Source organism: Streptomyces sp. MK7, assembly GCF_032658145.1.
GTDB classification, from domain to species: Bacteria; Actinomycetota; Actinomycetes; order Streptomycetales; family Streptomycetaceae; genus Streptomyces; species Streptomyces spiralis.
This window is the reverse complement of sequence record NZ_JAVACL010000005.1, coordinates 1-57671: the sequence shown is the minus strand read 5'-3', so window position 1 is coordinate 57671 and position 57671 is coordinate 1. Positions and strand designations below refer to the sequence as shown.

The window sequence follows — 57671 nt, the reverse complement described above, 5'->3', positions numbered from 1 at the left end:
CGGCCCGGGCGCAGGGCATCGTCGCACAGGCGGAGCGGTGACCGCCTACGTGTCGCACTCCAGCACCGTCCGGCACAGCGCACACCGCGCACGCATCCGGCCCCGCACCGGCACCCTGATCCGCTGATGGCAGGTCGGGCACGGGAACGACACCCGCAGCGGCTCCGGCCCCGACGACGTGAAGGAATACGGCGCTCCCGGCGCGGCCAGCGGCGCCCGGCCGTGCTCCTGGGCGTGCCGCCGGTCCCGGGCGTAGCGGCGCCGGCCCGCCCAGCCGGCGGCCGTCAGCGGCGGCTGCTGCCCGTCACGGCGGGCCCGGGCCAGCCCCTTCTCGTACGCCTCGTAGCCCTGCGGGCTGGTGAACCACGTCGAAGGGTCCTCACCGAAGAACAGGGCCCGCTTGGCCAGGACGTACCCGAACTCCTCCGGCGTGAGGTAGCCGAGCTTCTGCGAGGACGTGCCGTGCTCCCGGAAGGCGTCCAGCAGCAGCCAGCCGGCACCCAGGTACGTCGCCGCCGTGTCCGTGAGGATCTCGTTGTCCCGCAGGCCGGGGAACGACAGATCCAGGCGGTGCAGATAGACGTGCATCACCTCGTGCGCCAGGGCCGCGCCGATGTCCTGCCGATGGGTGCGGAAACGGTCGTTCAGCTCGACGAAGTACTCGGGGCCCGACGTCAGCTCCACGTTCGCCGCGTGGTGCATCTCCCTGAAGCTGACGATCAGACGCGCGTCCGGCAGCCGGTAGTGGCGCACCAGCTCGCGTGCCACCCGCTGGGCACCCAGATGCAGATCGTCGGTGTCGCAGAAGGCCACATCGGCGGGGGCCACACTGGTCGCGAACGTCTGGACGGTGTCGTACGACAGCCGCTTGTACAGCGCCGTGATCGCCGCGCGCACCGTCTCCAGATGCGGGAAACCGTGCTCGACCGGTCCGTCGTCCGCCACGTCCGTACCCCCAAAGACGCCCTGAACGCTTCCACTCTATGCACAGCGAACACCGCACGGAGGGAACCGGGCGGTCCGGCCCCGTAAGGTGGACCCTCATGACCATCAGCAGCACCGGTACCGGCGACGTCGACCCCGCCGTCCTCAGCGAACTCGCACGCCTGCGCGACAGCATCGACAACATCGACGCCGCCGTCGTCCACATGCTCGCCGAGCGGTTCAAGGCGACCCAGCAGGTCGGCCACCTCAAGGCCGCCCACCAGCTGCCGCCCGCCGACCCGGACCGCGAGTCCCGCCAGATCGCGCGCCTGCGCGCACTCGCCGAGGACGCCAAACTCGACCCGGCGTTCGCGGAGAAGTTCCTCAACTTCATCATCGCCGAGGTCATCCGCCACCACGAACGCATCGCCGAGAGGTCCGCCAACGGCGACCCGACCCCGACGAACTGACCCAACCCTTCGGGGCTGCGGCCGGGCCACTCGCCCGGGCACCGCACAACGCGCCCGCGCGGACGCGGACAACCCCCGCGGGGACGCGGAGTCGCGACCGCGAGACCAGAGCCCACCCGCAACCGACCCCGACGAACCCCCACGCGAGCGAAAGCCGTTCCCGGCACGGGACCGCCCCTGCGGACGTGGAGGCCCCTGCGGGTGGGGGAGCCGGCGCCTTGCGGGGGTGTTCGGTCCCGGGGTGGGAGTGGTGCTCGCGTGGGGTCGCCCGCGCGGTGGTGGGGGTCGCTGCGGGTGGGGGAGCCGGCGCCTTGCGGGGTGTTCGGTCCGGGGTTGGAGTGGTGCTCGTGCGGGGGCGGCCCTGTGGCGGTGGGGGTTGCTGTGCGTGGGGAGTCGGCGTCGGCGCGGCGATGACCGGTCCTGGCGCGGGCACGGCGCTCGCCTGGGACCGGCCCCGGCGCGGCCCCGGACCCCCGCGCGTGGGGCCGCCCCGCGGTCGCGGGGGCGGTGTGCGTGGGCAAGCCGGCGTCGGCGCGCGGAGAGCCGTATCGCGCACAGGACCGGGCCCCGCGCACGGACGCCGACCCCGGCCCGCGCGGGGACGGGCCGTGGGCCTGCGGGACTCCGGTGCGCGGGGACGGGCCGTGGGGCCTCGGAGGTCCCCGTGCGCAGGGGCGGACGTGTGCGCCGCTGGTTGCCGCGCCCAGGGGCGCGCCGTGTGACCTGCCGGGGCCCCTGCGCGGAGATGGGCCGCGCGGGTGCGGGCGCGGGTGTCGTTTCGGGTTTCATGCGCGGGAGTGCCCCGGCGGCGCTGCCCGGAACCCCCTCGTGCCCTGGCCGTGGGATCAGGCACCATGGCGTCCATGTCCGTACTGACGCGCGACGAAGCGCAGACCCGTGCCCAGCTCCTCGACGTCCATCACTACAGCGTCGGCCTCGACCTGACCCGTGGGGACGGCACCTTCGACTCCCGGACGGTCATACGGTTCACCGTACGCACCGGCACCGGCACCGGCATCGGCCAGGGCACCACGGACACCTTCGTCGAGCTCAAGCCCGCCGAACTGCGCTCCGCCACCCTCGACGGACAGCCCCTCGACCCGCACAGCCTCACCGGCAACCGCCTGCCCCTGAAGAACCTCACCGCCGGCGAACACGAACTGCGCGTCGACGCCGCCATGCGCTACTCCCGCACCGGCGAGGGCATGCACCGCTTCACCGACCCCTCCGACGGCGAGACCTACGTCTACACCCAACTGTTCCTCGACGACGTCCAACGCGTCTTCGCGGCCTTCGACCAGCCCGACCTCAAGGCGGTCTTCGACCTCACCGTCACCGCACCCGACGGCTGGACCGTCCTCGCCAACGGCATCACCGAGCACACCGGGGACGGCGTCTGGAAGTCCGCCACCACCCCACCCATCTCCACCTACCTCGTCGCCGTCGCCGCCGGGCCCTGGCACTCCGTGCGCACCGAACACCGCGGCCTGCCCTTCGCCATCCACTGCCGCCGCTCCCTCGCCCCCCACCTCGACGCCGACGCCGACGAGATCCTCGACGTCACCCGCGCCTGCTTCGACCGCTACCACGAGAAGTTCGAGCAGCCCTACCCCTTCGACTCCTACGACCAGGCGTTCGTCCCCGAGTTCAACGCCGGCGCCATGGAGAACCCCGGCCTCGTCACCTTCCGCGACGAGTTCGTCTACCGCTCCGCCGTCACCGAGACCGAGCGCCAGACCCGCGCCATGGTCATCGCCCACGAAATGGCCCACATGTGGTTCGGCGACCTCGTCACCCTCAAGTGGTGGGACGACATCTGGCTCAACGAGTCCTTCGCCGAGTACATGGGCTACCAGACCGCCGCCGAAGCAACCCGCTTCACCAACACCTGGACCGAGTTCGGCGTCTCCCGCAAGTCCTGGGGCTACGACGCGGACCAGCGTCCCTCCACCCACCCCGTGGCCCCCGAAGCCGTCGACGACACCGCCTCCGCACTGCTCAACTTCGACGGCATCTCCTACGCCAAGGGCGCCTCCGCCCTGCGTCAACTGGTCGCCTGGCTCGGCGAGAAGGACTTCCTGGCCGGCATCAACGCCCACTTCGACAGGCACAAGTTCGCCAACGCCTCCCTCGCCGACTTCATCGAGTCCCTCGCCTCCGCCACCGACCGCGACGTCCACGCCTGGGCCGACGCCTGGCTGCGCACCACCGGCGTCGACACCCTCGTCCCGGACCTGAGCGTCGAGAACGGCCACTGGGGCGTCCACATCTCGCACCGGGGCAGCTCCGGAACGTGGTCCGCGCCCGACCCCACCAAGAACCGGAAGGGCCTGAGGCACGCGGGGAGCCGGCAGCCCGGGGGAGGCACCCGGCCGCACCGCATCACCATCGGCGCCTACGACCACGACCTCCACGACGCCGGCCGCCTCACCCTCCGCCAGCGCCTCGAAACGGACCTCGCCGGCAAGAACATCCTCCTCGCCACCGCCGGCACACAGCCCGCGCTCGTCGTCCTCAACGACGGCGACCTCACCTACGCCAAGATCCGCTTCGACCCCGACTCCTTCCGGACCATCCGCGAGAGCCTGTCCGGCCTGCCCGACCCCCTCACCCGGGCCGTCGTCTGGAACGCCCTGCGCGACGCCGTCCGCGACGGCGACCTCCCCGCCACCACCTACCTGGACCTCGCCCGCACCCACCTCCCGCACGAGACCGACCTCGCCCTCGCCGAAGCAGTCCTCGCCTTCGCCCGCACCCACATCGCCGACCGCTACCTCACCCCCGGCCAGCGGCCCGCCGCCCTCGCCACCCTCACCGACCTGTGCCGCGACCTCATCCGCCGCACCGAGGACGGCGACCACCCCGGCCTGCGCCTCATCGCCGTACGCCACCTCATCGACGTGGCCGCCCACCCCGACACCATCGCCGCCTGGCTCGCCGAGGGCATCGTCCCCGGCGGCCCCGAACTCGACCCCGAACTGCGCTGGCGCATCCTCGCCCGCCTCGCCGTCCTCGGCGCCACCGACGAAACCGCCATCGCCGCCGAACTCCACCGCGACCCCTCCGCCACCGGCCAGGAGGGCGCCGCCCGCTGCCGCGCCGCCCTGCCCGAGCCCGACGCCAAACACGCCGCCTGGCAGGCGATGTTCGCCTCCGACGACCTGTCCAACTACCTGTTCACCGCCACCGCCCAGGGCTTCTGGCAGCCCGAACAGGCCGACCTCGTCCAGGACTACGTGCCCCGCTTCTACGAGGACGCCGTCACCGTCGCCGCCCGCCGCGGCCCCGCCATCGCCCGCGCCGCCGGCCACTGGGCCTTCCCCGCCCACGCCGTCGACGCCGACCACCTCGACCTCGGCCAGGCCTGCCTGCGCGACGCCGATCCGGTCCCGGCCCTGCGCCGCACCCTCGTCGACCAACTCGACGACCTCGCACGCGCACTGCGCGTCCGCAGCGCGTAGAACCCGCGGGGCCCGGCCCCCAGGGGAGGGGCCCCACCGCAGGAACCCCAGGTGTGCGGGCCGGGCCGAGCCACGGCCCGGCCCGCACACCTCACCCGGCCCCGACGCCGGGCCCCGCGGCCCACCGCCCCAACACGTTCCGCCCGCACGGCAGTACCCACTTTCGGGTTCCCCTCGCACGGCATTCCGGGCGCGTCGGACCCCAGGCGTACAAGCTGGAACCCCCAGGCCCCCGCGCCCCGGAGGACAGCCGATGAGTACGCCGCCCCCAACGCCGCCCCGAGCCCGCCTCGCCTCCGGCGCCGAAGGCCCCCACACCCTGCGCCCGCTGCTCGACACCGTCCTCGACGCCCTCCGCAGCGGCCGCCATGCCCGCGGAGGACCACTGCCCGCCGGCGGCCCCGACACCGTCACCGCCCGGCTGTGCGCCGCCGTCGGCGACGTCCTGCCCGACCACGGCGACCCCGACGCCCTGCGCACCCTCGTCCACGCCCTCGCCGAAGGCGCGGCCGACCCCGCCGACCCCCTGTGCGCCGCCCATCTGCACTGCCCGCCCCTCGCCGTCGCCGTCGCGGCCGACCTCGCCGCCAGCGTCCTCAACCCCTCGCTCGACTCCTGGGACCAGGCCCCCGCCGCCTCCGCGCTCGAAGCGCTCGTCACCCGCGAACTCGCCCACGCCACCGGTCTGGCCGACGCCGTCGTCACCACCGGCGGCACCGAATCCAACCAACTCGCCCTGCTCCTCGCGCGCGAAGGCCACCCCGGCGGCGTCCGCCTCGTCTGCGGCGCCAACGCCCACCACTCCCTGCCCCGCGCCGCCTGGCTGCTCGGCCTGCCCGAACCCGTCGTCGTACCCGCCCCCGCCGGCACCCTCGACCCCGCCGCCCTCCACCAGGCCCTCACCGACCTCGCCGGCCCCCACGGCCCGGGCAGCCCCCGCACCCCCCTCGTCGTGGCCGCCACCGCGGGCACCACCGACGCCGGCCTCATCGACCCCCTCCCCGAGATCGCCGGACTCTGCGCCGCCCACGGCGCCCGCCTCCACATCGACGCCGCCCACGGCGGAGGCCTCCTGTTCAGCGACCGCCACCGCGACAAACTCACCGGCCTCGAAGCCGCCCACACCATCACCCTCGACCTGCACAAACTCGGCTGGCAGCCCGTCCCCGCCGGACTCCTCGCCGTCCGCCACCCCCGCGACCTCACCGCCCTGCACCACCACGCCGACTACCTCAACGCCGACGACGACACCGAAGCGGGCATCCCCGACCTCGTCGGCCGCTCCCTGCGCACCACCCGCCGCCCCGACATCCTCAAGATCGCCGCCACCCTCAAAACCCTCGGCCGCAGCGGTCTCGGCGCCCTGGTCGACCAGGTCTGCGCCCGCGCCCGCGAACTCGCCGACCTCATCCACGCCCACCCCGGCCTCGAGCTCTACGACCGGCCCACCATCAGCACCGTCCTCTTCCGGCCCGCCGGCGCCACCGACGACACCGTCGCCGCTGTACGCCGCACCCTCCTCACCGACGGCCGCGCGGTCCTCGGCCGAGCCCGCCTCGACGACCGGCTCTGGCTCAAAGCCACCCTCCTCAACCCCGACATCCGGCCCGAAGACCTGGCCACCCTCCTGAAACTGGTGGAAGGAAGCACCCCCGCATGAACCCCCCGAACCACCTGAACCACCCCACCCCGCAATCGCCCCACGATCTGGTCGGCATCGGGATCGGCCCCTTCAACCTCTCCCTCGCCGCCCTCGCCCACCCCCTCACCCACCTCGACACCGCCTTCTACGAACAACACCCCCGCTTCCACTGGCACCCCGGCCTGCTCATCGACGACGCCCGCATCCAGGTCCCCTTCCTCGCCGACCTCGCCACCCTCGTCGACCCCACCAGCCAGTGGACCTTCCTCAACTACCTCAAGACCCGCGACCGGCTCTTCCCCTTCTACTTCGCCGAACACCTCCACATCCGGCGCACCGAATACGACGCCTACTGCCGCTGGGTCAGCGACAACCTCCCCACCCTCCACTTCGGCCACCAGGTCGACGCCGTCCGCTGGAACCCCGAACTCCGCCTCTTCGAGATCGACTACACCCAACTCGACACCGACGGCGAAGCCGAAGCACTCGGCCGCACCTACACCCGCAACGTCGTCCTCGGCATCGGCACCCAGCCCCACATCCCCGACCCCCTCAAACCCCTCGCCGACGCCCCCGGCGTCCCCGTCATCCACGCCGCCGACTACCTCGACCACCGCGACACCCTGCTCACCGCCGCGCACATCACCGTCGTCGGCACCGGACAGTCAGGCGCCGAGATCTTCCTCGACCTGCTCCGCCACCGCCCCACCGGCCACGAAGGACTCCACTGGATCGGCCGCACCGAGGCCTTCGCCCCCATGGAGTACTCCAAACTCGGCCTCGAACACTTCACCCCCGACTACACCCGCTACTTCCACGCCCTGCCCGAACCCGTCCGCGACCGGCTCCTGCCCACCCAGTGGCAACTCCACAAAGCCGTCGACGCCGACACCCTCGCCGCCATCCACGACGAGCTCTACCACCGCACCCTGCACGGCGGCTGGCCCGACACCGTCCTCACCCCCGGCGTCCGCGTCCGCACCGCCGGCCGCGTCGCCGGCACCAAGATCGAACTCCACCTCGAACACACCCAGCAGGCCACCCGCACCCGCCTCACCACCGACGCCGTCGTCCTCGCCACCGGGTACCGCCCCCGCCCCCTCACCCCCCTCCTCGTCGGCCTCGACCCCTACCTGCGCCGCGACAGCACCGAACGACCCCGCATCGACGACCAGTACCGCCTCGTCCTCGACCACTCCATCACCGCCACCGGCTGCCACGCCTACGTCCAGAACGCCGAACTCCACACCCACGGCGTCGGCACCCCCGACCTCGGACTCGCCGCCTGGCGCAGCGCCACCATCCTCAACGCGATCACCGGCACCGACCCCTACCCGCTGCCCACCCGCACCGCGTTCACCACCTTCGGCCTCACACAGCAACGGCCCCAGATCCCGCCCGTGCGCCAGATCAGGACACTGACACCCCTGGCAGACGGAATCTGAGGCCGCCTCCACACAGCCGAACGGCGAGGGCCTGTCCGGCGGATCACGAAGCACTACTGGAACACCGGCGTACCGTTCCGCGTCAGCCGCCAGTCCACCGAAGCGAAGTCCGTCGGATCCAGCTCACCCTTCGCCGTCACCCACTCGGCGATCCGGGTACGGATCTCCGTCGACTCCGACCACAGCTCCTTCGACGACGCCACGAACGGGAACGCCCCACCACCATTGGCACGGTAGTTGTTCACCGCCAGCACGAACTGCTGCGCGTCGTCCAGCGGCGCACCGTCGAACGTCAGGTTCCTGATCCGCGAACCGACCGGCTGGGCCACATCGATGTCGTACCGCAGACCCGACACATAGTCGTAGTTGTAGTCCGGACGGCCGCCCGCGTTCGTCAGCTTGTCCACGTCGACCGCCGCGTCCGGCGCCGTCTGCACGTAGTACCCGGCGGAGTACTCCAGGTACGCACGCACCTGGACGCCCGTCATCAGCTTCGCGACCAGCGTGTTGTCGTACACGTACAGGCCCGACAGATCCCGGATCGTCACATCGCCGGCCGGGATCTCGGACGTCCGCGAGAACGGCGAGGCCTGCGCGATCACCGGCAGCGAGGCGTACTCGGTGCCGGCCAGCGCCGCCTTCACCACGTCCTCCTGCACCTTGGTGATCAGGTCGATGATCGGTGCGTCCTTGTACCGGGCCTCCACCGTCGTCAGCGTCTGAGTCGCCCGGCCGACCACCTGGTTGACGTAGGCCACGACCCTCTCGTGCTCGTCGTCCAGCAGCTTCGTGATCGCCGGATCGTCGGCCACCGAGCCCGAGTTGCGCAGCGACGCCGACACCGACTCCACCTCCCACCGGCCCCTTACGAACACCAGCTCGATGTCGAAGAGGGTCAGCCGCTCGGCGAAGCACAGCGGTTCCGACAGCACCACCGTCTTCCCCGACTGCTCGTTGACGACCTTCAGCTCCGGGATCTCCAGATGCGCGTGCCCCACCAGGATCGCGTCGATCCCCGGCACCTGCCGGGCCACGTTCGCCGCCGCGTCCTCCACATACGGCAGCTGGTCACCGTACGAGGACTGACCCGACGTACCCGAATGCGCCGACACCACGACCACGTCCGCACCCATCGAACGCAGCTTCGGCACCCACTTCGCCGCCTGCTCCTCCAGCCCCGGGAACGTCAACTTCCCCTGCACATAGGCCTTGTCCCAGATCGCGATACCCGGATTGGTCAGGCCCAGCACCGCCACCCTCACCGGCGGCGCACCGTGCGGACGGAACTCCTTGATGAAGTACGGCGCGAAAGCCGGCCGCTGCGTCGTCGCGTCCAGCGCGTTCGCCCCCAGCAGCGGGAAGTCGCACTGCTGCTCGAACTTCCGCAGCGTCTCGATGCCGTAGTTGAACTCGTGGTTGCCCAGCGCCGCCGCGTCGTACCCGATCGCGTTCATGGCCTGCGCCATCGGATGCACCGGGCCACCCTTGGCCGTGATCGGATCCACCTTGGCGTAGTAGTACGTCAACGGCGTGCCCTGGATCGTGTCACCCGCGTCCAGCAACAGCGTGTTGCCGCGGCCCTTCTCCTCGCGGACCTGGTTCACCAGCGTCGAGATCCGTGCCAGACCCTGCGCGTTGCCCGCCTTGTCCGAGTACTCGGCGTCCTTGAAATAGTCCCAGTTGAAGACGTGCCCGTGCAGGTCCGTCGTGCCCATCACGGTCAGCGAGTACCGCTTGGGGTGCTTGCCCGGACCCATCGCGGAGTCCGCCGACGCCTCCGCGGCCTGCGCCGCAGGAGCCGCCGCACCCGCCAGCGCCACCCCCGCCCCCGTCACGGCCGACTTCTTCAGGAACTTCCGGCGGTCCAACGCCATGCTGGCTCTCCTCGCGAGAAGGGGCAAAGGTTTCACGACGCGCGTAGATGCGCCCGCACAGACATACGGACGCGCGTAGATTCTGACTGGAGCATGATGAACGGAACAGCCCCTGGAGATTGCGATCTGATGACCGGCACCGACACGGAATCAGATGAGCGCCACCCCGCACACTTCAACAAGTGTCAATAACGCTTCACCCAAAGGTCGTTGAGCGGACACGTCGCACCAAGTCTCTACCGACCGGTAAGGCCTAGGCTCATTACCATGCGCCGAGTAAAGATCGTCTGTACATTGGGGCCCTCCACCACCACGTACGACCAGATCAAGGCACTGGTCGACGCCGGAATGGACGTCGCCCGCCTCAACCTCAGCCACGGCGGACACGCCGAACACGAGGAGCGCTACCAGCACGTTCGCAAAGCCGCCGACGAAACCGGCCGCAGCGTCGGAGTCCTCGCCGACCTTCAAGGCCCGAAGATCCGCCTTGGCCGGTTCCGCGAAGGTCCCGTACTCCTCGAACGCGGTGACACCTTCACCATCACCGTCGAAGAAGGCGTCGAAGGCGACCGCCACATCTGCGGCACCACCTACGCCGGCCTCGCCGAGGACGTCACCCCCGGTGAACGCATCCTCGTCGACGACGGCCGCGTCGCCCTCAAGGTCACCGCCGTCGACGGCCCCCGCGTCCACACCGAAGTCGTCGAGGCCGGCATGGTCTCCGACCACAAGGGCCTCAACCTCCCCGGAGCCACCGTCTCCGTCCCCGCCCTCTCCAAGAAGGACGAGGACGACCTCCGCTGGGCCCTGCGCACCGGCTTCGACGTCATCGCCCTGTCCTTCGTCCGCAGCGGCCGCGACATCCTCGACGTGCACCGCATCATGGACGACGAGGGCCGCCGCCTCCCCGTCATCGCCAAGATCGAGAAACCCCAGGCGGTCGAGGCCATGGACGACATCGTCGCCGCCTTCGACGGCATCATGGTCGCGAGGGGGGACCTGGGCGTCGAAATGCCGCTCGAACAGGTCCCCCTCGTTCAGAAACGGGCGATCAAACTGGCCCGACGCAACGCCAAGCCGGTGATCGTCGCCACCCAGATGCTCGACTCCATGATCGACAACGCCCGCCCCACCAGGGCGGAGGCCTCGGACGTGGCCAACGCCGTCATCGACGGCACCGACGCGGTGATGCTCTCGGGCGAGACCAGCGTGGGCAACTACCCGGTCCAGACGGTCCGCACCATGGCGAAGATCGTCGCGGCCGCGGAGGAGGACATCCTGGCCAAGGGCCTCCCGCCCCTGACCGAACGCAACAAACCCCGCACCCAGGGCGGCGCCGTCGCCCGAGCGGCAGCCGAGATCGGCGACTTCCTCGGCGCCAAGTTCCTCGTCGCCTTCACCCAGTCCGGCGACACCGCCCGCCGCCTCTCCCGCTACCGCTCACCCATCCCCCTGCTGGCCTTCACCCCCGAACCGGCCACCCGCTCCCAGCTCAGCGTGTCCTGGGGCGTGGAGACGTTCCTCGGCCCCCACGTCGACTCCACGGACGCGATGGTCGCCCAGGTGGACGAACTGCTGCTGCGCTACGGCCGCTGCGAGCGGGGCGACGCGGTGGTGATCACGGCGGGCTCACCTCCGGGGGTCCCGGGCGCGACGAACATGGTCCGGGTGCACCACATCGGGGAGGACGACAGTCCCAAGTAGGGGGCCTTCAGTATTTGGGGCCTACGTGGGCGTCCATGAGGGCTACGGAGGCCTTGCGGGCGATGGAGATGGTTACGGCGGCCCGGCTCTGGTTGAGCGACTTCCACTCGACGCCGAGCTTGTCGAGGGTGCCGGTGAAGAGCTGGATGATGTCGGCCGAGGTGTTGGTGAAGAAGTACCGGGGGTATTCGTAGCGCCTGCGCTCACCGCCGACGACGCGGGTCGTCCAGTTGGTGATACGGCAGCCGTCGGAGTGGATGAGCCCCCGGATGAACTCCCAGGGGTGTTCGTCGACGATCTCCTGCTGCCAGGGTTCGAGGGCGATGCGGCGCTCGTGCTTCTTGCCGGGGCCGTGCTGGGGGAAGAGGCACCACACGTGCATGGAGTACAGCTTCACCTCCCAGCAGCCCTTCCGGCGGACCCTGCACACCGAGTTGTTCGGGAATACGCTGCGCATTGCCCTTTCGCACTCGTCCACGAGCCCTGGGTGCACTTCGGCGCATGCGATCGACAGGCTGGGCGACCGCATGTTCAGCTCACCGTCGCATCGAGGGCACGCGGGCCGCTGGGCGCGGCCAGGGCACTCGCCCCGGCGTGCTCGATCCACATGCTTCCAGTAGCTGATCGTGCCCTTGGGCACGTTGAGCTGGCGTGCTACATCGGCGTTCTTCATGCCGTCACGGAGCAGAGTGAGGGCCTTCTGTCGTACTTCTGTGCTGTGGTAGTTCATGTGAACACGCTGTGTCACCCTCTGTAGCGACACGCGGCAAAAAAGCGGAGGACCACGCGAACGTGATCCTCCGCTTTTCTGTCCCATGTGCCCGGTGTGGGATTCGAACCCACACGCCCAAAGGGCACGGTGGTTTGAGCACCGCGAGTCTCGCCTGTTCCTCCAACCGGGCAAGTCGGGGACCGATGAGAAAGTGTACCGGTTCACCGCATGTCCCCGCCGCTAGGTAGGCTGCATACGCAGCAAGACCTGCCCCGCCCCGGAACAAGGAGCGCCCCCGTGACCCCCGAGTCGCCCCAGCCCGTAGACGTGCCCGACGACGACAAGTCGCACGTGCCTCCGCTGACGACGCGTGTCGTCATCGCGGAGGACGAGGCGCTGATCCGGCTGGATCTCAAAGAGATGCTTCAGGAGGAGGGGTACTCCGTCGTCGGTGAGGCCGGGGATGGTGAGCGGGCGGTGGAGCTGGCCCGGGAGCACCGCCCTGACCTGGTGATTCTCGATGTGAAGATGCCGAAGCTGGATGGCATCTCGGCGGCGGAGAAGATCGCTGAGGAGCGGATCGCGCCGGTGTTGATGCTGACGGCGTTCTCGCAGCGTGATCTGGTGGAGCGGGCTCGGGACGCGGGGGCGATGGCGTACCTCGTGAAGCCGTTCAGCAAGAGTGATGTGGTTCCGGCGATCGAGATGGCCGTGTCGCGGTTCACGGAGCTGAAGGAGCTGGAGAAGGAGGTCGCGGACCTCAGCCAGCGTCTGGAGACGCGGAAGCTGGTGGATCGTGCGAAGTCGATCCTGCAGACGGAGTACGGGCTGACGGAGCCGGCGGCGTTCCGCTGGATTCAGAAGACGTCGATGGATCGTCGTATGTCGATGCAGCAGGTGGCGGAGGCGGTCATTCAGGACAGCGACGAGAAGAGGGCGGCGAAGGGCGGGAAGTCCGAGAAGGGCTGAGCGCGTCCGGCCTCTTCGATGCGTGCGGCGAGGCCCGCACCCCTGTGGTGGGGTGCGGGCCTCGTTCTCGTTGTCCGGTGGGTGCTAGTCCTCGCCGAGGTATGCCTTGCGGACGGATTCGTCGTGGAGGAGTTCCTGTCCGGTGCCGGACAGGACGATGTTGCCGACCTCCATGACGTGGCCCTGGTCGGCGAGGGAGAGGGCCGCCTGGGCGTTCTGTTCGACGAGCAGGATGGTGGTGCCCTGGGACTTGAGCTCCGAGATGGTGGCCATGATCTTCTGCATCATGATCGGCGAGAGGCCCATGGACGGTTCGTCGAGCATGAGGAGTTTGGGCTGGGACATGAGGGCGCGGCCCATGGCGAGCATCTGCTGTTCGCCGCCGGAGAGGGTGCCCGCGGCCTGCTTTCTGCGTTCCCCGAGGATGGGGAAGAGGTCGTAGGCGCGCTGGATGTCCTTTTCGATGCCTTCCTTGTCCTTGCGGAGGAAGGCGCCGAGCTGGAGGTTCTCGGCGATCGTCAGGCGAGGGAAGATGTGCCGGCCTTCGGGGGAGTGGGCGAGTCCGAGGGCGACGATCTTGTGGGCGGGGACGCCGGTGAGCGGCTTGCCGTCGAAGACGATCTTGCCGGACGTGGGCTTGAGCAGGCCTGAGAGGGTGCGCAGGGTTGTCGTCTTGCCGGCGCCGTTGGTGCCGATGAGGGTGACGACCTGGCCGGCTTCGACGCTGAACGAGATGCCTTTGACGGCCTCGATCTTGCCGTAGGCGACCCTGAGGTCCTCGACCTCCAGCAGTGCGGTCACTGGGCCTCTCCCTTGGTGGTGCTGTCGTTCTCCTCGCCGGTGCTGTCGGCGTCGGCCGTGTCGTCCGCGTCGCCGCTGCTGTCCGTGTCGGCGGTGTCGTCCGTGTCGGCGGTCTCGGCGGCGGTCTCCGCGGCCTCGACCTCGGCCGCCTCCGCTTCCCCGGGGTCGCCCTCGAAGGGTTCGCCCAGGTAGGCGGCGACGACCCGTTCGTCGGCCTGGACGACGTCGGAGGTGCCCTCGACGAGCTTCTCGCCCTGGACGAGGACGGCGACGCGGTCGCACAGGTTGAAGATGAAGCGCATGTCGTGCTCGATCACGAGCACGGCGATGCCCTTGTCCCGGATGGCGAAGACCAGTTCCTCGGTGGTCCGGGTCTCCTGCGGGTTCATGCCGGCCGTCGGTTCGTCGAGCAGCAGCAGGCCGGGCTCGCTGGCGAGTGCCCGGGCGATCTCCAGCTTGCGCTGCTCGCCGTAGGGCAGGTTGCGCGCGAGGTGGTCGCGCTTGGCGTCGAGGCCGACGAACGCGAGGAGCTCCATGGCCTTCGCCTCGGAGTCCTTCTCGGCCTTGCGGAAGCCGGGGCCGCGCAGCAGTGCGGACCACAGGCCTTCTTTGGTCCGGGTGTGGCGGCCCACGAGGACGTTCTCCAGAACGGTCATGTTGGCGAACAGCCGGATGTTCTGGAAGGTGCGGGCGATGCCGGCCTGTGTGACCAGGTGCGGCTTGGGCGGCAGCACCTTGCCCTGGTAGGCGACGGTGCCCTCGGTGGGGACGTACAGGCCGGTGAGGCAGTTGAAGAAGGTGGTCTTGCCGGCGCCGTTCGGGCCGATGAGGCCGACGATCTCGCCGCTGTTGACCGTGAAGTCGACGGATCGGACGGCGGTGAGGCCGCCGAAGCGCATGGTGACGTCACGGGCTTCGAGTACAGGTGTCGTCATGGTTTCTTACGCCCCTGCCTTGGTGACGGCCGGTTCGTCGGTCAGCGTCTTCTGTTCTGGTACGTCGAGTTGTTCGGTCTCGTGGAACTCGAGCTGGCGGCGGCGGTTGGCGATGATGCCTTCCGGCCGGAAGCGCATCAGCAGGACGAGCGCGATGCCGAAGGCGAACAGCTCGTAGTTCTGGAGGAACTGGAGCTTTTCGGGGACCAGGTAGAGGACGCTGGCGCCGAGCAGCGGGCCGCTGACGGTGCCCATGCCGCCGAGGACGACGGCGGCCAGGAGGAAGGCGGAGTTGGGCGGGGCGGCGCCGGCGAACTGGTAGGGCTGGGGGTTGACGCTGTAGTTGACGTGGGCCATCACGGTGCCGGCGAGGCCCGCGAGGGAGGCGCCGAGGGCGAAGGCGATGAGTTTGACGCGGAAGCCGTTGATGCCCATGGCGGTGGCGGCGGTCTCGTCTTCGCGGATGGCGATCCAGGAGCGGCCGATGCGGGAGTCCGCGGCGCGGGTGAAGACGAGCACGACGATGGCCGTGACGATGAGCATCAGGAACAGGTAGTTGGCGAATCGGCCGAGGGTGAATCCGCCGATGTCGTGTGCTTCGCCCAGGTGGAATCCGAGGATGTTGAGGTCCGGGATCTGGGTGATGCCGTTCGGGCCGCGGGTGATGTTGGGTCCGGAGTCGCCGTCGAGGTTGTTGACGGTGATGCGGAAGATCTCACCGAAGCCGAGGGTGACGATGGCGAGGTAGTCGCCGCGCAGCCGCAGGGTGGGCGCGCCGATGAGTACGCCGAAGACGAGTGAGGCGGCCATGCCGGTGAGAGCGGCGGCCCAGAAGGGGAAGTGGACGCCGGAGAACCGGGAGTACTCGGAGCCGGAGACGAGGGCGGCGGCGTAGGCGCCGACGCCGAGGAAGGCGACGTAGCCGAGGTCGAGGAGGCCGGTGAGGCCGACGACGATGTTCAGGCCGAGGGCGACGGTGGCGAAGATGAGGATGTTGACGCCGACGTTGGCGTTGTGGTCGTCGCTCTGGGTGAAGGGGAAGATCACCGCGGCGACGAAGGCGAGGGCCGCGGCGAAGCCCTTGTGCTGTGCGGAGATCGTCGCGTAGCGGTCGACGAGGCCGGTGTGGATGAGTCCCCAGGCGGCGAAGACGACGAGCAGCAGGTAGCCGATGAAGGTTTCGCTGGCGTCGTTGTCGATGCCGATGCCGTAGGTGAAGGCGATCAGGGCGATCGCGGTGCCGGCGGTGATGATGCCGCGTTCGGCGATCGGGGTGATGCCGCGGGGGCGTGGCTGCTGAGGCTTGGTGAGGTAGCCGCGCAGGCCGGTGCCCGGGGCGGGGCGGGGCAGGGCGAGGGCGCCGAGGACGGGGAGTGCGGAGGCCACCATGGCCACGTAGGCGCCGGGGTCGAGGTTGACCAGGCCGCCGAGGTCGACGGCGATGGCGATGCCGGTGAACCAGCAGACGGCGAACGCCGACATGGCGGTGAGGAACACCGGTGAGGTGGCGTTCGACGGGTTCAGCCAGCGCAGCCCCTTCACGTTCCACTGGTTGAGCGCGAACAGCAGGGTGAGGGCGCCGGCCACCAGGGCGAGGATCTGCAGGCCCGCGGGGTAGCCGTAGACGGTGAGGTCGCCGGGGAAGTCGGGCGTCCAGGTCCAGCTGAGGAAGGTGCTGGCGATGGTGGCGACGGCGCCGACGGCTATGAGCGGGCGGGCGAGGACGGTGGGCAGCGGGACGGGTCCGCGTCCGGTGCCGGCGGGGGTCTTGGTGGTGTCGGTCATGCTGTTCTCACGCCCTGTCCGCGACGCGTTCACCGAGCAGGCCTTGTGGCCTGAAGAGGAGTACGAGGATGAGGAGGACGAAGGCCCATACGGCGGCCCAGCCACCGCCGCCGAGCTGCTGCATGCCGGGGATGTCGGCGATGTAGGCGGTGGCCATGGCTTCGGCGACGCCGAGGACGAGGCCGCCGAGCATGGCGCCGTAGATGTTGCCGATGCCGCCGAGGACGGCCGCGGTGAATGCCTTCAGGCCGGCGATGAAGCCCATGTCGTAGGAGACAGAGCCGTACTTGAGGCCGTAGGACACACCGGCGACGGCGGCGAAGAAGCCGCCGATGGCGAAGGCGATGACGATGATGCGGTTGGTGTCGATGCCCATCAGCTGGGCGGTGTCCGGGTCCTGGGCGGTGGCCTGCATGGCGCGGCCGGTGCGGGAGAGGCGGACGAAGAAGGCGAGGACGGCCATGCACAGCGGGGCGGCGACGATCAGGAAGACGTCGCCGCTCTGTACGGTGACGGAGCCGATGTGCAGCGGGCCGAACGGCAGTTGCGGGAAGACGCGGGCCGACTTGGCGTCGCCGCCGACCTTGTACCAGTTGAAGACGGCCTGCTGGAGCGCGAGCGAGAGACCGATCGCGGTGATCAGCGGGGCGAGGCGTGGTGCGCCGCGCAGCGGCCGGTAGGCGAAGCGCTCGGCGCCGACGGCGATGAGCACGGCGACCAGTGCGCCGCCGATGAGCATCGCCGGCAGGGCTATCCACATGGATATGCCGTCCGGCAGGACGAGGTAGACCGTGAGGGCTCCGAAGCCTCCGGTCATGAAGATCTCGCCGTGGGCGAAGTTGATGAGCTGGACGATGCCGTAGACCATCGTGTAGCCGATGGCTATCAGCCCGTACATCGAGCCGAGGAACAGCCCGTTGGCCAGCTGCTGCGGCAGGGTGTTCACCGCATGGCCTCCATGTGGTGGGGAGAGTCAAGGGGGGCGTAGAAGGCGGGCCGCGCGGTGACGGTGGTCTGCGCCGCGCGGCCCTGAGTGGTGCGGAGTGTCCGGCTTGGTTACTTCGGGCTGGCGACGCCGCTCTTGACGGACTTCCATTCACCGTTGGTGACCTGGTAGACGGTCAGCTGCTTGTTGGTGGTGTCGCCGTACTGGTCGAAGGAGATCTTGCCGGAGAGGCCGTCGAAGGAGGTCTTCTGGACGGCGTCGACGACCTGCTGGCGGGCGTCGGCGGGGATCTTGCCGTCCTTCACGACCTGGCCGACGGCCTTGATGATGGCGGTGGTGGCGTCGTAGGCGTAGGAGCCGTAGGTGCCGTAGTCGCCGGGGTACTTCTTGGCCTTGTAGGTGGCCACGAAGTCCTTGGCGGCGGGCAGGGTGTCGACCGGGACGCCGATGGAGGTGACGAGGTCGCCCTCGGCGGCCTTGCCGGCGGTCTTGATGTAGGTCGGGGTGAACATGCCGTCGCCGCCGAACAGCGGGATCTTGGCGCCGGCGTCCTTGAGCTGCTTGGTCAGGACCTGGGACTCGTCGTACTGGCCGCCGTAGTAGAGGATGTCGGCGCCGGAGTTCTTGATCTTCGTGACGAGGGTGGAGAAGTCGCGGTCGCCGGTGTTGACGTGGTCGGTGCCGATGACCTTGCCGCCCTGCTTGGTGAACTGCTCCGTGAAGATCTTGGAGAGGCCCGCGCCGTAGGTCTGCTTGTCGTCGACGACGAACGCCTTCTTCGCGTGGACGCCGTTGTAGGCGTAGTCCGCCGCGTAGGCGCCCTGGAGCTCGTCGGTGGTGGCGGTGCGGAAGTACGTCTTGAACGGGCGGGACTTGCTGGTCTGCCAGTTCTTGCCCTGGGTGAGCTCGGGGTTGGTGTTGGACGGGGAGATCTGCACCAGGTTGGCGGTGGCGAAGACCTGCTGCATCTGGGTGGCCACACCGGAGTTGAGGGGGCCGACGACGCCGAGGACGCTCTTGTCGGAGACGAGCTGGGTGGCGTTCTGCTGGCCGGTGGCCGGGATCGCCTTGTCGTCCAGCGCCTTGAGCTTGAAGGTGACGCCGGGGACGGTCTTGTTCTTGTTGGCGTCGTCGACGGCGATCTTAGCACCGTACTGGATGCCGAGACCCGTCGCGGAGTTCTGGCCGGTCAGCGGGGCGTCGACGCCGATCGTGACCGTCACGTTGCCGCTGTCGCCGCCCTTGCTGTCGTTATTGCGGGAGCCGCAGGCGGTGAGAGTCAGAGCTCCGGTGGTCAGAACGGAGGTAAGAATCACCAGAGAACGCTGTCGCACAATCGATCCTTTCCGCAGGCACGTCCGCCCCTTCTGTGGGGGCGGTGGGTGCCGCGCCGGTACCGAACTCCCGATGGAGCGGTGACTGGCCGTGACTCTAAGCGGGTGGGGGGAACGTGGAGGAGTGCTTGACCAAGGCTGTGACGCTCTTGTTATGACACGAGGTAATGCAGAGCGGTACAGCGTGGGGGGAAGAGCCGAATTCGGGCTGATTCGCCCCGTCCGCATTGTGAGAATCCGCAGGACCCGCCGTGATCCGTTCAGGCGTCTCGAGGGTTTTGGTGATTACCAAACTTTGTTGCCGCAGGCGCCTTTCGGGGTCGGCGGGGGGTGCTGTGCACAGGGGGCGGCGGGAGTGAAAGCGCGAATGTGTATTGCACGCGTATTACATAGAGTTACTGCGAAGGAAAGGAGTTCGGCGACTTCGGCGCCTTTCCGCGTTCCGCCCACGGGGGAGGGTATGGTGATTTTGCGGGAAATATGTCCCTCTGTCCGGGAAAAGTGCGTGATGTCGTGCGCTGGCGCGGCGGTGACCGTGCCCTCCTGACGGTACGTCAACTCACTGGCGCGCACGGCGTGGTGGGGATCGCCGAGAGAGGGATGACCCCGGCGGGGCTCGGCGGTCCCGCCGGGGCGAGGGCGTCAGACGCCGGTGTTCGGCAGGCTCGCCTCGTCGCTCCTGGGGGCGTCGCGCAGCAGGCAGGTCAGGCGGGCGCTGCACACGCGGCGTCCCTCCTCGTCACTGATCACGATCTCGTACGTGGCCGTCGAGCGTCCCCGGTGCACCGGTGTGGCGACGCCGGTGACGAGGCCCGAGCGCGCCCCGCGGTGGTGCGTGCAGTTGAGGTCCACGCCGACCGCGATCTTCGAGGTGCCGCCGTGCAGCATGGAGCCGACCGAGCCCAGTGTCTCGGCCAGCACGGCGGAGGCGCCGCCGTGCAGCAGCCCGTACGGCTGGGTGTTGCCCTCCACGGGCATGGTCCCGACCACGCGCTCCGCCGACGCCTCCAGGATCTGCACGCCCATCCGTGTCCCCAGGTGCCCGGCCGAGAACAGCGCCTGCAGGTCGACGCCGAGCGCGGCGTACTCGTCGATGACCTCCTGCGGGAACTTCACGTGCTGCTGCTCACCCATGGGCCCGGCTCCGTTCGTCGTACACCTGGTTCGTCGTACATCTGTCCGCTGAGCAAACGCTCAGTCGGTCGCCGATTGTTCCAGACGGGTCTCCAGGCGGACCACCACGGACTTGCTGGCGGGGGTGTTGCTGGTGTCCGCGGTGGCGTCCAGCGGGACGAGCACGTTGGTCTCCGGGTAGTAGGCCGCCGCGCAGCCCCGGGCCGTCGGGTAGTGCACGACGCGGAAGCCGGGTGCCCGCCGCTCGACATCGTCCTTCCACTCGCTCACCAGGTCGACGTAGGAGCCGTCGGCGACGCCGAGGCCCCGCGCGTCCTCGGGATGCACCAGCACCACCCGGCGGCCGGCCGTGATGCCCCGGTAGCGGTCGTCGAGGCCGTAGATCGTGGTGTTGTACTGGTCGTGCGAGCGCAGCGTCTGCAGCAGCAGCCGGCCCTCGGGCAGCTCGGGGTACTCCACCGGCGCGGCGGTGAAGTTGGCCTTGCCGGTGGCCGTCGGGAAGCGGCGCTCGTCGCGCGGGGCGTGCGGCAGCGCGAAGCCGCCGGGGCGGGTCACGCGCGCGTCGAAGTCCTCGAAGCCGGGGACCACGCGGGCGATCCGGTCGCGGATCGTGGCGTAGTCCTTCTCGAACTCCTCCCACGGCACCACGCTGTCCTCGCCCAGCACGCGGCGCGCCAGGCGGCAGACGATGGCCGGCTCCGACAGCAGGTGCGGGCTCGCGGGCTCCAGACGGCCGCGCGAGGCGTGCACCATGCCCATGGAGTCCTCGACGGTCACGAACTGCTCGCCGCCGTCCTGGAGGTCCCGCTCGGTGCGGCCCAGGGTGGGCAGGATCAGGGCGCGCGCGCCGGTGACGACGTGGGAGCGGTTGAGCTTCGTCGACACGTGCACGGTCAGCCGGGCCCGGCGCATGGCGGCCTCGGTGACCTCGGTGTCGGGGGAGGCGGAGACGAAGTTGCCGCCCATGGCGAAGAACACCTTCGCCTCGCCGTCGCGCAGGGCGCGGATGGCCCGGACGACGTCGTAGCCGTGTGCGCGCGGCGGCGCGAAGCCGAACTCCTTCTCCAGGGCGTCCAGGAAGGCCGGGGCCGGGCGCTCGAAGATGCCCATCGTGCGGTCGCCCTGCACGTTGGAGTGGCCGCGCACCGGGCACACGCCCGCGCCCGGGCGGCCGATGTTGCCGCGCAGCAGCAGGAAGTTCACGACCTCGCGGATGGTGGGCACCGCGTGCTTGTGCTGGGTCAGGCCCATCGCCCAGCACACGATGGTGCGCTTCGAGGCCAGGACCATCTCCAGCGCTCGGTCGATCTCCGCGCGCGTGAGGCCGGTCGCGGTGAGCGTCTCGTCCCAGTCGGCGGCGCGGGCGGCGGCGGCGAACTCCTCGTAGCCGTGGGTGTGTTCGCGGACGAACTCCTCGTCGACCGCACCCCGGGTGTCAATGATCAGCTTGTTGAGGAGGCGGAAGAGGGCCTGGTCGCCGCCGATGCGGATCTGCAGGAACAGGTCGGTGAGCGCGGCGCCGGTGGTCAGCCCCTTCGGCGTCTGGGGGTTCTTGAAGCGCTCCAGGCCCGCCTCGGGCAGCGGGTTGACGCTGATGACCCTCGCGCCGTTCGCCTTGGCCTTCTCCAGGGCGGAGAGCATGCGCGGGTGGTTGGTGCCCGGGTTCTGGCCGGCCACGATGATCAGGTCGGCCCGGTACAGGTCCTCCAGCAGGACGCTGCCCTTGCCGATGCCGATCGTCTCCGACAGGGCCGAGCCGGAGGACTCGTGGCACATGTTGGAGCAGTCGGGCAGGTTGTTGGTGCCCAGCTCGCGTGCGAACAGCTGGTAGAGGAACGCGGCCTCGTTGCTGGTGCGGCCGGAGGTGTAGAAGACGGCCTCGTCGGGGGAGGAGAGAGCGGCGATCTCCTCGGCGACGATGCCGAAGGCGCGCTCCCACGTGACCGGCTCGTAGCGGTCGGCGCCCTCGGGCAGGTACATCGGGTGGGTCAGGCGCCCCTGCTGGCCCAGCCAGTAGCCGCTGCGGCCGGCCAGGTCGGCGACGGAGTGCGCGGCGAAGAACTCCGGGGTGACCCGGCGCAGGGTGGCCTCCTCGGCGACCGCCTTGGCGCCGTTCTCGCAGAACTCCGCCTTGTGCCGGTCCTCCGGCTCCGGCCAGGCGCAGCCCGGGCAGTCGAAGCCGTCCTTCTGGTTGACCCGCAGCAGGGTCAGCGCGGTACGGCGCACGCCCATCTGCTGCTGGGCGATGCGCAGGGTGTGCCCGACGGCCGCCAGCCCCGCCGCCGCGTGTTTCGGCCCGGCGACCCGCGGCGCGTCCTGAACCGGGTCGCCCTTGGGCGGCTTCGTGGCCATCGCGCCCTCCCCTTCGACTGCGCTGTTGAAGACGTACGCCGCCGATCCTGCCACGGGGTACCGACAACGGGACCGGCCGCCTTGCGTCCCGGTCGCGGTGACGGCTGCGCCCCCGGTCGCTGTGAGGGCGCTCACGCCCGCCGGGGCCGCGTGGCCCCGGCTGTCAGTGGGGCGTGGCAGGATCGAGGGCGTGGCAGAGACAGCATCGAAGAAGAACGACACGACCTCCGGCGGTACCCGTCCCCGGCTGATGCTCATGGACGGGCACTCGCTGGCCTACCGGGCGTTCTTCGCGCTGCCCGCGGAGAACTTCACCACCGCGACGGGCCAGCCGACGAACGCGATCTACGGCTTCGCGTCGATGCTGGCCAACACCCTGCGTGACGAGGCGCCCACGCACTTCGCGGTCGCCTTCGACGTCTCGCGCAAGACCTGGCGCTCGGAGGAGTTCACCGAGTACAAGGCGAACCGCTCCAAGACCCCGGACGAGTTCAAGGGCCAGGTCCAGCTGATCGGCGAGCTGCTCGACGCGATGCAGGCCCCCCGCTTCGCCGTCGACGGGTTCGAGGCGGACGACGTCATCGCCACCCTCGCCACCCGGGCCGAGGCCGAGGGCTTCGAGGTGCTGATCGTCACCGGCGACCGCGACTCCTTCCAGCTGGTCTCCGAGCACACCACGGTGCTGTACCCGACCAAGGGCGTCTCGGAGCTGACCCGGTTCACTCCGGAGAAGGTCTTCGAGAAGTACGGCTTGACGCCGGCCCAGTACCCGGACTTCGCGGCGCTGCGCGGCGACCCGTCGGACAACCTGCCGGGCATCCCGGGCGTCGGCGAGAAGACGGCCGCGAAGTGGATCAACCAGTTCGGTTCGTTCGCCGAGCTGGTCGAGCGCGTCGAGGAGGTCAAGGGCAAGGCCGGGCAGAACCTGCGCGACCACCTGGAGGCCGTCAAGCTCAACCGCCGGCTCACCGAGCTGGAGCGGAACGTGGAGCTGCCCAAGGCGGTCACCGACCTCGCCCGGCAGCCCTACGAACGCAAGGCCGTCGCGATGCTCCTGGACAGCCTGGAGATCCGCAACCCGTCCCTGCGCGAGCGGCTCTTCGCGGTCGACCCCGGCGCCGAGGAGGCCGAGACCACCCCGATCGCCGCCGACGGCGTGGAGCTGGACGGTGCGGTGCTCGCCACCGGCGAGCTGGCCGGCTGGCTCGCCGAGCACGGCACCCAGCCCCTGGGCGTCGCCACGGTCGACGCCTGGGCGCTGGGCGCGGGCTCGGTCGCCGAGGTCGCGCTCGCCGCGCCCGGCGGTGCGGCCGCCTGGTTCGACCCCTCCGAGCTGGACGAGGCCGACGAGCGGGCGTTCGCGAGCTGGCTGGCCGACGCCGAGCGGGCCAAGACCTTCCACAACGCCAAGGGTGCGATGCGGGTCTTCGCCGAGCACGGCTGGCGCGTCGAGGGCGTCACCATGGACACCGCGCTCGCCGCCTACCTGGTCAAGCCGGGCCGCCGCTCCTTCGACCTGGACGCGCTGTCCCTGGAGTACCTGCACCGGGAGCTGACGCCCGCCGCCGCGGCGGACGGGCAGCTGGCCTTCGGCGCGGACGACGCCGCCCAGGCCGACGCCCTGATGATCCAGGCCCGCGCCGTCCTCGACCTCGGGGAGGCGTTCGAAGGCCGGCTGGGGGAGGTCGGCGCGGCGGATCTGCTGGGCGACATGGAGCTGCCCACCTCCGCGCTGCTCGCCCGCATGGAGCGGCACGGCATCGCCGCCGACCGCGCCCACCTCGAAGCCATGGAACAGATGTTCGCCGGCGCGGTGCAGCAGGCAGTGAAGGAGGCGCACGCGGCGGCCGGGCACGAGTTCAACCTCGGCTCGCCCAAGCAGCTCCAGGAAGTCCTCTTCGGTGAGCTGGCCCTGCCGAAGACCAAGAAGACCAAGACGGGCTACACCACCGACGCCGACGCCCTGGCGTGGCTGGCCGGTCAGACGGACAACGAGCTGCCGGTGATCATGCTCCGCCACCGCGAGCAGGCCAAGCTCCGGGTCACCGTCGAGGGCCTGATCAAGACGATCGCGGCGGACGGCCGTATCCACACCACGTTCAACCAGACGGTCGCCGCCACCGGCCGCCTGTCCTCCACCGACCCCAACCTGCAGAACATCCCGGTCCGCACCGACGAGGGCCGGGCCATCCGCCGCGGCTTCGTGGTCGGCGAGGGCTTCGAGTCGCTGATGACGGCCGACTACAGCCAGATCGAGCTGCGGGTGATGGCCCACCTCTCCGAGGACGCGGGCCTGATCGAGGCGTTCACCTCCGGCGAGGACCTGCACACCACCGCGGCCTCCCAGGTCTTCGGCGTCGAGCGGTCGGCGGTGGACGCGGAGATGCGCCGCAAGATCAAGGCGATGTCGTACGGCCTGGCCTACGGGCTGTCGGCCTTCGGCCTCTCCCAGCAGCTGAACATCGAGGCGGCCGAGGCCCGCGCCTTGATGGATGCCTATTTCGAGCGCTTCGGCGGCGTACGGGACTATCTGCGCCGGGTGGTCGACGAGGCGCGGGCCACGGGTTACACGGCGACGCTCTTCGGGCGCCGCCGCTACCTTCCCGATCTCAACAGCGACAACCGTCAGCGCCGCGAGGCGGCCGAGCGCATGGCCCTCAACGCGCCCATCCAGGGCACGGCCGCCGACATCGTCAAGATCGCCATGCTGAATGTGGACCGGGCGCTGCGCGAGGCCGGTCTCGCCTCCCGCCTGCTCCTCCAGGTCCACGACGAAATCGTCCTGGAGATCGCCCCCGGCGAGCGTGCGGCGGCGGAGGAGATCGTCCGCCGCGAGATGTCCGGCGCGGTCCGCCTCCGGGCGCCGCTGGACGTCTCGGTGGGCGTGGGGCCGGACTGGGAGTCGGCGGCGCATTAGGTCCTGTCGTCAAATTCCCGTCGTCCGCCCGCGGGGCGGGCCTCGCGGCGTCCGGGGCGTGCTCCCTGCTCCGGGGTCCCCCGGCCGAAGGCCGGGGGAGTGCCGGGTGCGAGCCCTCGTACTGGACGTCCCTGGGCTTGTGCCCGGTGCGGCGAGTGGGGGCACCTCCCACGCCGTCAAGGCCTTGGGGGAGTGCCGGGCGTCGCGACGGGGCGAACGTCGCCTGTTGCGGCACCAGGGGGTGCCTCGCCGAGACACCCCCTGGGAACGGCACCGCGCCTGGTGCCGCACCAGGCGCCGGGGCCGGGCGGCGGTGCGAAGCCGTGCCGGGGAGGGCGTGCATGGCCCGTCTGCCCAGCCGAGGCGGCAGGGCAGGCAGGTCCTCCTGCGCCGCGGGTGCGGCAACCCGCACCGCCCGCCTCGTGACCGGGACGGGCGGGGGCGGACGGCCCTCCGTGCCGTCGGGGCCCGTCACTCACGTGGCCCCCGCAGAAACGCACCGGCCACCCCGGCCCGCCAGGATGCGGGCATGGGTATACGCATGCTCAACCACCGGCCGGCGGTGTCCCCGACAGCCGTCGGCGCGGCCCCCGCCGCGCCGCCCCCGCCGGTCCCGGCCTTCGCGGCCGACGCAAGCACCGCCCGCATCCCCCCCGATCTCGCGGCAGCCGTGCGCCGGGCCGTGACCGGGCTGCGCCGTCGGGCCGTCCCCGGCGAGTCCCGTCCCTGGCGGATGTGGGCCGACCTGACGCGCGGCTACGTCGCGCTCCTCCTCGCGCGCCTCCCGCAACCGGCCCCGGCGCGCACCGTCACCGTCTTCGTGGCGGCCCCGATCCCCCGTGCGGACCGCACGGACCGCCCGCTGGGCCCACCCGCGCACCGGCCACGCCCGGACGGCCGCCCCGGCCGGGACGAGCCTGCCCGCCGGGACGAATCCGCCCGCCGGGACGGGCCGTCCCGCCGAGATGAGCCGTCCCTCCCGGACGAGCCCTCCCGCCACGACCGGCGGCCCCAGCAGAACGGGCAGAATCGTCCGGGCCAACGCGACTGGTAGCGCCGCCGGGCGATGAGAGAGGCCAGGACGGCCGGAACCGGCACCCCGAGCCACCGCCGTGAGCAGCCCGCGCCCCGCAGCCGTCCCTGTCTCCGGCGCCTTCCACATCTCCGGCACCTTCCGGATCTTCTCTCCGGTACCTTCCGGATCCTCCGCAGCTTCCGGACCTTCCAGACCTACCAGACCGTCCGAGGTGCCCGAAGCGTCCCTCAGTCCGAGCGCACGGACACGCCCGCTTGGTCCGCGTCCCCGCCGGAGCGACCGGAGCGACCGGAGCGGCCCGAGCGACCGAACCAGCCGGAGCCGGCAGAGCCACCCACGTCACCCACATCACTTGAGCCACCTGAGCCGCCCAAGCCAACCGAGCCGCTCAAGCCGTCGAATGCCCCGTACCCGGACCCCCGTCGCGCCCTGACCCCCACCGCGTAGGCCGCCAGGCCGAGCGTCAGACCGGCGCCCGCGCCGAAGCACAGGGCCGGGACGAGATCCCGGAGGCCCGCCGCCGAAAGCGGCCCCGCCCAGGACCGCGCGACCCGCTGCACCGCCCCGGCCGCCGCACATCCGCCGATGACGGCCCCGGCCCACCACCGGTCCCGGGCCGTCAGTACGGGCACCCCGACCGGCTCGCCCGCCGGCGCCCGCCGCAACGCGCGGACGAGGAAGAGCACGATCACGACCCCGGCCACGGCCGAGCCGCCGTACTGCAGGTACCAGTAGAGCGGAGCGCCCGCCAGCCGCTGCCCCAGCACCGGAAACAGCCGCATCCCCCACCGGTCGAGATGCGTGAACGCGTCCCACACCACGTGCGTCAGCGCCCCCAGCACGGCGGAGACGTACCACCACAGCACCGAGGCCGGTGCCACGCGCGCGCGTGGCACCCCGCACCGGGTCAGTGCCGCCGGCCGCCCCTGCCGGGCCCGCGGCAGCAGCGCCACCAGCGGCTCGCGCATCAGCAGCCACAGCCACACCAGTACCCAGGCGATGGGCACATCGACGGTGAAGACCCCGGGGAAGGAGTGCGTGACCGTGCCGAACTCCATCGCTCCAGGAAGGACATTGGCCACGTAATAGGTCATGTCCGGCGAGAAGGAGCCGGCCACGAGCACCGCCGGCACCAGTCGGCCCCGCCCCGATCCGTCGCCGCGCACCGCGGGCAGCACGGCGGCCGCATGGCTCAGAGTGAACGGCAACTGGGCTCCCCGTAAAGCGCGTTGAACCGGGCCGGCGGCCCGGTGATCACAGCGTCCAGTATGCGGGACGGGCCGACGGTGCACTTCATCACCCGACGTCCAGGGCCAACCGGTTAAAACCGGGCACGAACCGCTCCCGGCACAAAGGAAGTTGTCGTAGGGTCACCTGGGTCGTACATCCGAAGAGCTCCATGAGGCTCCACGAGGGCAACCAGTACCGCGGGTCAACCGTCACAACAGGGCGAACAGACAGAACAGAGGGACGCTCGGACGTCCACGGGAGGGGTTCACTCCATGGCGGCGCAATTCGGCAGGAGGCTCTACAAGGGGGCGGCGACCACGGCCGTGGCAGCGGCGGCGGTCGCGGCACTCACCGCCTCCCAGGCTCCCGGCGCGACGACGGACGGTCCGGGAAGACCGACCGCCACCGGTACGACGCCCGCCCCCGACGTCAACGCCGACGGCGACGGCGCCGCGACCGGCAACTCGCCGTACTACACGGACCTGCCCCCGCTCAACAGCCCCGACCCCGCGCCCACCGCCGACACCCGGTCCTCCGGGACGCCGTCCGAGGCGGGCATACCCGCCACCGTCCTCGACGCCTACAAGAAGGCCGAGGCGGAGCTGCGGTCCTCCAAGCCGAGCTGCAACCTGCCCTGGCAACTGCTCGCCGCCATCGGCAAGGTCGAGTCCGGCCAGGCGCGCGGCGGCCGCGTCGACGCGAACGGCACCACGATCGCGCCGATCCTCGGCCCGGTCCTCAACGGCAGCGGCTTCGCCCACATCAGCGACACCGACCACGGCGTCTACGACGGCGACACCACGTACGACCGCGCGATCGGACCCATGCAGTTCATCCCGTCCACCTGGGAGTGGGCGGGACGCGACGGCAACGGCGACGGCAAGAAGGATCCCAACAACATCTACGACGCGGCCATCGCCGCGGGCCACTACCTGTGCCGCAACGGCTGGGACCTGTCCGACGACGCCGATCTGCGCAAGGCGATCCTCAGCTACAACAACTCCCAGGACTACCTGAACACCGTCCTGTCCTGGCTGGAGTACTACCGCAAGGGCACCCACTCGATCCCCGACGGCACCGGCACGATCCCCTCCGGCCGCAGCGACGACACGAGCGGGTCCCGGCCGGGTCCGTCCTCCTCGGGGACGACGCCGCCGAAGGCGACCCCCAAGCCCCACAGTCCGGGCAGGCCCAGCGGCCCGGCCGGGCCGGGCGGCGGCAGCCCGAGCACGAACCCGACCCCGCCGGCCAAGCCGACCCCGCCGCCTTCGACGCCGTCCACATCGCCCACGCCCACCGACACCGTGGACCACCTGGAGGACGCGGGCACCGCCGAGCTCACCGCCATGGCCGGGGACGCGTTCACCCAGAAGATCAGCACCCGAGCCGAGACGAAGGCCGGGAAGGCGGTCCCCAAGGTCAGGGTCCGGTTCATGGTCCTCGGCGACACCGACGCCACCTTCACCGGCGGCGAGACGGTCGCCACGGTCCTCACCGACTCCTCCGGCGTGGCCGTCGCGCCGGCACTCCAGGCGGGCGAACAGACAGGCCGCTTCGCCGTCCGCGCCCTGGTCGTCGGCCGTACGGTCTCCGGCCTCGAATACACGGCGACCGTCACCGCGCGCGCCGCCGACACCCTCACCCGCACCAGCGACACCCCGCTCACCTGCACCCCGGGCGGCGAGTTCGCCGACCAGGTCGAGGTCAAGGCCACCTACGAGGGCGCCGTCGCCGGCAAGGTCGCGGCCACCGCCACCCTGATCAAGGCCGCCGACGACCCGACCGAGAACGACAAGGGCCCCTACTTCAAGGACGCCTACGGCAAGCCCGTGCGCACCCTGAAGGACCTTCAGACGGACACCGACGGCCTGCTGAAGCTGCCGAAGCTGTACGCGGACGACACCACCGGCACCTTCCTGCTCCGCATCACCACCACCGGCGGCGCCACGCTGACCGTGGAACTGAAGGTGGCGGCGGCCGACACCTCGGCGGAGCCCTCGCCCAGCCCCTCGACGGAGCCGTCGCCCAGCCCCTCGGCCTCGTAGACCACGACGCGACCGGCCCGCCGTACGCCACCGGTCCGACCGGCCCGCCGGACTCCACCGTCCGGCGGGCCGGACCTGTCAGCCCCGCCGGAGCCGGGCGTTGGTGTGCCGGGTCGGTTCCGCCGTCGCCGGGTCCTCCGGCCAGGGATGCTTCGGATAGCGCCCGCGCAGCTCCGCCCGTACGCCCTTGTAGCCGTCCCGCCAGAACGAGGCCAGGTCGGTGGTGACGGCGGCGGGCCGCCCGGCGGGGGAGAGCAGGTGCACGAGGACCGGCACCCCGGCGAGCACCGGCGACTGCCGCATCCCGAACATCTCCTGCAGCTTCACCGCCAGCACGGGCCGGTCGGGATCGGCGTAGTCGACGCGGATCCTGGACCCGCTGGGCACGGTGATCCGCTCCGGGGCGAGCTCGTCCATCCGGGCGGCCTCACCGGAGGCCCAGGGCAGCAGCCGGGCCAGCGCCTGCCCGGCGTCGATCCGTGCCAGGTCCGCGCGCCGCCGGGCCCGGCCCAGCTCCGGTTCCAGCCACTCCTCCACGCGCGCGTGCAGCGCCTCGTCACCGACATCGGGCCACGGCTCCCCGAGATGCCGGTGCAGGAACGCGAGCCGCAGGCGCAGCACCTCGGCCTCCGGCGACCAGCGCAGCAACCGGAACCCCTCCTGCCGCAGCCCGTCCAGCAGAGCGTCCCGTACGCGTCCGGGGTCCGGGTCGGGCAGGGGGCGGACCGTCAGCTCCACCGCCCCCAGCCGCTCGACCCGCCGGGCCACCACGTCCCCGCCGGCCCAGAGGACTTCCTCGCGCTCCTCGTACAGCGCCGCGGCCGCCTGTCGCGCGACGTCCTCGTCCACGGCCGCGGCGAGCCGCACGCGCGCGTGCCCCCTGCCGAGCGGCCGGTCCGCCACGGCCACGGCGATCCAGGGAGCCCCCCACAGACGCGACCCCTCGGCCGGCTCGGCACGCGTACCGGAGACCATGAGATACGACCCCCCGTCCAGCCTGGCCACCCGCTCGGGAAAGGCAAGAGCGGCCACAACCCCGACAACGCCGTCCTCCCCGGCACCGGCCCACTGCGCGCTGCGATACTCGGCCTGACCGCCCTCCCGGGCACCGGGCCGGTGCATGGTGCGCTGTCCCGCCTCGCCGTCCTCTCCGGTGCCTGGCCACTGCTTGCCGCGTGGTTCTGCGGGGCTGTTCCGGCCGGCGCGGGGCCGTTGCTCGTCGCGGGGTCCTGCCGCGCGGTCTTGTCCGGTGCCGGGCTGATCCTTGCCGCGTTCGGGTTTGCCGTTTCCGTCGACGCCGGGCTGGTGCCTGCCGTGTGGTTCCGCGGGGCTGTTCCGGCCGGCGCGGGGCCGCTGCTCGCTGTGGTGTCCCGCCTCGCCGTTCTCCCCGGCGCCGGGACCGTGACCGCTGCCGAGCTCCGCCGCGCCGTCCTTTTCGGCAGTCGGCCGGTGGCCGCCGTGAGGCTGCGCGCCGGCGTCCGTTGCGGCAGTCGGCAGATGGCCGCGGCCGGTTTTCGTGCCGGCGTTCGTACCGGCGGCAGGCTCGTCGGCGGGGCGGTCACCGACGCCTGTCGCGGCGGCGTGCAGGCGCCGGGACTCCGTGCGCCAGCGTGACGCGTACGGGTCGCCGCCGCGCCGGGCGGCCCGCAACGCGGCGGCGAGGTCGTCGCCGTACTCGCGGGGCAGCTCCTCGCTGAGGAGCGCGACCACCTCCGCCACGCGTTCGGGCCCGCCCGGGGCCGTCGCGTCGAGCAGGGCGCGGCCCAGCCGCGGATGCACGCCCAGCCGCGCCAGCCGCCGTCCCCGCGGTGTGGCCCGCCCGGCCGGGTCCACCGCTCCCACGGCCGCCAGCACGCCCCGTGCCGCCGCCATCGCACCCTGCGGCGGCGGATCCAGCAGTGCCAGCCCGGAGGCGTCCGGATCGCCCCAGCAGGCCGCCTGAAGGGCGAACGCGGTCAGGTCGGCCACCTTGATCTCCGGAGCGGGGAAGCGCGGCAGCCGCCCGTCCTCGGCCTCCGCCCAGCACCGGTACACCGTGCCCGCCGCCTCGCGCCCGGCACGTCCCGCCCGCTGCCGTCCGGCCGCCTGCGAGGCCCGTACCGTCGCCAGCGCGCTCAACCCGCGCGCGTGGTCCACACGCGGCTCCCGGGCCAGCCCCGAGTCGACGACCACGCGCACTCCGGGCACCGTCAGCGACGACTCCGCGACGGAGGTGGCGAGCACCACCCGGCGGCGCCGCCCCGGCGCCAGCACCGCGTCCTGCACGGCCGCCGGCGCCCGCCCGTGCACCTGGAGCACCTCCACGTCGCCGAGATCCCCCAGCTGCCCGGCGACCCGCGCGATCTCGCCCACGCCCGGCAGGAAGCACAGCACGTCCCCGGCCCGCTCGGCGAGCGCCCGCCGCACCACCGACGCCACGTGCGCCAGCAGCGCGGGATCCACCCGCATCCCGTGCGGCGGCCGGACCGGGCGCGCTGGGGGTCCCCCCGGACGAAGTCCAGGGGGAGGCGCCCACACCACCTCCACCGGATGCGCCACGCCCTCGGCCTCGATCACCGGAGCCCCGCCCAGCAGCCGCGCCCAGCCCTCGGCGTCCGTGGTCGCCGACGCGGCGACCAGCCGCAGCTCGGGCCGCAACGTCTCGCGCACGTCCCACAGGAACGCCGCCGCCGTGTCCGCGTCCAGATGCCGCTCGTGGCACTCGTCGAGCACCACCACGTCGACACCCGCCAGCTCCTGGTCGCGCTGGAGCCGCTGCAGCAGCACACCGGTCGTGACGACCTCCACGCGCGCGTGCCGCCCGACGACCCGCTCCCCGCGGACGGTGTAGCCGACGCTCCGGCCGACCTTCTCGCCCAGCAGCCACGCCATGCGCCGCGCCGCCGCCCGGGCGGCGATCCGCCGCGGTTCCGCGACGACCACCCGCCGCGCCGGTCCCTCGCCCAGCAGCCCGGCCAGCGCCAGTGGCACCAGCGTCGTCTTGCCGGTGCCGGGCGGGGCCACCAGAACGGCGGTCCCGTGCCCGTCGAGGGCGTCGTGCAGACCGGGCAGGGCACCGCGCACCGGCAGCGCGTCCAGGGCGTCGTAACGGATCACGGATGTCTCGGTCCTGGTCGTCTCGCTCGTCCCGCTCTCAGTCCCGCTCGCAGACGAAGATCGCCGTCCCCGGGATCAGGTGCCCGCGCAGCGGGGACCAGCCGCCCCACTCGGAGGTGTTCCAGTCGGGCCACTCCGGCTCCACCAGGTCCACCAGGCGGAAGCCCGAGGCCGCGACGTCCCGGACGCGGTCGCCGAGCGTGCGGTGGTGCTCGACGTAGACCGCGTTGCCGTCGTCGTCCTGCTCCACGTACGGCGTGCGGTCGAAGTAGGAGGCGGACACGCTCAGCCCCTCCGGGCCGGGCTCGTCGGGGAAGGCCCAGCGGATCGGGTGCGTCACCGAGAAGACGAACCGCCCGCCCGGCCGCAGCACCCGTCGCACCTCCCGCAGCACCAGCCGCGGGTCGGCGACGAAGGGCAGCGCCCCGTACGCCGAGCACGCCAGGTGGAAGGAGCCGTCCGCGAAGGGCAGGGCGCCCGCGTCGGCGCACACCAGAGGGAACGATCCGCCGATGCGCAGCGCGTGCTGGAGCTGCCGGTGGGACAGGTCCAGGGCGACGGGGCGAGCCCCCTGCGCGGCCAGCCAGCGCGCACACTGGGCCGCGCCGGCGCCGATCTCCAGGACGTCCTTGCCCTTGAGCTCCTCGGCCGGGCCGAGCAGCTCCGCCTCGACCTCGTCCAGGCCCTCGGGGCACCACACGAAGCGGTCGTCGCCGAGGAAGGTGCCGTGTTCGATCTGGTACTCGTCCGCGTTGCGGTCCCACCACCCCCGGTTGGCCCGGGCGCTCTCGGTGACACCGGCCGCCCGCCGGGTGGCCTCCGGTTCGGACGATGCGAACGGTGCTGGCTCTTGGATGATCGGCTCCCTCGTCGTACTCTTCCGTCCAACCCGCCGCCCCGGTGTGCGCGCCGTCGGAGTGACGCCCTGGCGTCTGCGTGGCCTCGGGAGACAGGTTTTGCGCCGGATATGCGGCGATACGCCCCGGGTGGGTGGCTTCGCGCATTGACCCTGCCCGGCTGCCCCCGTATGCTACAAGTTGCGCTGCGGGCCTGCGCACCTCAGACGTAGCAGGCTGCGCTCGCATCTGTTGTATGTCCCCTCGGTTGTCGAGGCGCCACCAGCGGTTCGGTGTGGCGCTTCCTTGGCTGTCCGGCTTCTGCAGAGCGAAACGGGCTCCCGGCGTAAGCAGTACCTACGACTTCAATGTCCGTACCGGAGCCCTTTCCCACATGACGAGCAGCACCGAGACCACCGCCACCACCCCGCAGGTAGCGGTCAACGACATCGGTAACGAGGAAGCCTTCCTCGCAGCGATCGACGAGACGATCAAGTACTTCAACGACGGCGACATCGTCGACGGCGTCATCGTGAAGGTCGACCGGGACGAGGTCCTGCTCGACATCGGTTACAAGACCGAAGGTGTCATCCCGAGCCGCGAGCTCTCGATCAAGCACGACGTCGACCCGAACGAGGTCGTCGCCGTCGGCGACGAGATCGAGGCCCTGGTCCTCCAGAAGGAGGACAAGGAAGGCCGCCTGATCCTCTCGAAGAAGCGCGCCCAGTACGAGCGTGCCTGGGGCACCATCGAGAAGATCAAGGAAGAGGACGGCATCGTCACCGGTACCGTCATCGAGGTCGTCAAGGGTGGTCTCATCCTCGACATCGGCCTCCGTGGCTTCCTCCCGGCCTCCCTGGTCGAGATGCGCCGCGTCCGCGACCTCCAGCCGTACGTCGGCAAGGAGCTCGAGGCCAAGATCATCGAGCTGGACAAGAACCGCAACAACGTGGTCCTGTCCCGCCGTGCCTGGCTCGAGCAGACCCAGTCCGAGGTCCGCCAGACGTTCCTCACGACCCTCCAGAAGGGTCAGGTCCGCTCCGGCGTCGTCTCCTCGATCGTCAACTTCGGTGCCTTCGTGGACCTGGGTGGCGTCGACGGTCTGGTCCACGTCTCCGAGCTGTCCTGGAAGCACATCGACCACCCCTCCGAGGTCGTCGAGGTCGGCCAGGAGGTCACGGTCGAGGTCCTCGACGTCGACATGGACCGCGAGCGCGTCTCCCTGTCGCTGAAGGCGACCCAGGAAGACCCGTGGCAGCAGTTCGCCCGCACCCACCAGATCGGCCAGGTCGTGCCCGGCAAGGTCACGAAGCTGGTTCCGTTCGGTGCGTTCGTCCGCGTGGACGAGGGCATCGAGGGTCTGGTCCACATCTCCGAGCTGGCCGAGCGCCACGTGGAGATCCCGGAGCAGGTCGTCCAGGTCAACGACGAGATCTTCGTCAAGGTCATCGACATCGACCTCGAGCGCCGTCGCATCAGCCTCTCGCTGAAGCAGGCCAACGAGTCCTTCGGTGCCCACCCGGAGGAGGTCGAGTTCGACCCGACCCTCTACGGCATGGCCGCGTCCTACGACGACCAGGGCAACTACATCTACCCCGAGGGCTTCGACCCGGAGACCAACGACTGGCTGCCGGGCTACGAGAAGCAGCGCGAGGAGTGGGAGCGCCAGTACGCCGAGGCGCAGACCCGCTTCGAGCAGCACCAGGCGCAGGTCATCAAGTCCCGCGAGGCGGACGCCGCTGCCGCCGCCGAGGGTGGCGAGGCCGCCGCTCCGGCCGCGACCGGCGGTTCGTACTCCTCCGAGGGTGGCGACACCTCCGGCGCCCTGGCCTCGGACGAGGCCCTGGCCGCCCTGCGCGAGAAGCTGGCCGGCGGCCAGAGCTGACCGCTCACCGCTAGGCACCAGCCGACGACCGCGGCCCGTACCCCCTGTGTGGGGGGTACGGGCCGCGGCCGCGTTCCGGGCCCGCCTCGGCCTCCCGGACCGCTTGTCAGGAGTCGGGGAATGCCTGGGTCCCGTCTCTCGTTGTGAACCTACGAACACGAGGAGGGGCGGTCACAGTGCTTGATCCGCAAGGTTTGTACGCATGGGAGCCGAAGGGCCTGGCGGTCGTCGACATGGCGCTCGCCCAGGAGTCGGCCGGCCTTGTCATGCTCTACCACTTCGACGGATACATCGACGCGGGCGAGACCGGCGACCAGATCGTCGAGGGGCTTCTGGACTCACTGCCGCACCAGGTCGTGGCGCGCTTCGACCACGACCGGCTCGTGGACTACCGGGCCCGCCGCCCGCTCCTGACCTTCAAGCGCGACCGCTGGACGGCGTACGAGGAGCCCGCCATCGAGGTGCGCCTCGTCCAGGACGCCACCGGCGCGCCCTTCCTGCTGCTGTCCGGGCCCGAACCCGACGTGGAGTGGGAGCGCTTCGCCGCCGCCGTACGACAGATCGTGGAGCGCCTCGGCGTACGCCTGTCGGTGAACTTCCACGGCATCCCCATGGGCGTCCCCCACACCCGCCCGGTGGGCCTGACCCCGCACGGCAACCGCAGCGACCTCGTCCCCGGCCACCACAGCCCCTTCGAGGAGGCGCAGGTACCCGGCAGTGCCGAGGGGGTGCTGGAGTACCGCCTGATGGAGGCCGGCCACGACGTCCTCGGGGTCGCCGCGCACGTCCCCCACTACATCGCCCGCTCGCCGTACCCGGACGCGGCCCTGACCGTCCTGGAGGCCATCACCGCGGCCACCGGCCTGGTCCTGCCGACCATCGCGCACTCCCTGCGCAACGACGCCCACCGCACCCAGACGGAGATCGACCGGCAGATCCGTGAGGGCGACGAGGAGCTCACCTCCCTCGTCCAGGGCCTTGAGCACCAGTACGACGCCGCCGCGGGCGCGGAGACCCGCGGCAACATGCTCGCGGAACCCATGGACATCCCGTCGGCCGAGGAGATCGGCCGCGAGTTCGAGAGGTTCCTGGCGGAGCGCGAGGGCGAGAACTGAGGACCGCCGGGTGGCCTCTCAGCGGCAACGCCTAAGCTTCCGCTCATGCTGAAGGTAGGCCTCACCGGGGGCATCGGAGCCGGTAAGAGCGAGGTGTCGCGGCTGCTCGTCGAGCGCGGGGCCGTGCTGATCGACGCCGACCGCATCGCGCGCGAGGTCGTCGCTCCGGGCACGCCCGGCCTCGCCGCGGTCATCGACGCCTTCGGCCCGGAGGTGCTCGCCGCGGACGGCAGCCTGGACCGGCCCAAGCTGGGGTCCATCGTCTTCGCCGATCCGGAGAGACTGGCTCTCCTGAACTCGATCGTGCACCCCCTGGTGGGCGCCCGGTCCCGCGAGCTGGAGGAGGCCGCCGCCGAGGACGCCGTCGTCGTCCACGACGTCCCGCTCCTGACGGAGAACGGCCTGGCCCCGCTGTACGACCTCGTGATCGTCGTCGACGCCGCCCCCGAGACCCAGCTGTACCGGCTGGTACGGCTGCGCGGCATGACCGAGGAGGACGCACGCGCCCGCATGGCCGCCCAGGCCACACGGGAGAAGCGCCTGGAGATCGCGGACATCGTCATCGACAACGACGTGCCGCTGGAGCGCCTCCGGCAGCGGGTGGGAGACGTCTGGGCCGAGCTGGCCCGCAGGGCCGCACACATCCCGCACCCAGGGCACGGGGCGGCCGAACCTCAGGAATAGGGGTGTCCGGCAGGGGCGTTGAACCCTCCCAGTGAGGGAAGGACTTTGCCGTGCCCGAAACCAGCGGTTCGCCCGGACGTACTCCGGAGACGCATGTCATCGACTTCCGCGCCGCCGAGCAACTGCTCGCTGCCCGGGACCCCCGGGGCGCGGTGAAGCTGCTCGACGGGGTCATCGCCGCCCATCCCGAGAACACGGCCGCCCGGCTGCTGCGCGCCCGCGCCTTCTTCGCGGCCGCGCAACTGCGGCCCGCCGAGCTGGAGTTCAGCATCGTTCTGGAGCGTGAGCCGGACAACGCGTTCGCGCACTACGCGCTCGCCCGGACCTACGAGCGGCAGGGCCACCCCGACCAGGCCAAACGCCACTTCCGGCTGGCCGCCGCGCTGGACCCGAACCCGGAGTACCTCCAGCGCGCCCGGTTCGACACCTGACCCCCGGACAGGCGCCCGGCCGGCGGACTACCGGCGCCGCTGCCGCTGATCGGGCGGCCAGTACGGCGGGACATCGCGTCCCGGCTGGTAGTGCGGCCCCTGCCGCAGATGCCGGACGACCAGGGCGAAGTCGACGGCGATCACCAGCCACAGCACTCCGAACGCGGCAGCCCATCCGGGCCGGCCGACCAGCACGAACACCGCCGTGCCGAACATCGCCCAGAACATCCCCCACACGCTCAGCCAGAACCGCGCCCGCAGCGCACTCCGGGCGGTCGTCGGCTCACTGCCCGTACGCATCGCCGGTCACCACTCCTCCTTGCAAGCTACTCTCCGACCAGCACGTTCACCACACAGGGCAGTGGTCGGGCGGGGACCCCGGCAGGAACAGCGGGTCGGGACATCGAGACATCGAGTGGGGACATTGGGCCGGGACATCGGGTCCGCACAGCGGGTCCGGGGACGGGGGACTCACTCGAACGGGTGAACAGCTCGGAGGCGGGAACGGCCGTGCGGAAGCGAGCCGTTGTCCGGGCATGGAGCTGAAGATGCGCGAGGGCTATCAGGGGACAGGGCCGGGAGCGATCACCCCGGACGGCTGCGCGGTGGAGTTGTACACACGGCTGCCGGTCGGCAGCGAGCCGGACATCATCGCCGCCGCCGTGCCTGCGGGCGCGCACATTCTGGAGCTGGGCTGCGGCGCGGGCCGCGTGACCAACCCGCTGCTGCGGCGCGGATTCACCGTCACGGCGGTGGACGAGTCCCCGCAGATGCTGCTGCGGGTGCGCGGCGCACGGACCATATGCAGCCCGATCGAGCACCTGGAGCTGGCAGAGACCTTCGACGTCGTCCTGCTCGCGTCGTTCCTGGTGCACGCCGGCGACCCGGAGGTACGGCGGGGGCTGCTGCGCACCTGCGCACGGCATGTCGCGGACGACGGCTGCGTCCTGATCCAGCGGGAGGGAGCGGACTACCACACCGACCTGCCACGCGAGCGCGTCGACCCGCGAGGCTTCACCGTACGGATCCTCTCCGCCGAACCGGTCGGGGACGGCGTGAACTCGGTGCGCGCGGAGTACGTCTTCCCGGACGCCACCTGGACGCAGACGTTCCTGTCCCGGCCGCTGACCGAGGAGCAGTTCGAGGAGGCACTTCGGGAAGCGGGGCTGAGGACCGACCGGACCCTGACACAGGACGGGACCTGGGTCAGAGCCGTACGCGGACGGGAGGGCTGACCGGAGCGGACAGGGCGCCCACGACACCCGCAGGGCGCTGATGCGTTGCATGGCGGGGCCATGAGTTCCACGGGGCCATGAGTGCCGCGGCGGGGGCCGATGAGTTCCGCGGCGGGGGCCGGTCTACCTCTGCGACAGCACCACGGACCACGTCCCCGAGGAGATCCTCATGTCCGAGACCACCGCCTCCACCCCGTCCGTCGCCACCGGCCCGTCGACCGGGTCCGCCCGTGGCCGCCGTACCGCCCGCATCGCCCTGCGTGCCGTGCAGGTGCTGCTCGCCCTGTTCTACGTGTTCGCCAGCGCGCTGCCCAAGCTCATCGCGCATCCCTCGGCCGCCGAGGCCTTCGACAAGATCGGCTGGGGCAGCGCGGGCATGTACACCATCGGCGCACTGGAGCTGGCCGGAGGCGTCGCGCTGCTGATCCCGGTGCTGCAGTCGGTGGCGGCGCTGGCGCTGAGCGCGCTCATGGTCGGCGCGTTCGTCGTCCAGCTCACCGTCTTCGACGGGCAGAACGCGGCGACACCGATCATCCTGATCGTGCCGCTCGCCCTCATCGCCTGGGCCCGCCGCGGCCACAACGCGGAGCTGCTGCGGCTGGTACGGCGGCGGGGGTGAGCACCGTACGGGGGCCGTGCGGCTCCGTGGCCGTCACCGGTTGCGAGGCCGTCACTGCCTTCGTGGCCGTCACCGGCCGCGCGGGTGTCAGGGCCTTCGTGGCTGTCACCGGCCGCGCGGGCGGCCGGTGGGGCCGCTCGGACCGTCCAGGCCGCCCAGGGTGCGCAGCCGCTCCAGTTCACGCCGGTCGCGCTTGGTGGGCCGGCCGGCCCCCCGGTCGCGTACGGCGATCGGAGCGACGGCCTCGCGGGGCGGGGGCGGCGGGGAGTTGTCGACGTAGCACTGCACCGCCACGGGCGCGCCGACCCGCTTGCGGATCAGGCGCCTGACGACCACGATCCGCTCGCGTCCCTCCTGCCGCACGCGCACCTCGTCGCCGACGCGGACCGAGTGGGACGGCTTGACCCGCTCACCGTTGACCCGGACGTGCCCGCCCCGGCAGGCGGTGGCGCCGACGGAGCGGGTCTTGACCAGACGCACGGCCCAGATCCAGCTGTCGATCCGCACGGTCTCACCACTCGCCGGACCGGCCGCCTCGGCCGCGGCGATGGCGGCGGCGACCTTCGGATCCACGGCCGAAGCGGGCACCTCGCCGGCTTCTGACCCGCTCCCGTCCCGGTCGCGGTCCTTGACGTCGTCCTCGCTAGCCATGGCTCAGACCTTAGTCTCCTCAAGTCTCTTGGACCGGCCGCACCGGACCACTTTACGGTGGGGGACATGGACAGCAGCAGCCTGTGTGCCCTCGACCAGCGGATTTCGCACTGCCGTGCCTGTCCGCGTCTGGTCGCCTGGCGTGAGGAGGTGGCCCGCACCAAGCGGGCCGCGTTCGCCGACTGGACGTACTGGGGCCGGCCGGTGCCGGGCTTCGGGCCGGCGGACGCCCGGCTGCTGATCGTGGGACTCGCCCCGGCGGCGCACGGCGGGAACCGTACCGGCCGCATGTTCACCGGAGACCGGTCCGGGGACGTGCTGTACCAGGCGCTGTACGACGTGGGGCTCGCCTCCCAGCCCACCTCCGTCGCCGCCGACGACGGGCTGGAGCTGTACGGGGTGCGGATCACCTCGCCCGTGCACTGCGCCCCGCCCGCCAACAAGCCGACCCCCGGTGAACGGGACACCTGCCGGCCCTGGCTGCTCCAGGAGCTGCACCTGCTGCGGCCCACCCTGCGGGCGGCGGTCGTGCTCGGCGCCTTCGGCTGGCAGGCCGCGCTGCCGGCGTTCACCGAGGCGGGCTGGACGGTCCCCCGGCCCCGCCCCGCCTTCGCCCACGGAACACGGGTGTCGCTGGAAGGACTCGACCTCTTCGGCTGCTTCCACGTCAGCCAGCGCAACACCTTCACCGGCAGGCTCACCCCGGCGATGCTCCGCGACGTCCTGCGCACGGCGGCGCAAGCGGCGGGACTGCCTACGGGAAAATGAGGCGACGCGGCCGGCGAGAGGCGGTTACCTTCCCCTGATGGGCCTGTATCCGGAGATCGAACCGTACGACCAGGGCATGCTCGACGTCGGCGACGGCAACCTCGTGTACTGGGAGACCTGCGGAAACCCACAGGGCAAGCCGGCGGTGATGCTGCACGGCGGTCCGGGGTCCGGCTGCACGCCGGGCCAGCGGCGCTACTGCGATCCGGCCGCGTACCGGATCGTCCTCCTCGACCAGCGCGGCTGCGGTCGCTCCACACCGCACGCGAGCGCCTACGACACCGACATGAGCGTCAACACCACCGACCACCTCCTCGCCGACCTGGAACTGCTGCGGCACCATCTCGGCATCGACCGATGGCTGGTGTGGGGCGCCTCCTGGGGCTCGGCGCTGGCGCTGCGCTACGCCCAGACCCATCCCGCGGCCGTCTCCGAACTGGTTCTGACGTGCGTCGCGACCGGCTCGAACCCCGAGGTCGCACTGCTGACCCACGGGCTGGGCAGGATCTTCCCGGAAGGCTTCGCACGCTTCCTCGCCGAGCTGCCCGAGGACACCGACCGCACCGGAAACCTCGCAGCCGCCTGCAACCGGCTGCTCGAGTCGCCCGACCCGGCGGTGCGCGAACGGGCGGCGCGCGCCTGGACCGACTGGGAGACCGCGACGATCCCCGCGCCGCCGCGCTCCGTCGCACGGTACGAGGACCCCGCCTTCCGCATGGGCTTCGCCCGCACCGTCACGCACTACTTCGGCAACGACCACTTCCTCGGCCCGGGCAACGACGAGGGCGTGGTGCTGCGCGACGCCCATCTGCTGCGCGGCATCCCCGGCACCCTCGTCCAGGGCGGCCTGGACCTCGGCAACCTCCTCGGCGTCGCCTGGCGCCTGCACCGCGCCTGGCCCGACAGCGAACTGATCGTCGTCGACGAGGCCGGGCACAACTTCGGAGCACCGGGCGTGGTGGACGCGCTGGTCGCGGCGACGGACAGGTACGCACGGCGCGAGGACACGCGCACACGGCAGGGGGCGGGCCGGTGATGCCCGAGCCGGAACAGCTCTTCCTCGACACCACCGCCGATCGCCTGGCAGCGCTCCCCGGAGTCCGGGCCGTGGCCCTCGGCGGCTCCCGCGCCCAGGGCACCCACCGCCCGGACAGCGACTGGGACCTCGCCGTCTACTACCGGGGCCGCTTCGACCCGGACGACCTGCGTGCCGTCGGCTGGGAGGGCGAGGTCTCCGAACTCGGCGGCTGGGGCGGCGGCGTCTTCAACGGCGGAGCCTGGCTGACGATCGACGGCCGCCGCGTCGACGTGCACTACCGGGACCTCGACGTCGTCGAGCACGAATGGGCCCAGGCGCAGGAGGGACGCTTCCGGGTGGAACCGCTGCTGTTCCATCTCGCGGGGATCCCCAGCTACCTGGTGGTCGCCGAGCTCGCGGTCAACCGGGTGCTGCGAGGGGAGCTGCGCCGTCCGTCCGTCTACCCGCCCGCACTGCGGCGCACCGCACCCGAACACTGGTACGGCATGGCCACCGCCGGTCTCGCCTACGCGAAGACGGGCCATGCCCCCAGGGGATCCGTCACCCAGGTCGCCGGCGCGATCGCCCTGGCCGCCACCCAGACCGCCCATGCCGTACTCGCCGCACGCGGGGAGTGGACGACCAACGACAAGGGGCTCGTGACCCGTGCGGGCCTCCAGGACGTCGACGACATCCTCAGCGGACTGACCGCGTCTCCCACGGCCCTGGTCCGGGCGGTGACCGAGACCGAGACGGTCCTGAGCACCGCCGTGAACGGGACGCCCACCATCACGGACGTGTGAACACGAGGTGTACGCGAGTTGACGCGAAAGGTGATCGAGTCGGTCGAAAGTGTGAGGTGAGACGCACTTTTGGCATTGAACTCGTGTCGAGTACGTCTCAGTACCGTCACTGGACGAGGTGTTCGCCCCATGCTTGGCGTTTAACTCTACGAGTACAGCGCTACATGGAGGTGCAGGGTGAACGGGCGAACGGTGCTCGAGCGCTTTCCCGCCGGTGGTCCGCGCGGGTCGTGGCCGGCGGAGGAGTTCGCGCATGCGCGGCGCCTGGAGGGCCTGCCTGCGGAGGTCGTCATGGACCTCGCGACGGACACGTTCCTCGTGATCGTCCGGGGCGGCGAGCTAGGTGGTGACGTCACCGCCTGAGGGCGTCGCCGCTGACGGCCGTCCCCGCGCTCACGCTCTGATCGGACGGCACCACGCCGGGGTCGTGCCCGTGACCCTGCACAGTGCGAGGTACAGGGGGATCGGCGGGGTGTACGGAACCGTCCCGTCCGGTCGGTGGATGAGGGCGGGCAGCGGACCCCGAGAGGTGTCGGGGAGGACCGCTCCGGTGGCGTAGTGCACGGGTGAGGGCCAGCGCAGGGCGTAGTCGGAGTCGGCCGGGACGATCCACCACCAGTGCGTCTCGTCGGCGTAGACGCACCCCACGCGCGGCAGCCGCGGCATCAGCAGGGCACCGAAGCGGGCCGGCACCGCCACCGCGTCGCAGCCCAGCGGGACCACCATGCCGTCGGGAAGGGACAGCCGCCGGGGCGCCGTGGGGCCGCCGTCCGGGGCGGCACCACCGGACGTGGCGGACCTGCCCGTCGCGCGTCCCAGGCGTACGAGCGTGTCCAGGCCGAGCGCCTGGCCGGAGCCGGAGGCTCGGGCACCGCTCACAGCCATGCGGCCCCCGATCCGTGCGTGTCGTGCGCGTATGCCCTGTGGTGCTGTGCCCCTCGGGGGGCGCCCTCATCGTCCGGAGGCGGAGCCGGGTGCGGCGTCGACGGGGACGGAGGGGACGGAGGGGACGGATGAGGTTCCGGGGCCGGGTCCGGCTTCGGGCGGGCGCCCCAGCCGAGGTCGCCCCGGGCGTCGTGGCTGTCGTCGGTGTCACGCGCCAGTTCCGCCCACACCACCAGCCCCTGGCCGTGCTGCTGCGCGCCCCAGGAGAGGCACATGGCCTCGACGAGGAGCAGCCCCCTTCCGTGTTCCTCCTCCGGCCGCTGCGGGGACGGGTGCGGTTCCCCCGGAGCGCGGCCCTCGTCGCGTACGGCTATGCGCACCAGTTCACCGCCGTCGTGCAGTTCGCAGACGACCCGGCTGCTCGCGGTGTGCACGATGGCGTTGGTGACCAGTTCGGAGATGACGAGGTCGGCGGTGTCACAGGTGTCCTCGCACACCGACCAGGCCGTCAGCCGGGCTCTGGTCAGACGTCTGGCCTGGGCGGGAGAACCCGGGTGCGCGGCCAGCTCGAAGCGGAACCGGCGCTCGGCAGCGGCCCCGTCGGGGTTCGCTCCCGTGAGGGCGCCGGGGGTGAGAAGGCCCGCGGCGGCGTCTGTTCCTAAGGGCGGGGACGGAATCACGCTTGCCACTATCTCCCCGCCGTGAACACTTGGCAAGTGGCACTCTGAAAAATGCAGAGTGCTGTGTGACGCGGTGAGGTGCCGTGGCACACTGCTCGCAACAGCACGTCGCGCGGCGCCAATTGGGATCGCCGGAGATCCGTCGGGTCTTCGAATGGATCTTCGAATGGCGCCGTAGGGCTGTCAGGATTCCTTCAGTCCACGGGGACCGGCCCCCGGGCCCGCGAGACTCCTCCGGCCCGGAGGAACTCCTTGGCACAGTCCCCAATTCTTCGGTGGAGGTGGAGCGTGAGTGAACCGCGGTCGGCACCGACCGTCGGGCAGGTCGTGCTCGGCCGGCGCCTGCACGACCTGCGGGAACGCGCCGGTCTCAAGCGCGAGGAGGCCGCCCGCGTCCTCCGCGTCGCCCCGGCCACCGTCCGCCGTATGGAGACGGCCGAGGTCACCCTCAAAATCCCGTACCTGCAACTGCTGCTGAAGGCGTACGGCGTCCCCGACGACGAGGCCGAGGCCTTCGTGCAGCTCGCCGAGGACGCCAACCGGCCCGGCTGGTGGCAGCGTTTCCACGACATCCTGCCGGGCTGGTTCTCGATGTACGTCAGCCTGGAGGGCGCGGCGGCACTCGTCCGGTCCTACGAACCCCACTTCGTGCCCGGCCTGCTCCAGACCGAGGACTACGCGCGCGGGGTGCTCACATCGGGCGCCATCGGACAGACCAGCCCCGACGACATCGAACGCCATGTCGCCCTGCGCATGCAACGCCAGGAACTGCTCACCCGTCCCGACGCGCCCCGGTTCTGGTTCGTGTTCGACGAGACCGCGCTGTGCCGCCCCGTCGGCGGCCCGGAGGTGATGCGTGCTCAGATCGACAGACTGCTCGACGCCACGAAGCTGCCCAACGTGACCCTTCAGGTCGCCCCGTTCTCCTCGGGGCCGCACCCAGGCACGTACGGGCCCTTCGTGCTGTTCCGATTCGCCATGCCCGAACTGCCGGACATGGTCTACAGCGAGTACCTGACCGGCGCCGTCTACCTGGACGCGCGCGAGGAGGTGGCGACCCACCTCGAGGTCATGGACCGCATGGCGGCTCAGGCCGCTACGGCACATCGCACGAAGGAGATCCTCCGGGATCTCCGCAAGGAGCTGTGAATGGATCGCATCACGTCCCAGCCCGCCTCACGAGGCCGCGGCGACCGGATTCGCGGCGAGCGGATCTACAACGGCATGCCGGCCAGGGAACTGGGCAGCGAAGGCTGGCACAAGCCGTGGAGCGGCGGCAACGGCGGCAACTGCCTGGAGGCGATGAAGCTGGCAGACGGGCGGATCGCGGTACGCCAGTCGACCGACCCGGACGGGCCGGCCCTCATCTACACCACCGACGAGATGACCGCCTTCATAGAGGGCGCCAAGGCGGGGGAGGCCGACTTCCTGCTCTCCTGACCATGCCTGGATTTTCCGCTGCCCCAACGCCCTAACTCTGGTGCCACCTTGAACATGTCCGAGACCGCTCCCGAGACCGAGACCACACCCGAGACCGCATCCGTCGGATTCACCCGCTGACGGCGTCCGGCGTCGTCCGGTGCCGCCGGCGTCGACCGGTGGCCTCCGGCGTCGACCGACGCCGACCGGCATCGGGCGGTCGTACGGCCGTGTCGGCGCCGTTCACACGGCCATCGGCCGGTCGTACGGCCCGATCGGCGACGGCAGTCGCGAGCTCCCCGTCAGGTAGTGGTCGACTGCCGCCGCCACCGCCCGTCCCTCCGCGATCGCCCAGACGATCAGCGACTGCCCGCGGGCGGCGTCCCCCGCCGCGAACACACCGGGGACGTTCGTCACGAAGCCGGCGCCGCGCGCGAGCGTGCCGCGCGGCGCCAGCTCGAGTCCCAGCTGGTCGATCAGCCCGTCCCGCCGGTCCGGCCCGGAGAAGCCGAGCGCGAGCAGCACCAGGTCGGCCGGGAGGGTCCGCTCGGTGCCCGGCAACGGGCGCCGCTCCGCGTCCACCTCGACCAGATGCAGCTCGCGCACACGCCCGTCCGCGTCCCCGGTGAAGCGCAGCGTCGACGCCGCGAACATCCGCGCGTCGACGTCCGCGGCGGGCGCCGTGCGCAGCACCTCCGCCTCCTCGTGCGCGGCCGACAGCCGGTAGATCTTCGGATACGTCGGCCATGGCTCGGTGTCCTCGTCGCGCTCGGCGCCGGGCTGGGCATAGATGTCCAACTGGGTCACCGACGCGGCGCCCTCCCGCACCGCCGTGCCCAGGCAGTCGGCCCCGGTGTCACCCCCGCCCACGATGACCACATGCCGGCCCGCCGCGCACAACGGCGAGACCGCGATGTCCCCCTCGCACACACGGTTGGCCAGCGGCAGGTACTCCATCGCCTGATGGATCCCGGACAACTCGCGCCCCGGCACGTCCAGTTCACGCCACGCGGTGGCGCCCGTGGCGATCACCACGGCGTCGTAGCGCGAACGCAGCTCCGCCGCCCCGACGTCCCGCCCGACCGCCGTCGACGTACGGAACTTGGTCCCCTCCGCCCGCATCTGCTCCAGCCGGCGTTCCAGGTGGTGCTTCTCCATCTTGAACCCCGGGATGCCGTAGCGCATCAGCCCGCCGAGCCGGTCGTCCTTCTCGTAGACGGCCACCGTGTGTCCCACGCGGGTCAACTGCTGGGCCGCGGCGAGCCCGGTCGGCCCCGAGCCGATCACGGCGACGGTCCGGTCCGTCAGCCGGTCCGGAGGACGCGGCGGGGTGAAACCCTCCTCCCACGCCCGGTCGGCGATGGCGCACTCGACGTTCTTGATGGTGACGGCCGGCTGGTTGATCGCCAGTACACAGCCCGCCTCGCACGGTGCCGGACACAGGCGGCCGGTGAACTCCGGGAAGTTGTTCGTGGCGTGCAGCCGGTCGCTCGCCGCCCGCCAGTCCTCCCGCGAGACCAGGTCGTTCCACTCAGGGATCAGATTGCCCAGCGGGCAGGCCTGGTGGCAGAACGGGACACCGCAGTCCATGCAGCGGTCGGCCTGCTTGCTGATGATCGGCAGCAGGGCCCGCGGAACGTACACCTCGTCCCAGTCCCGGACCCGTTCCTCGACGGGCCTGCGGGGCCACTCCTGGCGGGGCGTGGTCATGAAGCCCTTGGGATCGGCCATGGCCGTCTCCCTTGCGTACTCGCGTACTGGCCGTCCTCGCGCGCTCTTGCGCGTCCTCGTGTGACCTCTCGCGCTCTCGTGCGGCCTCTCGCGTTCTCGTCGCGTTCTCGCGCGTCCACGGGCGGCGCTCTTCCGGCCACGATACGTCCCCCGGGACGCGCGTGCAGGGCGTGTGCGGGGGGCTTTTCCGCGGGCGGGGCGGCCTGCGCTAGCTAGGGGGGCTCGGCGCCGTCCCCTTCCTTCCCGGGGGGCCCGCCCCCGCCCCCCTCCCCTCCCGCCCCCGGCCCCCGTTCGCCCCCGCCTCCCGCCATGCCCCCAGCACCGACTCCACGTCCGCCGCGATCCGCCGGCGTGCCTCGTGCCGCGGCGCCCCGTCCATCAGCAGCCGGTCGTACGGCGTGTCCAGATGCCGTACGGACGCCCTCACCGCCCAGACGACCGCGCCCTCGGACAGCGCCCGTCCCGCCGCGCTGCGCCCCACCCGTCCGCTGCCGCGCACCGAGGCATGCGCGGCGATGGCCCGGGCGCGCTCGGCCGGACAGCCGGGGAACAACCGCCGGATCTCCGCCGCGAACGCGTCCGTGAAGCGCGCGTCCTCCGCCGCCCGCCGCCGCGCGTCCCGGACCCGGCGCCGGCGCCGCGCCTCGGCGTCCGCCAGACACCGCTCCTCGGCCCGGGCGAGCGCCGCCTCCTCGACGAGCACGCCCTGCCGCTCGTAGCGGCTCTTGCGCCGGTTGAACCGCACCACCACCGCCGACAGCGCGCTCTCCTCCCGCGATCTGCGCGTCAGCGCGGTATCACCACGCTGCAGGAACACCAGGTGCCCCAGGTCGGCGCAGTCCAGACAGCGGGGCGCGCCCTCCTCCAGGACGAGCATGGGCAGCGGGCCCCGGCGGCACTCGGCGCAGTGCTTGCGCCGCAGCGGCTGGATGACCAGAAGGCCGGAGCGTGGCGGGGGAGTTGGGGACAGCGCCATGCGAGGTTCATTCCCCGGCGCTCTCTGCGCCGCACCCGGACCGAAGCCTGGCGCATCATGGCCGTGTGCGACTCGAAGCGATCACCTGGGAACGGCTCGGCGACCTCCTGGCCGAGCGGCTGCTCGACCTCGAACCGGGTGACGGCAGCCCCTGGCCGCGCGTCGCCTTCGACGGTGCCCCCGCCGCCGGGCCGGGCGACCTGGCCGAGCGTGTCTCGCAGGCGCTGCGTGTGCGGGGCCGCCCGTCGCTGATCGTGGGCGCCGAGGGCTTCCTGCGCCCGGCGTCCCTCCGCCTGGAACACGGCCACCGGGACGTGGAGTCGTACTACGACGGCTGGCTCGACACCGGCTCCCTCTGGCGTGAGGTCTTCGGCCCGCTGGAGGCCGGCGGGAACGGCCGTGTCCTGCCCGACCTGAGGGACCCGGTCACCGACCGCGCCACCCGCAGTTCCTACGTCCGGCTCCCGCCCGGCGGGCTGCTGTTGCTGCACGGTCCCCTCCTGCTGCGGCACTGGTTCCCCTTCGATCTGAGCGTCCATGTCCTCCTCTCCCCGGGCGCGCTGCGCCGCCGTACGCCGGAGGCGGAGCACTGGACGCTGCCGGCCTTCGAGCGCTACGAGGCCGAGATCGACCCGGCCGGCACGGCGGACGTGCTGGTCCGCGCCGACGATCCGCGCCATCCGGCCTGGAGCGGCTGAGAACCGTCGGGCCCCGCACCGGGCGGGACCGTCACGGAAGCCGACGCAGCCCCACGTCAGAGCCAGCCGTTGCGTCTGAAACCGCGGTACAGCGCCAGGCAGGCGGTGGAGATCACGCCGATGACCAGGGGGTAGCCGAACCGCCAGTGCAGTTCCGGCATGTGCTCGAAGTTCATTCCGTACACCCCGCACACCATGGTCGGCACGGCGATCACCGCGGCCCAGGCCGTGATCTTGCGCATGTCCTCGTTCTGCGCGACGGTGACCTGGGCCAGATGCGCCTGGAGGATCGAGTTGAGCATCTCGTCGAAGGCCGCGATCTGCTCCTTGGCCCGTATCAGGTGGTCCAGAACGTCCCGGAAGTAGGCCTGTATCTCCGGGTCGACCACCCGGATCGGCCGGGTGGCGAGGTCCTCCACCGGACGGCCGAGCGGGGCGACGGCCCGCTTCAGCTCCAGCAGCTCCCGCTTGAGCTGGTAGATGCGTCCGGGGTCGGTGCGCGCGCCGTTCTGTGCGAAGACGTCCATCTCCGCCTGGTCGATGTCCGCCTGGATCGAGTCCGTGGCGCTCAGATAGTCGTCGACCACATGGTCCGCGACCGCGTGCAGCACCGCGGCCGGCCCCTTGGCGAGCTGCTGCGGATCGGACTCCAGCTCCTCGCGCAGCGGACCGAGCGAGCCGTGCCGTCCGTGGCGTACCGTGATCACGAAGTCGTGGCCGACGAAAGCCATGATCTCGCCGGTGTTCACGACCTCGCTCGTCGCCGTCAGCTGCTCGTGCTCGACGTAGCAGACGGTCTTGAACACCGCGAACAGCGTGTCGCCGTAGTGCTCCAGCTTCGGGCGCTGGTGGGCCTCGATCGCGTCCTCGACGGCCAGCGGGTGAAGATCGAACAGCTCCGCGATGCCCGCGAACTCCTGGCCGGTCGGCTCGTGCAGCCCCAGCCAGACGAAACCGTCCCGGTTCTTGCGCACGCGTGCCACGGCCTCGACCAGTTCGCCGGTCTCCGGCAGCCGGACACCGTCCCGGTACGTCACACAGTTCACCACCGAGGAGCCCAGCGGCGACCGGGCAGGATGGCTCAGGTCGACCGGCCGGCGCCGGCGGCCCAGCCGTGCCACCCTGCGGAGGCCGCCGACCTTGTCGAGGCCCGTGACCCTTCGCAGATTCCCTGCCATGGACATCTGGATCTCCTTGCGTGGATCTCCTCGCGTGCGGCGCTCACTGCGCCGTGGCGCGCCAGTCTGCCAGGCCGGCGTGAGCGGCGGGCAAGCCTGTGGGAACAGGGAGTTCCGCTTTGTTCCCGCCTGTGGACAGCCTCGCCACCGGTGTCAGGACCGAAGGCCCGACGGACGTGCCCAAGGCCCCTTGGGCGCCCGGAGCAGCCCTCCGCACCCGGAGCGGCGGCACCTGGTCAGAGGCCGCGGGAGGCGGCACCCCGTGGAGGTCGTCCGCCCACCCCTTCCACTGCCAGCGCTCCGGCCCGGCAGCCCTCCGCCGCCGCGGCCTCCAGCGTGGCGCCGGTGAGCAGCGCGGCGAGGAACGCCCCCGTGAACGCGTCTCCGGCACCCGTGGTGTCCCGGGGCACCGCGGTTACGGCGGGCACGCGGGCGCACACGGCGCCCGAGCGGGCCACCAGCGCTCCCTCGGCGCCCTGCTTGGCCACCACCACAGGGACGTGCCGGCTCAGCTTGGCCGCCGCGTCCGCCGGGTCTGGCAGGCCCGTCAGCAGACACGCCTCGTCGCGGCTGGGCAGCAGCACGTCCACTCCTTCGACGAGGGACAGGAACCGGTCCACGCCCAGTGCGGCGAGGAACCCGGCCGAGGCCGGGTCCAGGCTCACCGGCACCCCCCGCGCACGTGCCGAGGCGACGGCCACCGACACGAGCGCCCGGCCCGGCTCGGAGAACAGCAGATAGCCCGACAGATGCAGCCGGGCCACCCCCTCGAGCAGCGTCTCCGACCAGTCGCCGGGTGCGAGCCGCAGCGACGCCCCGCTGTCGGTGAGGAACGTGCGTTCGGCGGCGGCCGCCGTGTCGACCAGGCAGACCACCGTCCCGGTCGGTGCGTCCGGGTCCACGACGAGCCGCGGACGCACCCCCGAGGCCACCAGTTCCCGCTCGTGCCAGGCGGCCGTGTCCGCGCCCACCCGGCCGAGCAGCCTTACCTCCGGACACCCGTGACGGGCCGCCCAGCAGGCCACGTTGGCGCCCGCGCCACCCGGCAGGAGCCGGATCGCGGCGGCCGTGTCGGTACCGGAGGCGAGCGGACCGCGATGCCGTGCCACGACGTCCGTCACCACGTCACCGGCCACCAGCAACGCCCCGCCCGCGTCACCGTCCACGCCGCGCCCCGCCCCCGCGGCTGTCGCCGTGCCCGCCGTCACATCCGGGCCCACGCCGCCGCGATGCGTGCCGCCAGGCGCACGTTGCCGCGTACGGCCGCGAGATTCGCGCGCAGTGAGGCTCCGTCGGTGTGCCGAACCAGGTGGTCGAGCAGGAACGGGGTGACCGCCTGCCCCGTGATCCCCTGCGCCTCGCACGCCTGCAGGGCATCGGCGAGCACGCGCGCGTGCAGCTCCGGATCGAGCTGTTCCTCCCGGGGCACCGGGTTGGCGATGATCAGCGCCGACTCGGGCGCACGCAGCGCGTTCTGCGCTCGCATGACCTCGGCCACCTCCTCCGGAGTCCTCAGTGTCCAGTCCAGCGGATGGCCCGAGTCGGTGAGGTAGAAGCCGGGGAAGCGGTCCGTGCCGTAACCGGCCACCGAGACCCCCAGGGTCTCCAGCCGTTGCAGGGTGGCGGGGATGTCCAGGATCGACTTCACCCCCGCGCACACGACCGTGATCCGGGTACGGGCCAGCAGCCCCAGGTCGGCGGACTCGTCCTGCGTGACCGTCCACTGCCGGTGCACACCGCCGAGCCCACCCGTGGCGAACACGCGCACGCCCGCCAGGGCGGCCAGCTGCGCAGTCGCCGACACCGTGGTCGCCCCGCCGGCCCCGGCGGCCACGGCGAGCGGCAGGTCGCGGTGGCCCAGTTTGCGCATCCCGTCCTCGTTCGCGACCCGCTCCAGCTGCTCCTTGTCCAGGCCGACCTGCGGACGCCCGTCCAGGACCGCGATCGTGGCGGGTACGGCACCCTCCTGCCGTACCGCGTCCTCCAGCTCCAGCGCCACCTGGAGGTTGCGCGGGCGCGGCAGCCCATGGGCGATGATCGTGGACTCCAGGGCAACCACGGGACGGCGCGCGGCGAGCGCCTCCCGTACCTCTTCGGACACCACCAGCACGTGCCTGCCTCCCGTCTGTCGCTCCTCCCTCATCTCTGGCGGGCCGCACCCCCGGTCAAACCCGCGCGCGGCCCCGACCCGGACGGGAACGTCTTCGAGGCACGGCACGACGACCGACGCGGCACCGCTGACATGGCACCACTGACGCGGCGCCAGTGGGACGGCGCCGCGCCTCAGAACAGCGGTTCGGGCAGTACCCCTTCCAGCGCGAGCAGCGCGCGCTTTGTCTCCAGGCCGCCGCCGAAGCCGCCGATGCCGCCGTCGCTCTCGACGACCCGATGGCAGGGCACCACGACCGGCAGGGGGTTGGCGCCCATCGCCACGCCCACCGCCTGGGCGGCTCCGGGCTGTCCGACCCGCCCGGCGAGATCGCCGTACCCGACGACGGTGCCGTAGGGCACGCCGGACGCGAGCTCGCGCAGCACCTGCCGGTTGAAGCCCGAGATCAGGGACCAGTCCAAAGGCAGCTCGAAGTCCCGGCGCTCACCCGCGAAGTACGTCTCCAGCTGGCGTATCGCCTCCGCCAGCAGAGGGGATCCGGGCGCCTCGACCGGTTCGGCGCCCAGCCGCGACGCCAGCCGGGACAGCGCCCGGTCGCGCACCGCGTCGGTGGCGTGGAACACGACGTTGACCAGACCGGCCTCCGTCGCCGCGAGCAGCAGAGGGCCGATCCCGGTGGCGGCCACGGCCCACACGACCTGCCGTTCGCTGCGTTCTTCCCGTTCGTCGCTGTCCATGCGGCCCACCGTACGGCCCGCCTCTGACAATGCCCGCCGACCTGCGCTTTCACCCGACGAGGAAGGCCGCGGCCGGCGCCGGGGCGTCGGTGGCGGGCAGGGCCGCGCGCACCACGTCCGGCCTGTTGGTGATGATGCCGTCGACGCCGTAGCCGGCGAGGGTCCGGGCCCGTGAGGCGTCGTCGACCGTCCAGGCGAACACCTTCAACGGCCTGCCGTGCGGACCGGTGAACGCGTGGACCGCGTTCACGTACTCGGCGGAGAGCGTGCCGTGGGAGGGGTTGATCAGATCGGCGAAGACCGCGTACCGGGGCAGGTCCCCTTCCGCCGGCCGGCCGAGGAAGGCGGTCCTGACCCCGGGCGCGAGGCCGTGCACCGTGCGCACGCTGTCGGCGCTGAAGCTCTGCACGATCAGCCGGCTCGCCAGGTGCCGGTGGTCGAGCCAGCCCGCCTTGCCGAGCACCTTGAGGGTCTGCCGCTCGATGCCCGGGTACAGCTCGGGGTTCTTGATCTCCAGAAGCAGCTTCTCGTGGTTGTGCTCGACCCGGCGCATGTACCGGTCGAGGGTCGGCACGCGCGTGCCCGCGTACGCGGCTGAGAACCAGCCGCCCGCGTCCAGCCGTGCGATCTCGGCGGCGGTGAAGTCCTTCACCTTCCACGGCGCCCGGTCCGGGAAGACCTGTTCGGCGTTCGTGGTGCGCCGCAGACTGTCGTCGTGGAGGACCACGAGCTCGCCGTCCTTGGTGCGCTGCACGTCGTTCTCCACCCAGCGGATGCCGAGCGCCGCCGCCTTGTCGATGGCGGGAAGGGTGTTCTCCGGAGCGTAGGCGGAGGCGCCCCGGTGCGCGACGACCAGGGGCCGCTCACGGCCCCCGGCCGCCCGGACCTCGGAGGCGGGGGACAGCACCATGGCTCCCAGGAGCGCGGTGGTCGTGACGGCAACTGCGCGCGCGTGCATGCGTACTCCTCGCATCGGATGATCACTGTGGGTACAAGAGTGAGAGCACAGAGTCAACGAGGCGGGCGGGTACAGGACGGCCACGGATTGAACGGAGTTGCCCGAGTCCACACACCGGTGCCGCACATCTGCGGCAAGGTCGTGTTTCTTTGCCGGAATGTCGTTCGACCATTCCGGCGGGGGTCATACTCTCTGCGTCAAACCCGACCGCGGGGACGGTCGGGGGGTAGGGGCGACGTCACCACATTCAGGCACTCGACAGGGCGGAAGGGCAGCCGCGCATGCACGACGGCACGGTCGACGGATTCAGCTACGGGCTCGTCACGCCGCTGGTGGCCTATCTCATGGCCTGCCTGGGCGGGGCCCTCGGTCTGCGCTGCACGACCCGCGCCCTGCTCGTCGCCCAGTCCTGGCGCCCCGGCTGGCTCGCCCTCGGGTCCGCGGCGATCGGCTCCGGCATCTGGACCATGCACTTCGTCGCCATGATGGGCTTCACCGTCAAGGGTGCGCCGATCCACTACGACAGGCCGATGACGTACGCCAGCCTGGCCCTGGCCATCGTCATGGTGGGCATCGGGATCTTCATCGTCGGCTACAAGGGCGCGACCGGCTCGGCCCTGTTCACCGGGGGCACGATCACCGGTCTGGGCGTCGCCTCCATGCACTACCTCGGCATGGCGGGCATGCGGCTCGACGCAAGCTTCCAGTACAACACCCTCACCGTCGCCGCCTCCGTCGTCATAGCCGTCGTCGCCGCGACCGCCGCCCTGTGGGCGGCCGGCCAGGTCAGGGGCTTCCTGTGGAGCGTCGGGGCGAGCCTGGTGATGGGCCTCGCCGTCAGCGGCATGCACTACACCGGTATGGCCGCCCTCAGCGTGCATGTGCACGGAGCCGGCGGCGGCACCGCGGGAGAGTCGCCTGCCGCCCTGCTCGCCCCCATGCTGATCGGCCCGCTCGCCTTCCTGCTGCTCGCCGGGGTCGTCGTGATGTTCGACCCGCTGATGGTCATGGGCAAGCCCGACTGGACGCCGGTGGAGCACAAACCGGGTGTACCGGCCCCCGAACTGGTCGCGCGCTCCGCCCACCGCCCGGTGGCCCGCGTCCGCCGGACGCCGGTCCGGCGCACCTCGCGCACCCCGCAGAACCGCTGACCGCGCATCCGGGGAAACCGCCGACCCGGACCGGTTGTCAGTGGCGGGTCGTACGGTGGATGACATGCGGCCCGTTTCCCACATCGAACGCACGGTGGCGCCCTTCGAGGTCGTCAGCCCCTACCAGCCCAGCGGCGACCAGCCGCAGGCCATCGCCGACCTCGCCCGGCGCATCGAAGCGGGCGAGAAGGACGTCGTCCTGCTCGGAGCCACCGGCACCGGCAAGTCCGCCACGACCGCGTGGATGATCGAGAAACTCCAGCGTCCGACGCTGGTGATGGCGCCGAACAAGACCCTGGCCGCCCAGCTGGCCAACGAGTTCCGCGAACTGCTGCCCAACAACGCCGTCGAGTACTTCGTCTCCTACTACGACTACTACCAGCCCGAGGCCTACGTCCCGCAGTCGGACACCTACATCGAGAAGGACTCCTCCATCAACGAGGAGGTCGAGCGGCTGCGCCACTCCGCGACCAACTCGCTGCTCACCCGCCGTGACGTCGTCGTGGTCGCCTCCGTCTCCTGCATCTACGGCCTCGGTACTCCGCAGGAGTACGTCGACCGCATGGTGCCCCTCAAGGTCGGCGAGGAGATCGACCGGGACGAGCTGCTGCGCCGCTTCGTGGACATCCAGTACACGCGCAACGACATGGCCTTCACCCGGGGCACCTTCCGGGTGCGCGGCGACACCGTCGAGATCTTCCCGGTCTACGAGGAGCTGGCCGTCCGCATCGAGATGTTCGGCGACGAGATCGAGGCGCTGTCCACCCTGCACCCGATCACCGGCGAGATCATCAGCGACGACCAGCAGCTGTACGTCTTCCCCGCCTCGCACTACATCGCCGGCCCCGAGCGCATGGAGCGGGCCATTCGCGGCATCGAGGAGGAGCTCAAGGAGCGCCTGGCCGAGCTGGAGAAGCAGGGCAAGCTGCTGGAGGCCCAGCGGCTGCGCATGCGCACCACCTACGACATCGAGATGCTCCGCCAGATCGGCACCTGCTCCGGTGTGGAGAACTACTCGATGCACTTCGACGACCGTGGTCCCGGCACCCCGCCGAACACCCTGCTCGACTACTTCCCGGACGACTTCCTGCTCGTCATCGACGAGTCGCACGTGACCGTGCCGCAGATCGGCGCGATGTACGAGGGTGACGCCTCCCGCAAGCGCACCCTCGTGGAGCACGGCTTCCGGCTGCCCTCCGCCCTGGACAACCGCCCGCTGAAGTGGGAGGAGTTCCAGGAGCGCATCGGCCAGACCGTGTACCTGTCGGCGACCCCCGGGCAGTACGAGATGTCGCGTTCGGACGGCCAGGTCGAGCAGATCATCCGCCCCACCGGTCTCGTCGACCCCGAGGTCGTCGTCAAGCCCACCGAGGGCCAGATCGACGACCTGGTGCACGAGATCCGGACGCGCGTCGAGAAGGACGAGCGCGTCCTGGTCACCACGCTCACCAAGAAGATGGCCGAGGACCTCACCGACTACTTCCTGGAACTGGGCATCCAGGTGCGCTATCTGCACAGCGACGTCGACACCCTGCGCCGTGTCGAGCTGCTGCGCGAGCTGCGCTCCGGCGAGTACGACGTCCTGGTCGGCATCAACCTGCTGCGTGAGGGCCTGGACCTGCCCGAGGTGTCCCTGGTGGCGATTTTGGACGCCGACAAGGAGGGCTTCCTGCGCTCGGGCACCTCGCTCATCCAGACCATCGGCCGCGCGGCGCGCAACGTCTCCGGCCAGGTCCACATGTACGCCGACAAGATCACCCCGGCGATGGAGAAGGCCATCGAGGAGACCAACCGCCGCCGGGAGAAGCAGATCGCCTACAACACGGCCAACGGCATCGACCCGCAGCCGCTGCGCAAGAAGATCAACGACATCGTCGCGCAGATCGCCCGTGAGGAGGTCGACACCGAGCAGCTGCTCGGCACCGGCTACCGCAAGACCAAGGACGGCAAGGGCGCCAAGGCCCCGGTGCCGTCGCTCGGCGACCAGACGGGCAAGGCCGCCAAGGCGGCGAAGCCCGCCAGGTCCGCCAAGGGCAGGGCGAAGGAGACGGTGCCCACCGACCGTCCCGCCGCGCAGCTCGCCGAACAGATCGAGGAGATGACGGAGCGGATGCGCGCCGCCGCGGCCGAGCTGCAGTTCGAGGTCGCGGCCAGGCTGCGTGACGAGGTCTCCGAGATGAAGAAGGAACTGCGCCAGATGCGGGAGGCGGGCCTGGCCTGACCCCCCGGAGGTGGGGGCGCCCCCCCCCGCGCCGGCCCCCCCCGCCCCCGCCGGGTGGAAGACCGCCCCC

49 protein-coding genes and 1 tRNA gene (1 of these 50 running past the window's edge) are annotated in these 57671 nt (G+C 71.4%); 25 read left to right on the top strand and 25 right to left on the bottom strand.

What is annotated here, in order from left to right; genetic code table 11:
* Window positions 1-41, top strand: partial view of a VWA domain-containing protein gene (locus R2S09_RS09005; RefSeq protein ID WP_316740372.1) — the end only. 691 nt of this gene lie to the left of the window's left edge; the window shows 41 of its 732 coding nt (coding positions 692-732); the start codon falls outside the window, past its left edge; it ends in the stop codon at window positions 39-41.
* Window positions 42-45: 4 nt separating this feature from the next.
* Here the strand turns inward: R2S09_RS09005 and R2S09_RS09000 are convergent, their stop codons facing one another.
* Window positions 46-945, bottom strand: a complete 900-nt coding sequence (locus tag R2S09_RS09000) for a hypothetical protein (RefSeq protein WP_306183582.1) — start codon at window positions 943-945, stop codon at window positions 46-48.
* A 98-nt stretch (window positions 946-1043) separates the two neighbouring features.
* Between R2S09_RS09000 and R2S09_RS08995 the strand changes: the two genes are divergently transcribed.
* The 4 genes from R2S09_RS08995 to R2S09_RS08980 all read left to right on the top strand — a co-directional run bounded on the left by R2S09_RS08995 (window position 1044) and on the right by R2S09_RS08980 (window position 7942).
* Window positions 1044-1394, top strand: a complete 351-nt coding sequence (locus R2S09_RS08995) for a chorismate mutase (RefSeq protein ID WP_306183583.1) — start codon at window positions 1044-1046, stop codon at window positions 1392-1394.
* Between the two features lie 854 nt (window positions 1395-2248).
* Window positions 2249-4855 (top strand): aminopeptidase N, encoded by a 2607-nt coding sequence (gene pepN, locus R2S09_RS08990; RefSeq protein WP_316740371.1) that lies wholly within the window; start codon window positions 2249-2251, stop codon window positions 4853-4855.
* 253 nt (window positions 4856-5108) lie between these two features.
* Window positions 5109-6515, top strand: coding sequence for a pyridoxal-dependent decarboxylase (locus R2S09_RS08985; RefSeq protein ID WP_316740370.1), 1407 nt, complete (start codon window positions 5109-5111; stop codon window positions 6513-6515).
* Entirely contained in the window at window positions 6512-7942 is a 1431-nt protein-coding gene (locus R2S09_RS08980) for a SidA/IucD/PvdA family monooxygenase (RefSeq protein ID WP_316740369.1), read from the top strand. Before R2S09_RS08985 ends, R2S09_RS08980 begins: the two co-directional genes overlap by 4 nt.
* 53 nt (window positions 7943-7995) lie before the next feature.
* On the opposite strand, the gene R2S09_RS08975 is transcribed toward R2S09_RS08980, so the two are convergent.
* Complete coding sequence (locus R2S09_RS08975; protein WP_316740368.1) at window positions 7996-9816, bottom strand: 5'-nucleotidase C-terminal domain-containing protein; 1821 nt, start codon at window positions 9814-9816, stop codon at window positions 7996-7998.
* Window positions 9817-10083: 267 nt separating this feature from the next.
* Between R2S09_RS08975 and pyk the strand changes: the two genes are divergently transcribed.
* A complete protein-coding gene (gene pyk / locus R2S09_RS08970) occupies window positions 10084-11520 on the top strand; it encodes a pyruvate kinase (RefSeq protein WP_316740367.1) in 1437 nt (478 codons plus the stop codon).
* Between the two features lie 7 nt (window positions 11521-11527).
* Here the strand turns inward: pyk and R2S09_RS08965 are convergent, their stop codons facing one another.
* Both R2S09_RS08965 and R2S09_RS08960 read right to left on the bottom strand, forming a co-directional pair.
* Window positions 11528-12250 carry a helix-turn-helix domain-containing protein gene (locus R2S09_RS08965; RefSeq protein WP_316740366.1) on the bottom strand — a complete coding sequence of 241 codons (723 nt, stop codon included), beginning with the start codon at window positions 12248-12250 and terminating at the stop codon, window positions 11528-11530.
* A gap of 88 nt (window positions 12251-12338) precedes the next feature.
* Window positions 12339-12422, bottom strand: a tRNA-Leu gene (locus tag R2S09_RS08960).
* 107 nt (window positions 12423-12529) lie between these two features.
* On the opposite strand from R2S09_RS08960, the gene R2S09_RS08955 reads away from it, so the two are divergent.
* Complete coding sequence (locus R2S09_RS08955; protein ID WP_306183594.1) at window positions 12530-13201, top strand: ANTAR domain-containing response regulator; 672 nt, start codon at window positions 12530-12532, stop codon at window positions 13199-13201.
* An 84-nt stretch (window positions 13202-13285) separates the two neighbouring features.
* Here the strand turns inward: R2S09_RS08955 and R2S09_RS08950 are convergent, their stop codons facing one another.
* From R2S09_RS08950 to R2S09_RS08920, 7 genes are all read right to left on the bottom strand, one after another.
* A complete protein-coding gene (locus tag R2S09_RS08950) occupies window positions 13286-14002 on the bottom strand; it encodes an ABC transporter ATP-binding protein (RefSeq protein ID WP_189903731.1) in 717 nt (238 codons plus the stop codon).
* The gene (locus R2S09_RS08945) at window positions 13999-14937 is read right to left on the bottom strand and encodes an ABC transporter ATP-binding protein (protein WP_306183596.1); all 939 of its coding nucleotides are present in this window, start codon (window positions 14935-14937) and stop codon (window positions 13999-14001) included. The genes R2S09_RS08950 and R2S09_RS08945 overlap by 4 nt, the downstream gene beginning before the upstream one ends.
* Window positions 14938-14943: 6 nt before the next feature.
* Window positions 14944-16722, bottom strand: a complete 1779-nt coding sequence (locus R2S09_RS08940; protein ID WP_316740365.1) for a branched-chain amino acid ABC transporter permease — start codon at window positions 16720-16722, stop codon at window positions 14944-14946.
* A 7-nt stretch (window positions 16723-16729) separates the two neighbouring features.
* Window positions 16730-17668, bottom strand: coding sequence for a branched-chain amino acid ABC transporter permease (locus R2S09_RS08935; RefSeq protein ID WP_306183598.1), 939 nt, complete (start codon window positions 17666-17668; stop codon window positions 16730-16732).
* Window positions 17669-17778: 110 nt separating this feature from the next.
* Window positions 17779-19002: a branched-chain amino acid ABC transporter substrate-binding protein gene (locus tag R2S09_RS08930; protein ID WP_306183600.1), complete on the bottom strand. Its 1224-nt coding sequence runs from the start codon at window positions 19000-19002 to the stop codon at window positions 17779-17781.
* A 642-nt stretch (window positions 19003-19644) separates the two neighbouring features.
* On the bottom strand, window positions 19645-20136 hold the full coding sequence (locus tag R2S09_RS08925; RefSeq protein ID WP_316740364.1) for a hotdog fold thioesterase: 492 nt from the start codon (window positions 20134-20136) through the stop codon (window positions 19645-19647).
* 60 nt (window positions 20137-20196) lie between these two features.
* Complete coding sequence (locus tag R2S09_RS08920) at window positions 20197-22488, bottom strand: FdhF/YdeP family oxidoreductase (protein ID WP_316740363.1); 2292 nt, start codon at window positions 22486-22488, stop codon at window positions 20197-20199.
* A 190-nt stretch (window positions 22489-22678) separates the two neighbouring features.
* Between R2S09_RS08920 and polA the strand changes: the two genes are divergently transcribed.
* Together polA and R2S09_RS08910 are read left to right on the top strand one after the other, a co-directional pair.
* Entirely contained in the window at window positions 22679-25405 is a 2727-nt protein-coding gene (gene polA, locus R2S09_RS08915) for a DNA polymerase I (protein ID WP_316740362.1), read from the top strand.
* Between the two features lie 529 nt (window positions 25406-25934).
* Window positions 25935-26459 (top strand): hypothetical protein, encoded by a 525-nt coding sequence (locus R2S09_RS08910; RefSeq protein ID WP_316740361.1) that lies wholly within the window; start codon window positions 25935-25937, stop codon window positions 26457-26459.
* 209 nt (window positions 26460-26668) lie between these two features.
* Here R2S09_RS08910 and R2S09_RS08905 read toward each other — a convergent pair whose 3' ends face one another.
* The gene (locus R2S09_RS08905) at window positions 26669-27649 is read right to left on the bottom strand and encodes a DUF4184 family protein (RefSeq protein WP_316740360.1); all 981 of its coding nucleotides are present in this window, start codon (window positions 27647-27649) and stop codon (window positions 26669-26671) included.
* A gap of 294 nt (window positions 27650-27943) precedes the next feature.
* Between R2S09_RS08905 and R2S09_RS08900 the strand changes: the two genes are divergently transcribed.
* Window positions 27944-29716 (top strand): lytic transglycosylase domain-containing protein, encoded by a 1773-nt coding sequence (locus R2S09_RS08900; protein ID WP_316740359.1) that lies wholly within the window; start codon window positions 27944-27946, stop codon window positions 29714-29716.
* A gap of 78 nt (window positions 29717-29794) precedes the next feature.
* Here the strand turns inward: R2S09_RS08900 and R2S09_RS08895 are convergent, their stop codons facing one another.
* Together R2S09_RS08895 and R2S09_RS08890 are read right to left on the bottom strand one after the other, a co-directional pair.
* Complete coding sequence (locus R2S09_RS08895; protein WP_316740358.1) at window positions 29795-32812, bottom strand: ATP-dependent helicase C-terminal domain-containing protein; 3018 nt, start codon at window positions 32810-32812, stop codon at window positions 29795-29797.
* Between the two features lie 37 nt (window positions 32813-32849).
* On the bottom strand, window positions 32850-33671 hold the full coding sequence (locus tag R2S09_RS08890) for a class I SAM-dependent methyltransferase (RefSeq protein WP_306183949.1): 822 nt from the start codon (window positions 33669-33671) through the stop codon (window positions 32850-32852).
* Window positions 33672-34042: 371 nt separating this feature from the next.
* Here R2S09_RS08890 and rpsA point away from each other — a divergent pair, with 371 nt between their 5' ends.
* The 4 genes from rpsA (at window position 34043) to R2S09_RS08870 (ending at window position 37763) form a co-directional block, all read left to right on the top strand.
* Window positions 34043-35533 (top strand): 30S ribosomal protein S1, encoded by a 1491-nt coding sequence (rpsA, locus tag R2S09_RS08885; protein ID WP_306183614.1) that lies wholly within the window; start codon window positions 34043-34045, stop codon window positions 35531-35533.
* Between the two features lie 176 nt (window positions 35534-35709).
* Complete coding sequence (locus tag R2S09_RS08880; RefSeq protein ID WP_316740357.1) at window positions 35710-36648, top strand: PAC2 family protein; 939 nt, start codon at window positions 35710-35712, stop codon at window positions 36646-36648.
* A gap of 45 nt (window positions 36649-36693) precedes the next feature.
* Window positions 36694-37332 carry a dephospho-CoA kinase gene (gene coaE / locus R2S09_RS08875; RefSeq protein ID WP_316740356.1) on the top strand — a complete coding sequence of 213 codons (639 nt, stop codon included), beginning with the start codon at window positions 36694-36696 and terminating at the stop codon, window positions 37330-37332.
* Window positions 37333-37382: 50 nt separating this feature from the next.
* Window positions 37383-37763 carry a M48 family metallopeptidase gene (locus R2S09_RS08870; protein WP_306183620.1) on the top strand — a complete coding sequence of 127 codons (381 nt, stop codon included), beginning with the start codon at window positions 37383-37385 and terminating at the stop codon, window positions 37761-37763.
* 27 nt (window positions 37764-37790) lie between these two features.
* Here R2S09_RS08870 and R2S09_RS08865 read toward each other — a convergent pair whose 3' ends face one another.
* Window positions 37791-38063, bottom strand: a complete 273-nt coding sequence (locus R2S09_RS08865) for a DUF6343 family protein (RefSeq protein ID WP_306183621.1) — start codon at window positions 38061-38063, stop codon at window positions 37791-37793.
* A gap of 248 nt (window positions 38064-38311) precedes the next feature.
* Between R2S09_RS08865 and R2S09_RS08860 the strand changes: the two genes are divergently transcribed.
* Both R2S09_RS08860 and R2S09_RS08855 read left to right on the top strand, forming a co-directional pair.
* A complete protein-coding gene (locus tag R2S09_RS08860) occupies window positions 38312-38998 on the top strand; it encodes a bifunctional 2-polyprenyl-6-hydroxyphenol methylase/3-demethylubiquinol 3-O-methyltransferase UbiG (RefSeq protein ID WP_306183622.1) in 687 nt (228 codons plus the stop codon).
* 169 nt (window positions 38999-39167) lie between these two features.
* Window positions 39168-39617, top strand: coding sequence for a DoxX family protein (locus R2S09_RS08855; protein ID WP_306183624.1), 450 nt, complete (start codon window positions 39168-39170; stop codon window positions 39615-39617).
* A gap of 105 nt (window positions 39618-39722) precedes the next feature.
* Here the strand turns inward: R2S09_RS08855 and R2S09_RS08850 are convergent, their stop codons facing one another.
* On the bottom strand, window positions 39723-40268 hold the full coding sequence (locus R2S09_RS08850; protein ID WP_316740355.1) for an RNA-binding S4 domain-containing protein: 546 nt from the start codon (window positions 40266-40268) through the stop codon (window positions 39723-39725).
* 66 nt (window positions 40269-40334) lie between these two features.
* Here R2S09_RS08850 and R2S09_RS08845 point away from each other — a divergent pair, with 66 nt between their 5' ends.
* The 4 genes from R2S09_RS08845 to R2S09_RS08830 all read left to right on the top strand — a co-directional run bounded on the left by R2S09_RS08845 (window position 40335) and on the right by R2S09_RS08830 (window position 43220).
* Window positions 40335-41036, top strand: coding sequence for a uracil-DNA glycosylase (locus tag R2S09_RS08845; protein WP_316740354.1), 702 nt, complete (start codon window positions 40335-40337; stop codon window positions 41034-41036).
* A gap of 37 nt (window positions 41037-41073) precedes the next feature.
* Entirely contained in the window at window positions 41074-42072 is a 999-nt protein-coding gene (gene pip / locus R2S09_RS08840; protein WP_306183630.1) for a prolyl aminopeptidase, read from the top strand.
* Window positions 42072-42857, top strand: a complete 786-nt coding sequence (locus R2S09_RS08835) for a nucleotidyltransferase domain-containing protein (protein ID WP_316740353.1) — start codon at window positions 42072-42074, stop codon at window positions 42855-42857. Before pip ends, R2S09_RS08835 begins: the two co-directional genes overlap by 1 nt.
* 177 nt (window positions 42858-43034) lie before the next feature.
* Window positions 43035-43220 carry a hypothetical protein gene (locus R2S09_RS08830; protein WP_306183634.1) on the top strand — a complete coding sequence of 62 codons (186 nt, stop codon included), beginning with the start codon at window positions 43035-43037 and terminating at the stop codon, window positions 43218-43220.
* A 30-nt stretch (window positions 43221-43250) separates the two neighbouring features.
* Here the strand turns inward: R2S09_RS08830 and R2S09_RS08825 are convergent, their stop codons facing one another.
* Together R2S09_RS08825 and R2S09_RS08820 are read right to left on the bottom strand one after the other, a co-directional pair.
* The gene (locus tag R2S09_RS08825) at window positions 43251-43742 is read right to left on the bottom strand and encodes a hypothetical protein (RefSeq protein WP_306183636.1); all 492 of its coding nucleotides are present in this window, start codon (window positions 43740-43742) and stop codon (window positions 43251-43253) included.
* Window positions 43733-44431 (bottom strand): ATP-binding protein, encoded by a 699-nt coding sequence (locus R2S09_RS08820; RefSeq protein WP_399143930.1) that lies wholly within the window; start codon window positions 44429-44431, stop codon window positions 43733-43735. The genes R2S09_RS08825 and R2S09_RS08820 overlap by 10 nt, the downstream gene beginning before the upstream one ends.
* Before the next feature lie 279 nt (window positions 44432-44710).
* Here R2S09_RS08820 and R2S09_RS08815 point away from each other — a divergent pair, with 279 nt between their 5' ends.
* The gene (locus R2S09_RS08815) at window positions 44711-45571 is read left to right on the top strand and encodes a helix-turn-helix transcriptional regulator (protein ID WP_306183639.1); all 861 of its coding nucleotides are present in this window, start codon (window positions 44711-44713) and stop codon (window positions 45569-45571) included.
* Window positions 45572-45862 carry a DUF397 domain-containing protein gene (locus R2S09_RS08810; RefSeq protein ID WP_306183641.1) on the top strand — a complete coding sequence of 97 codons (291 nt, stop codon included), beginning with the start codon at window positions 45572-45574 and terminating at the stop codon, window positions 45860-45862.
* Between the two features lie 222 nt (window positions 45863-46084).
* On the opposite strand, the gene R2S09_RS08805 is transcribed toward R2S09_RS08810, so the two are convergent.
* Window positions 46085-47572, bottom strand: coding sequence for a glutamate synthase subunit beta (locus tag R2S09_RS08805; RefSeq protein WP_306183643.1), 1488 nt, complete (start codon window positions 47570-47572; stop codon window positions 46085-46087).
* A 208-nt stretch (window positions 47573-47780) separates the two neighbouring features.
* On the bottom strand, window positions 47781-48548 hold the full coding sequence (locus tag R2S09_RS08800; protein ID WP_316740351.1) for a DUF2293 domain-containing protein: 768 nt from the start codon (window positions 48546-48548) through the stop codon (window positions 47781-47783).
* Window positions 48549-48613: 65 nt separating this feature from the next.
* Between R2S09_RS08800 and R2S09_RS08795 the strand changes: the two genes are divergently transcribed.
* Window positions 48614-49246, top strand: a complete 633-nt coding sequence (locus R2S09_RS08795; protein ID WP_306183648.1) for a uridine kinase — start codon at window positions 48614-48616, stop codon at window positions 49244-49246.
* 56 nt (window positions 49247-49302) lie between these two features.
* Here R2S09_RS08795 and R2S09_RS08790 read toward each other — a convergent pair whose 3' ends face one another.
* From R2S09_RS08790 to R2S09_RS08770, 5 genes are all read right to left on the bottom strand, one after another.
* Window positions 49303-50430, bottom strand: a complete 1128-nt coding sequence (locus R2S09_RS08790; RefSeq protein WP_316740350.1) for a magnesium and cobalt transport protein CorA — start codon at window positions 50428-50430, stop codon at window positions 49303-49305.
* 230 nt (window positions 50431-50660) lie between these two features.
* Window positions 50661-51632 carry a carbohydrate kinase family protein gene (locus R2S09_RS08785; RefSeq protein ID WP_399143933.1) on the bottom strand — a complete coding sequence of 324 codons (972 nt, stop codon included), beginning with the start codon at window positions 51630-51632 and terminating at the stop codon, window positions 50661-50663.
* Entirely contained in the window at window positions 51629-52534 is a 906-nt protein-coding gene (locus tag R2S09_RS08780) for a pseudouridine-5'-phosphate glycosidase (protein ID WP_316740349.1), read from the bottom strand. Before R2S09_RS08780 ends, R2S09_RS08785 begins: the two co-directional genes overlap by 4 nt.
* A gap of 173 nt (window positions 52535-52707) precedes the next feature.
* On the bottom strand, window positions 52708-53271 hold the full coding sequence (locus R2S09_RS08775) for a methylated-DNA--[protein]-cysteine S-methyltransferase (RefSeq protein ID WP_306183653.1): 564 nt from the start codon (window positions 53269-53271) through the stop codon (window positions 52708-52710).
* Window positions 53272-53320: 49 nt separating this feature from the next.
* Entirely contained in the window at window positions 53321-54229 is a 909-nt protein-coding gene (locus R2S09_RS08770) for a glycerophosphodiester phosphodiesterase family protein (RefSeq protein ID WP_316740348.1), read from the bottom strand.
* A gap of 281 nt (window positions 54230-54510) precedes the next feature.
* On the opposite strand from R2S09_RS08770, the gene R2S09_RS08765 reads away from it, so the two are divergent.
* Entirely contained in the window at window positions 54511-55380 is an 870-nt protein-coding gene (locus R2S09_RS08765; protein ID WP_306183655.1) for an MHYT domain-containing protein, read from the top strand.
* 64 nt (window positions 55381-55444) lie between these two features.
* Window positions 55445-57601 carry an excinuclease ABC subunit UvrB gene (gene uvrB, locus R2S09_RS08760; RefSeq protein WP_316740347.1) on the top strand — a complete coding sequence of 719 codons (2157 nt, stop codon included), beginning with the start codon at window positions 55445-55447 and terminating at the stop codon, window positions 57599-57601.
* Window positions 57602-57671: the final 70 nt, after the last annotated feature.

Coding starts and splice junctions, on each gene's coding strand:
- R2S09_RS08995 (WP_306183583.1), top strand. CDS start 1,044: ATGACCATCAGCAGCACCGGTACCGGCGACGTCGACCCCGCCGTCCTC.
- pepN (WP_316740371.1), top strand. CDS start 2,249: ATGGCGTCCATGTCCGTACTGACGCGCGACGAAGCGCAGACCCGTGCC.
- R2S09_RS08985 (WP_316740370.1), top strand. CDS start 5,109: ATGAGTACGCCGCCCCCAACGCCGCCCCGAGCCCGCCTCGCCTCCGGC.
- R2S09_RS08980 (WP_316740369.1), top strand. CDS start 6,512: ATGAACCCCCCGAACCACCTGAACCACCCCACCCCGCAATCGCCCCAC.
- R2S09_RS08975 (WP_316740368.1), bottom strand. CDS start 9,816: ATGGCGTTGGACCGCCGGAAGTTCCTGAAGAAGTCGGCCGTGACGGGG.
- pyk (WP_316740367.1), top strand. CDS start 10,084: ATGCGCCGAGTAAAGATCGTCTGTACATTGGGGCCCTCCACCACCACG.
- R2S09_RS08965 (WP_316740366.1), bottom strand. CDS start 12,250: ATGAACTACCACAGCACAGAAGTACGACAGAAGGCCCTCACTCTGCTC.
- R2S09_RS08945 (WP_306183596.1), bottom strand. CDS start 14,937: ATGACGACACCTGTACTCGAAGCCCGTGACGTCACCATGCGCTTCGGC.
- R2S09_RS08940 (WP_316740365.1), bottom strand. CDS start 16,722: ATGACCGACACCACCAAGACCCCCGCCGGCACCGGACGCGGACCCGTC.
- R2S09_RS08925 (WP_316740364.1), bottom strand. CDS start 20,136: ATGGGTGAGCAGCAGCACGTGAAGTTCCCGCAGGAGGTCATCGACGAG.
- R2S09_RS08920 (WP_316740363.1), bottom strand. CDS start 22,488: ATGGCCACGAAGCCGCCCAAGGGCGACCCGGTTCAGGACGCGCCGCGG.
- R2S09_RS08910 (WP_316740361.1), top strand. CDS start 25,935: ATGGGTATACGCATGCTCAACCACCGGCCGGCGGTGTCCCCGACAGCC.
- R2S09_RS08900 (WP_316740359.1), top strand. CDS start 27,944: ATGGCGGCGCAATTCGGCAGGAGGCTCTACAAGGGGGCGGCGACCACG.
- rpsA (WP_306183614.1), top strand. CDS start 34,043: ATGACGAGCAGCACCGAGACCACCGCCACCACCCCGCAGGTAGCGGTC.
- coaE (WP_316740356.1), top strand. CDS start 36,694: ATGCTGAAGGTAGGCCTCACCGGGGGCATCGGAGCCGGTAAGAGCGAG.
- R2S09_RS08865 (WP_306183621.1), bottom strand. CDS start 38,063: ATGCGTACGGGCAGTGAGCCGACGACCGCCCGGAGTGCGCTGCGGGCG.
- R2S09_RS08860 (WP_306183622.1), top strand. CDS start 38,312: ATGCGCGAGGGCTATCAGGGGACAGGGCCGGGAGCGATCACCCCGGAC.
- R2S09_RS08855 (WP_306183624.1), top strand. CDS start 39,168: ATGTCCGAGACCACCGCCTCCACCCCGTCCGTCGCCACCGGCCCGTCG.
- R2S09_RS08850 (WP_316740355.1), bottom strand. CDS start 40,268: ATGGCTAGCGAGGACGACGTCAAGGACCGCGACCGGGACGGGAGCGGG.
- R2S09_RS08845 (WP_316740354.1), top strand. CDS start 40,335: ATGGACAGCAGCAGCCTGTGTGCCCTCGACCAGCGGATTTCGCACTGC.
- pip (WP_306183630.1), top strand. CDS start 41,074: ATGGGCCTGTATCCGGAGATCGAACCGTACGACCAGGGCATGCTCGAC.
- R2S09_RS08835 (WP_316740353.1), top strand. CDS start 42,072: ATGCCCGAGCCGGAACAGCTCTTCCTCGACACCACCGCCGATCGCCTG.
- R2S09_RS08825 (WP_306183636.1), bottom strand. CDS start 43,742: ATGGCTGTGAGCGGTGCCCGAGCCTCCGGCTCCGGCCAGGCGCTCGGC.
- R2S09_RS08810 (WP_306183641.1), top strand. CDS start 45,572: ATGGATCGCATCACGTCCCAGCCCGCCTCACGAGGCCGCGGCGACCGG.
- R2S09_RS08805 (WP_306183643.1), bottom strand. CDS start 47,572: ATGGCCGATCCCAAGGGCTTCATGACCACGCCCCGCCAGGAGTGGCCC.
- R2S09_RS08800 (WP_316740351.1), bottom strand. CDS start 48,548: ATGGCGCTGTCCCCAACTCCCCCGCCACGCTCCGGCCTTCTGGTCATC.
- R2S09_RS08790 (WP_316740350.1), bottom strand. CDS start 50,430: ATGTCCATGGCAGGGAATCTGCGAAGGGTCACGGGCCTCGACAAGGTC.
- R2S09_RS08775 (WP_306183653.1), bottom strand. CDS start 53,271: ATGGACAGCGACGAACGGGAAGAACGCAGCGAACGGCAGGTCGTGTGG.
- R2S09_RS08770 (WP_316740348.1), bottom strand. CDS start 54,229: ATGCACGCGCGCGCAGTTGCCGTCACGACCACCGCGCTCCTGGGAGCC.
- R2S09_RS08765 (WP_306183655.1), top strand. CDS start 54,511: ATGCACGACGGCACGGTCGACGGATTCAGCTACGGGCTCGTCACGCCG.
- uvrB (WP_316740347.1), top strand. CDS start 55,445: ATGCGGCCCGTTTCCCACATCGAACGCACGGTGGCGCCCTTCGAGGTC.